We start from the raw sequence: 57671 nt of genomic DNA, 5'->3' as shown, positions 1-57671 counted from the left end.
CACTGCGGCAGCTGCGCGGCACCGGCGAGCACGACGATCTGCAGGTCGTCGGGGCGCTGCAGAGTGGCCGCGCCGACGACGATCGCCCGGGCGAGGGAGCGCACGGCATCCTCGTCCGCCCCGGTGACCTCGATGCGCCCGTGGTCGGACAGCACGACCGACGCGGGAAGATCGGGCTGGGTCTCGTGAGTGAGCATGAACCGATGCGCGGCGGATGCCGCAACCGGGTCGAGCTGGGCGAGCGGCGGCAGCTCGGGGGCCTCGAGCGCGATGCACAGCGCCTGGTCGCTCGTGCCCACCCGCACCCGCAGGAAGTCGGGGTCGTCGGAGCCCCGCTCCCAGACCCGGGTGCGGTCCTCCGCGAGGAACGGGAGCGTGGACGGGGCCGGGTTGATCCAGTTGCCGTGCCGGCGCTGCTGGCGCGCGGCGGTGCGCACCGTCTCGCGCAGCTCACCGAGGTAGGCAAGGTACTCGCGCCGGTTGCCGAGCACCTGCGCCGTGCGCTGGGACCGCTGCCGCCAGCCGTTGACGGCGACGAAGCCGAGCGACGAGAGGAGGAACATCCCGCCCGTGATCCAGCCGGTGGGGCCGGCGTTGGTGACGGTGATCATCACGATCGCCCCGATGCTGCCGATGAGGGGCAGGAGGGAGGTCAGGATGCCGCCCGAGCCGTCGCTGGGCACCAGCTCCGGAGGCGGCTGCACGGTGACCTTGCCGGCGGGAAGGCGCGGCGGGGCGAGCCGGGGGCCGGTCGGCGGCGTGGGACTCATGCGCCGGACCCGATCAGCCGGCTGACGGTGAACACGCGGTCTCCGATGCGCACCCGCATCCCTTCTTCGACCCGCGTCGCGACCCGGGCGGGGATGGCGATGGCGCGGCCGGACTCGTCGAGCAGATCCGTGCCGTTCGTCGAGCCGAGGTCGGTGACCCAGACGCCGGTGGCCCGGTGCTCCAGCCGGGCGTGATTCTTCGAGACCGTCGAGTCGGCGACCGTGACGACGAGATCGGTGTCGGACGCCGGCTTGCGGCCGAGCACGACGGATACCCCGGCCGGCACCTGGGCGCGCTCCCCCGTGTCGAGGATGAGCAGCAGGGCGCCGTCGTCAGCCGGCTCGGTCGGGACCGGATCGGAGGGGACGTTTGGGACGGATGCGATCGGCGGCCGCGTCTCCCGGCGCAGCTGCCCGCGGGTCATGGGGGCGGCCGGTGCCGGCGGGGCGGGCGAAGGGGGCGGGGCAGAGACGCGCACAGGGGCGGGGGTGGATGCCGGCGACGAGGCGGATACTAGGGGCTTCTGCACGGGCGGCTCTACCGTGGGCTGCCGCACCGGTGCCGGGTGCACCGCGGGCTGCCGCACGACCGGCTCCGGCACCGCGGGCTGGACGGGAGGCGGGGGCGTCCACCGGCCGGAGGCCAGCTCGGCGACACGTGACGGCGCCCGCTGCACGACCGGCGGGGCGATCGCAACCGATACCGGCCGCGCGGCCCCGCGCGCGGGGACGGCGACCACCACGGTCCCGGCCGCACGGTCGGACCACGCCCGGCGCTTGGGCGAGGCATCCCACGCTGAGGATGCCTCGACGATCCAGGCACCGACGAAGAACACGAGGGCGCCGGCGGTGGTGATCACCGTACGCACGAATGCGCGGCCCAGGCCCGGCGAGTACGGGGCATCCGCCCGGGCCACGCGGATGCGCAGCAGGGCCGTGCCGAGACCGAGGCCGGTGCGCGCCTGGGCGACCCAGAGCCCGATCCACAGTTCCGCCAGGACGACGGCCGCGAGCACGAACGAGCCCGTCGCCACTCCGACGATGCCGACCACGATGAGCACGGCCACGATGTCGATCGTGAGGGCGAGCAGGCGCCGCCCGGTCGTGGCGGGCTTCCCGGCGAAGGCGTCGCCGAAGACGGATGCCGCGGGTTCCGTCGCGAGCGGCATCCCGTTCCCGGGGCCCGGCAGCGGCGGCCTGCCGGGACCGCCGAGTGCGTGCGGATCTGCGGGCATCGGCGCACCCGAGCCGGCGAACCCTGGAACGGCCGCACCCGCGTGCGCCACGACGGGGGCATCCTGCGGGGCTCCGCAGTACAGGCAGCGCACGGTGCCGGCGGCGAGGCGCTGGCCGCAGCGCACGCAGAGCACGAATCCGGCGCCGGAGTTCGGTGTCGGGCTCATCCTGCCATCATCCCACGCAGCATTCCGAGCACATCGGCGGCCAGCAGGCCGGCGGGCAGCACGAGCACCACCGCCAGCCACTCGACGACGTCGGCGAACCGCGACCAGGCCAGCGACGTCGTCCCGCGGCCGACCGGAACGACCGCCACGGCGACGCAGACCCCCGCGACGAGCAGCACCGCGGCTCCTGCGAGCAGCAATACGCCGCCGAGCGAAGCCACCACGGCGAACACCGACACGGCGAGCACCACCGCGGCAGCCGCCCGCGGCGACCAGCGCAACCAGCCGGTGGATGCCCGGCGCGCGCCGAGCGCGAGGGCCAGGATGCTGCCGCACGCGAGCGCGATCCGGCCGGCCGTCACGAACGGATCGTTCGATGCGACGCCCGGAAGCGCGATCGGGGCGGCGATCGCCGCGAGGGCGCTCAGCAGCACGGTGCCCGCGAGCAGCCGTCCGGCCGAGGCATCCGCGATCTCGTGGGCGCGGGTGGCACTGATCGTGCCGACCTCGGGCGGTTCCGCCTGGCGCACCCCCCAGCGGGTTGTCTGGAATCGGGCGTAGTCGATGAACATGCCGTCGGGAACGTCCAGCAGCAGCGCCGGAAGCGCCCGCAGCACGACCGGAACGGCTCCGAGTGTGATCGCGGCGGCGGCGCTGGGCGGCATCCCGAGCAGCAACGCGCCTCCCCAGACGACGGCGGCTCCGATCAGGATGACGGATGCCGCGCCGAGCTCGGCGCGCCGCGTGCGCGACGCCAGCCCGAGGGCACCGGTGACGACGGCCGCGACCGCGAAGGCGATGAAGAAGGCGAGCTCCGCCGTGGCGGCCGGCCAGGTCTGCACGGTCGACACCGCGCCGACGACCGCAAGCACGCCGACGGCCGCCAGCATCCATCCGGCGAACGAGACCGGCCGCGCCGCGCTCATGGTGCGAGGCACCGGCCGGGCGATCGGCGTCTCGGCGAGGTCGACGAGGGCGAGCACGCTTCCGTCCGGCACGGTGTCGACGAGGGCGGATGCCTCCACCTCGCGTCCGCGGGCATCCACCAGCACGTGGCGCGCATCGCCGAGGCGGATGCCGACGCTCGCGGCCGCGTCGCCGACGGTCACGGCCGCAGGCAGGGAGAGTTCGTAGCGGGCGGCGCCGTCGACGATCGCGACGCGACGCCGCTCCCGCACTTCAGCCCCCGCCATGGCCTCCATCCTCCCATGCGCTCGATCAGCGCCCCCGGCCCGCCAGCGGGCGAGACTCCGCCTTCAGCTCCACGCCCTCAGGATCGATCCAGCGCCCCCAGCCGTTGTAACGGTCGCCCTCCCATTCAGGATTCTTCGCCGCCGTCGCCGAGACCACGGTCGACACGAAGAGCTTGCCGTCCCGTATGTTCGCGACCCAGCACCACTCGTCATCCACCCACGCGTACCACGTCCACCCGACGGCATCCGTCACCTCAGAACGCGGAATCGAGATGACACCGGGCGACGCCGGCCAGTCACGCAGCACCGTCACCCCTGGCGGGGCATCCTCAGCACGAAGCGACACCGAGTCGACCGGCACACCGAAGGCACCCGCCTCCATCGTCCCCAACAGCGGCACCTCAACCCCGCCGATCACCGCAAACCGTCCCCGCGGGTGCAGCCCCTCGCCAATCGCCATCTCGCGTTACCTCTCGACCATGCTTCAGGCCCTCACCGCGCAGGCCTACCCGATCAACCCCCAGCCGTCTCCATCCGACGGATGCGAGACTCGCCGTCATCGTTCATCGCGAGGTACACGCCCGTTCAGGCGACGGGCAGCTCGCTCGTCGTCCCGGACACCTCGGTGAGCTCCGCCTGCGGGACGAGGTGCCAGAACACTCCGGGCTCGAGCGCCACCGCTCCCGCGTCTGCCGCGGTCTGCGCGTCGCAATGCAGCAGCACCGCCGCCTGCTCCTGGTTCGACTGCAGCATGGTGCAGCGGATCGCGCCGCGCCACACAGAAGTGAACGACACCTCGAAGATGCGGGAGCACTCCGCGGCCTCCACGACCCGGCGGAACACGTTCGGGCGGGTCTGCTCGAATCCGTCGGGCGCGGTCTCGGCCAACGTGACGATCTCCAGGTGCCCGGGGTCGGTCCAGGATGCCGCATACTCGGCGCCGTGCCACTGCGCGCGCGGACCCGGGATCATGGTCGGCGGCACGAATACACCCGTGCCCCGCCATCCGAACGCCGGGCCGGCGTAGGCAGAGATGAGTTCCTGCTTGCCGTCGGCGTGGATGCGCCAGAGCTCCGAGTCCCGCGGCACCGTCGTCGGGGCGACATCCCACACCGGCACCACGCCCGCCCCGGGACCCCGCAGGAATCCGAGGTCGTACCCGGCGACGGAGGTCGCATCCCCCGCCTGCGGCACCGAAAGCCGGGTGAGCGGGGTGTTCTCGAACCGCAGTACGTCGACCGATTCGACCCCCGCGGCATCCAGCCCGTACGCCGATAGCACCTCGACCGGCGTGCGCCATCCGATCGCGTCCGCGATCCGCACCACCGGGCCCGCCAGCAGCGACGACCCCTGCCGCAGGTACGCAGCCGTCGTCGCGGGGAACAGAAGCTTCTGCAGAGCTGTCACACCGACCATCCTTCGTTGTTCGTCACCATGCTCGTGTCCATCCAGTCCGCTCAGGATCGGGATGCCCGACCGCGGACCACCGGGTGAGACTCCGCCTTCAACTCCACGCCCTCAGGATCGACCCAGCGATCCCACCCGTTGCAGTAGTCGCCTTCCCAGTCGGGATCCTTAGCCGCCGTCGCGGACGAGCCGGTTGCGACAAGCAGCTTGCCGTCGCGGATGTTCCCTACCCAGCACCACTCGTCGTCGACCCACGCGTACCAGTTCCACGACACCAGATCGGTGAACTCCGACAGTGGAATCCGGACATAGTCGGGACCAGGAGGCATGGATCCGTCGAGCCCCGGCCGCGACCCGCCGACAGGAGCGTTCTCGCGACGAACCGATGCCCAATCAACGGCTACGTCGAATGTCCCAGCCTTACCCGTCGAGGCGATGGGGGTCTCGCGCCCCGCCAACCACCCGTGCATTCCACGGGGGTGTAAGCCGTCACCGATCGCCGAATCCGTCATCGTTTCACTCGGTCCAGCGTGGTGCGCTTCGTCTCGTGCCGCACTCGCCGTCATCAGCCCCCGCCACCCGCGAGCGGGCGAGACTCCGCCTTCAGCTCCACGCCCGCAGGGTCGATCCACCGATCCCAGCCGTTGTAGCGGTCGCCCTCCCACGCAGGATCCTTCGCCGCCGTCAGCGACGATCCCGTCGCAACCAGCAGCTTCCCGTCACGAATATTCGCCACCCAGCACCACTCGTCATCCACCCACGCGTACCACGTCCACCCGACGGCATCCGTGACTTCCGAGCGCGGAATGGAGATCACACCGGGTGTCTCGGGGCCGCTAAACGGCAACACGGTGACGCCCGGCGGCGCATCCTCAACCCGAAGCGACACTGACTCGACCGGCACTCCGAACGAACCGGCGCTCATCATCCCCAATAGAGGCACCTCGACACCCTGGCTCACACCGAAAAGCCCACGCGGGTGCAGCCCCTCACCAATCGTCAGCTGCTGGGGCGTCATGAACTCCCACCGCCCGCAAGAGGGCGAGACTCCGCCTTCAACTCCACTCCTTCGGGATCGATCCACCGCCCCCAGCCGTTGTAACGGTCGCCCTCCCATTCAGGATTCTTCGCCGCCGTCGCCGAGACCACGGTCGACACGAAGAGCTTGCCGTCCCGTATGTTCGCGACCCAGCACCAATCCTCGTCGACCCACGCGTACCAGTTCCATTCGACCGCATCTGCGACCTCGGACCGCGGAATGGAGATGATCCCCGGCGCCGACGGCCCAAAGTCCGGTAGCACCGTCACCCCGGGTGGGGCATCCTCAGCACGAAGGGAAACCGAGTCGACCGGCACGCCGAACACCCCTGCTCTCATGGTGCCCACCAGAGGCACCTCGACGCCGTTGATCACACCAAAAGGGCCGCGGGGATGGAGCCCGTCACCAATCACAACGCTGCCTCACCTTCCGACACCGACCCAGCCGGTTTGCTCTCTGAATACGCCGAGCAAGCGGTACGTGCCGGTCTCAGTCACTTCCCACATCTCAGCGCCGTCGCTGACTTTCACGCCCGACACGTGAAACTCCGGCACGACATTCCCGTCAGGATGCGGGATGCCCGAACTCGTGAAGCCGTTGCCCGTGAAAGGGGCTGGGCTCTCATAGCCCGACGGGTGGCCTCCGATCGTTTCGTTGAACGGCACGTCGACATTCCCGGCCCTTCCCTGATATCGAAGCATCTGCACCGGGCTCATCCCCGAGCCGTCGAACGGCGAGTTGGCGTAGTCGAGCCGCAGCCCGGTGTAGACGTCCTTCGGGTCGGCGAAGTGCGTGACATCCTGCAAGCGGGTGACGAAGCCCTGCAGGCTGTCCACTGGGTACGTGTAGCTGCCGGCGATGCGGTCGACGCTCTCACCCGGCGGGATCACCTTCTGGAAGACCGTGGAGTCATCCCACCCGATCTTCTCGCGCATGTCCTTGAGGAACGCGATGTCGTCCGGCGCCAGGGAATCGGTGGGACGGTGGATGAGATCCACCAGATCATCCATCGAAGGTCCCGTGCCGTGCAGCGCGTCGGTGAGTTCGTCCCGGGCGGTCGTCCAGTGCTCGATCTGCTCCGGCGACCACCGCGTCGTGTAGGAGCTGCCGTCGGCGAGCGTGTACTCGCGGCCGCGGCGCGGGGCCAGCTTACGTCCGCCCATGAGCTCGTCGAGGTTGAGCAGTCCCTGGTCACCGGCGACGGTGCGGCGCACTGCCGGGGCGGTCTTGCGCAGCGCGTTCTCGAACAGGGCGCCCGCCTTCGCGATCAGCCCGTGCAGGTCACCCAGCAGCCCGGCGAGCTTCTTGCACGCGGTCAGCAGTTCGGTGAGCTTGGTGCCGATCTTCGCCACCCACGACGCCACCCGGGTACTGACCTGCTCGATGATCCACGGCGTCGCCAAGCCGAGCGAGAAGACAGCCTCCGCGGCCCACGAGATCGCCGACCCCACCAGTTGCGACAACACATCCCGCACCAGGTCGTGCACCAACTGCACCACCTGCGACGCCACCCGCAGGCCGGTCGCCATCGCACCCGCCCAGGATGCCGCACCCGCCAGATGGGCGGCGGCATCCGCCTGGAAACGGCGATACGCATCGATCGCCTCACCCGCCAGAGAATCCAGGTCCGTCACGCGGCGGGTCAGCTCCGCACCCGACGCCTGCAACTGGGTCTGGATGTTCGTCCACGTGGCCGCGAACGCCTCCACCTCCCCCGCGTTGCCGGTCAGGTCATCGAACCAGCCCTTGATCGGTTCCAGATGATCGATCAACCAGCCAAGGCCCGACGCGATCAAAGACCCCAACGGGTCCGACACCGCCGCGACCGTGTCCACCCCGACCGCGAACGCCGACAAACCACCCGCCAGCCAATCCCCCGACTCGATCGCATGAACCAGCTGCGCACCATCATCCAGCAAACCCGTGCCCGACAACGGAGTCGCAGTATCCACCGCCGACGCCACCAAAGGATTCCCCGACATGTTCGACCTCAGTCCAGCGGCGACTCGAGCTGCGCGATCGACTGCAGCAGATCCGTCTCGAACCGGGTCATGTCGTTCGACACCCCGCGCAGCTCCGACGCGCTGCGGCGCACCATGCCCTCCGCCGAGCCGATCGCCGAGCCGGCGATCGTCGCCACCACGGTCGCCGGTGTCACGAGGAACCCGCACAGCACACCGAACGCGCCGCCGCCCATGTTCGTGGAACGGGTGGCATCCCGCGCCACGGCGATGTCGGCGGCGACCCGCTCCACCTGAGACGCCTGGGTCAGCATCAGATCGTGGTCGATCGCGATGTGGTCGCTCACAGCTCGCTCATCTCGTCACGCCCGCCGGCACCGGCGGCCTCGGACCGCGGCCCGATCTCGGCATCCTCTTCGAGCTGCGGCGCCATCGGTCCGCCGAGGCCGCGCCCGCGGTTGCGCGAGCGCGAGCCGTGCTCGCCGCCGCGGGATCCCGCGCCCATCGCACCGGAGCCCGCGCCCGGGCGTCCTCCGGCCGCAGCCGAGTTGTTCGCGTTCGCCGCGCCGCCGGCCTCCGCGCGTCCGAGCAGGCCACCGCCGCGAGCCGCGGCCGGTCCGTTCGGGCCGACCGTCGAGGAGCCCATTCCGGATGCCGCTCCCGGCCCGCCCAGCCCGGCGGCGCCGAATCCTCGCGCCCCGCCGAAGCCGCCGGCCGCGGCCATCCTGCCCCCGCCGAGGAGGGCAGCGGACCCGCCACCCGCGATCAGCGCGCTGGAGGGATGACCGAGCAGCCCACCCGAACCCGAGCCCGGCCCAAGGACAGACGATCCGCCCGGACCGAGGGTCGTGGAGCCGGAAGCCGTGGGACCGTCGACGTTCAGCGATCCCCCCGGCGGCACGACCACCGGGTGCAGCGAGTCAGACGACGACCCCGTGTCACCGTGGTGGACGTCGCCCGGGCGCGGGATCGGCGCGAGCCCCGTGCCGACGGACAAGCCGGCCGGCACTGCGTGCGTCGTCAGCGGGTCGTCGTTCCATCCCGGATAGCTGCGGTAGCTCGGGCCCGGACCCTCCGATCCGGAACCGGGCGCCGTCGACTGCGTCACCGGACTCGTCGTCCTGTCGTGGGCCCCCGGGAGCATCGGAATCGCGATGCGGTCGAAGCTGTCGCTGGCGTTTCGCACGGCGGTCTGCGCGTGGCTCTCGCGCTGGTTGCCGAGGAACCAGTTGATGGCTCCGACCGCACCGTCACCGGCGATCACCGAGAACCCGGGGAACAGGATCGTCGCCCCGGCAGCAGCGGCGCGCACCAGGGTCTCATCTCCCGAAGACAGCGAGCCTCCGGGAAGCCTGCTCAGATCCCGCGCGGCCTGAGATCGCACCGCGTTCGCCTTCTCGGCGGCATCCTGAATCTGCTTCGCCACCTGGGACACCATCGCCGCGTGCTTGGCGACGGCGTCGAAGGCCGCGGTTGCGGCGAGTCCCGACTCACCCGTGATCCCGGGGTCGGCGGCGGCCTTCTGCAACACGGGCGTGAGCGCTTCGAGGGAGCTGTGCAGCTCCGCGGCGCTCGGGACGTCGAAGTCGGAGCCTCCCGTGGCGATGTTCTGCAACCGCTTCTCCCACTGCCCGGTCATGTGTGCTCCTCGTCGTTCGTGCGGCGCGAGCGCCGGACCAGGATGATCGTGAGCACGAGGAGCGCGACGATCACCACGAGCAGTCCGACTCCGCCGACCACGAACGGTGTCGCGCTCACCGAAACGGCGACCGCGCCTGTGGCGGCGGACGCAGACGGCTTCGGCGATGCCTCGACCGCAGCCACCTGTGCTGCGGTCGGCTTTCCGGAGGCCTTGTTCATCAGCGGGTTGGTGTCGGCGTACTTCGTGGGATCGACGGCGAGCAGGTGCCGCAGCGAGGCGGCGCCATAGCCGATCCCGTTGGTCTGGACCGTCAGCTCATGCGTCGTCGTCCCGGTGTTGCGGATCAGCGACTGGATCAGCTGATTCGCGGTGGCATCCGGATACTTCTGCCACGTGTCCGCCAGCATCCCGGCCACCAGCGGCGTCGCGAGGGAGGAACCCGTGATGGACTGCCGCTGCGTCCAGTTGACCGACGGGAAGCCGACCCCGGCGGCCACGACGGTCACCTCCGGCCAGACATCCTGCTTGCTCGGGTCGTCCGCATCCCTCTGCAGCAAACCCTTGTCGTCGAGCGCATTGACCGTCACGACGCCGTTGAGAACCATCGGGTACGGCGTGGCGGCTTCGGCTCCCGTGGTGCTGTTCGGCTGTGCCGCGACGACGATGACCCCGTGGCCGATGGCATCGGCGACCGCCTGGATCGAGCCGGGGTTCATCGACGGGAGGGACACCGACAGCGAGATGATGTCCGCACCATCGGCGATGGCGCGCTCGATGCCTTCTGCGATGCCGACCTGCGTCCCCGGTCGTGCGTCTTGCGCGCACGTGGGAAACCCGAGCCCATAGAACGTCACCGAGGCGTCGGGCGCGATCCCGCGGACCGATCCCTGCCCCCGGCCGTTTCCGACCAGCAGAGCCGTGATATCGGACCCGTGGAGCGTGTCGTGGTCGGCCACGGTGGACTCGACCGTGCCGTCCTCGCACAGCGGGTCGTGGTCGACGGTGAGGCGGGCGTCGCTGAACACCGGCAGCTTGGAGTTGATCTGCAGATCGATCACCGCGATCTTCACGCCCTTGCCGGTCCAGCCTGCGTCATGCGCTTGGGCGACGCCGTACCGGTCGTACCACCAGTTGCTCGCCTGCTCGGATGCGGATGCCGACGTGCCGGCGCCGAGCAGCGGCACAGCCAGGAGGGCCAGCGCCACGGCGGCGCCGACGACGCGCCTCACCACTGCCCGCCGTCGCTCGCGCCCTGCGCCGGAGTGGCGGCGGGACCGGCCGCACCGGGAGCCGACACCGTCGCGGCATCCTGCACCCGGCGCACGTCGGCATCCGTCGTCGACTCAGCGGTCTGACCGACCAGCTCGGTGTGCTGCCTCACCCAGTCCGCCGACTTGCCGTCGGTCTCCTGCATCGCCGTGACGACGTGCTGCAGCGCGTCCACGTTCTGCTTCACGTCGACACGGACGACGTCGGCATGGTCGGCAAGCAGGTCCGCCGCCGCCTGCAGCCGTTTCAGGAACGACGCGGTGGCGTGCTCGCTGTCATCGCCCACGACCTGGCTGACCTGCGCTCGGCCGGGCACCAGGTCGACCTGGGTCTGCGCGGCACGCTGCGCCGCCGCGGCGGTGTCACCGTCGAGGGAGAGGATCAGCATGGAGAGCCCGAGGATGCGAGACGCGGACGCGCGTCAGAGAGTGAAACGGCCGGCCGAGGACTTGTCGCTGGACACGTACCCGTGCGACATCTCCTCGGTCTTCTGCGAGATCTGCTCCAGCAGAGTGTTCAGCGCGGTGAGCGACTGGGTCCACTTGCGCTGGGCGTCGTCGTACGCGGCCTGCGCGGCACCGTTCCACGACCCGCGAAGCTTCGTGACCTCGCCCTCGAGCTGCTCGAGCTGCGACTTGATCCCGTTGGAACCCGTGCGGATCTGCCCGGCCAGCGCGACGACCTGCTCCGGCTTGACTGACATCGACTGCATGATCGAAACCTTTCCTGCGTCCTGACCCCGGGGTCAGGCGCCCATCATCGACGAAAGACCGGAGATGGTCTGCTGGTGCGTCTGCTCGGTCGCGTTCTGGTCACGATCGGTGCCGGTGAGGGCGTCCTCGAGCGTAATGAGCACGTCGTTGAGCTTGCGCGTCTCTTCGTCCCAGCGGTTCATGAGCACCGTGTACGCACCGGCGGCCTCACCCGTCCAGTACCCGCGCACCTGCTCGATCTCACCGCGCACGAACTTCACCTGCTGGTCGATGCCGGCCTTCGCCTGCCCGACCGCCTGTGCTCCGCGGCGCAGCGCACCCTCTTCGGCAGAGATCACATCAGCCACAAGAACCTCCAAGTCGTCGTTGTGGGGTCGGCGACGGTTGCACCCGGCACCGCCTCCGAGGCTAACAACCCGCCCCGGCAGGAATCAAACATGCCCCGGATCGGCCGAATTCTTGTCCTCCTTTCGGGGGACAAGACCTGAACGTTCAGTGCACGTCGCTCGGAAAGCGAGGGACGATCAGCTGTGCGCCTCACGACGGAGCACCTCGCGGGCCAGCGCGTCACCCGCATCTGTATTGGAGAGCCATACGACGGCCCCGGGTGGTGGGATCGCATCGCCCCAGCCCGCTGTCCACTCGCGCTCGATTCGCGACGCCGACTCATCGCTGCCAGTCCCCCACGGATGGAACCCGTCGGCATTGATGTCGCCGGCGACCATGAGACCGCCCCGGAGGACGTCATCGATCAGCTCGAGTGCATGCCTCCGCAGTTCCGCTGTGTCGGTCATGCCGGACGTGCGGACGGATTGGACCACCCAGCTGAGGTCTGCCCAGTCGTCCAAACCGCCCACGAGAAGGTCTTCTCTCGGTGTTCGACGCGTTGTCATGAGTGATCCACGTGAATTCGGTAACGGGTGCCGTCAGGCAACTTGATGTCGATCGATGGGCCGCCACTCTTCGAATACTCTCTGAGCCCGATCTGCGTGCCGTCGTCGCACTCCACAACGGTACCCCGGAAGCCTTGCCAGAAACCGGGACGACTGCCGATCGAGAGTTCTTCGAAAACGCGCCGAACCGCGGCGTCGTCTGGAACGACTCGGACAAAGTTCTGTCTCCCCGTGGGAAGCTGAGTCAGCAAGTCGACGATGTTGATCGCGCGGTCTGGGGGGACCTGCGGCCGCACGTCATCCATCGTTCGCCCAGACCTCATCAGCTCGTCGAGGTTGAGTTCGCCTTGATCACCGGCGACGGTGCGGCGCAGCGCCGGGGCCGTCTTGCGCAGCGCGTTCTCGAACAGGGCCCCCGCCTTCGAGATCAGCCCGTGCAGCTCCCCCAGCAGCCCGGCGAGCTTCTTGCACGCGGTCAGCAGCTCGGTCAGCTTGGTGCCGATCTTCGCCACCCACGACGCCACCCGGGTACTGACCTGCTCGATGATCCACGGCGTCGCCAAGCCGAGCGAGAAGACAGCCTCCGCGGCCCACGAGATCGCCGACCCCACCAGTTGCGACAACACATCCCGCACCAGGTCGTGCACCAACTGCACCACCTGCGACGCCACCCGCAGACCGGTCGCCATCGCACCCGCCCAGGATGCCGCACCCGCCAGGTGCGCGGCGGCATCCGCCTGGAAACGGCGATACGCATCGATCGCCTCACCCGCCAGAGAATCCAGGTCCGTCACGCGGCGGGTCAGCTCCGCACCCGACGCCTGCAACTGGGTCTGGATGTTCGTCCACGTGGCCGCGAACGCCTCCACCTCACCCGCGTTGCCGGTCAGGTCATCGAACCAGCCCTTGATCGGTTCCAGATGATCGATCAACCAGCCAAGGCCCGACGCGATCAGCGAGCCGAGCGGGTCCGACACCGCCGCGACCGTGTCCACCCCGACCGCGAACGCCGACAAACCACCCGCCAGCCAATCCCCCGACTCGATCGCATGAACCAGCTGCGCACCATCATCCAGCAAACCCGTGCCCGACAACGGAGTCGCAGTATCCACCGCCGACGCCACCAAAGGATTCCCCGACACGGCGGACCTCAGTGCAGGTCGTTCGCCTCCGAGGGCGGGGTGCGGTCGAGTTCCGTGCGCAGCCGGTCGACCACCGGGGACTCCTCGCCGAACGCGTCGGCGGCGAGGGCCAGCGCCTTCTCTCCGGCGGCACGCTGCGCGCGGTTCGCGGTCTCGACGATCAGCTGCCCGAGGTCGCGCGCCGGCAGGTCGAGGGCGCGGTCGGTGAGGTCGACGGCGGCGAGGCGGCCGGCGGCATCCACCGTGACTGTCAGTTCGCGCTTCGGCGAGGATGCCGTGCCGCGGATCGCCTCGACGTCGGCGCGCATCGCGCTCGCCTTCTCGGCGCGGCGCTGGGCGTCGTCGATCTGCTGCTGCACCTTCGCGATCGCGAGGTCGGCGTCGAATTCTGCGGAGGTGAAGTCGGACATGCCCCCGATGCTAACCCGGTCGGTCGGGCGGCTCCCGGCCTGTCCACAGGGTGATTCGGCCCTCCGGTTAGACTCGGAGGCACCGAGCAACCGACCGGGGGGACGCTGCAGTGAGCCACGCCGTGAGCGCTTCACGCGCGCTGCTGCGGATCACCGTGCAGAGCGAGGGTCGCCGCCTCGACGTCGGAGTGCCCGCCCAGGTGCCGCTCATCGAGCTCATGCCCGGCTTCGCGCGCAGCCTCGGCATCCTCGATCCGTCGCTTGCTCACGGCGGGTACGCGCTGCAGCGGCCGGACGGTTCCACGCTGGATGCCTCCCGTGGCGCGGCCGAGCAGGGCGTCGAGCCGGGTGAGCTGCTGACCCTCGCGCGCGGCGGCCTGCTCGCCCAGCCGCGGGTGTACGACGACATCGTCGAAGCGGTGATCGACGCGACCGCGGAGCAGCACCGGCCGTGGACCCCGCAGGACAACGCGCGCACCGCGCTCGCGGTCAGCCTCACGCTGCTCGGCCTCTGTGCTCTGCTGCTGCTCGCCGCCGGCCCCGCTCTGACGGTCGGCGCACTCATCGCCGCCGGCGGCAGCATCGCGCTGCTCGTCGTCGCGGCGGTGGTCGGACGCCTCGGCCAGAGCGAAGCCGGACAAGGACTCGGGCTCGCGGCATCCGCCTTCGCCGCCGTCGCCGGCTACCTCGCCGTCCCGGCCGCCCAGCCGCTCTGGGGGTGGCCGCTCGCGGCCGCGGGCCTCGGCGCGCTGCTCGTCGGCGCGGCCGCGTTCGGCGTCGTGGCGGGGCATCCGGCGAGCACGCTCACCCCGATCACCGCGGGCGCCGTCGTCGCCGTGACCGCCACGATCGCCGCGCTCTTCCCCGGCGGCGCGGTCGCCACTTACGCGATCATGGTCGCCGTCGTCGCCACCCTGGGCAATGGGTTGCCGTGGCTGGCGCTGAGTTCGACCCGCATGCGGGTGATCTCCGCACAGAGCGACGCCGAGGTCTTCGCCGATCCGGTGCCGATCGACACCGAGGACGTGCGGCGGCGCACCGCACGCGGCCACCGCGTCATGATCGCGCTGCGCGTGGCACTCGGGCTGGCGGTCCTCACCGCGACGCCGCTGGTGGCCGCCGCGAACCCGGCGGGTGCGGCGCTGTGTGCCCTGGCCTTCCTGGGCATGATGTTCCCGTCGCGTCAGGCGTATGCCCGCAGCACCGTGATCGCCCTCATGACGCTCGGCACGGTCGGCCTCGCCGTCACCGGCATCACGGTGTCGATCGCCCAGCCGGCGCTGCGACCGGTGATGCTGGTCGCGCTGCTCATCGCCGCCGCCGTCGTGATCACGGTGACGCTCCTCTCTCCGCGGGTGCGCACGCGTCTCGGCCGCCTGGCCGACACGGCGGAGGTCGTGATCCTCGCCGTGCTGCTGCCTCTCGGCGTCATCGCCGCCGGTTGGGCGTGACCGCCGCGTGGCCACCAAGAGCGACCTCATCGCCGCGCAGAGCTTCTCGCGCAGGCGACTGCTGACAGCGTTCGTCAGCGGTGCGCCCGGCGGCAAGGAGCTCGAGCCGGCAGCCCCACTGCGGGCCGTGTTCGTCGCGATCGGACTGACCGTCGTCGTGCTGCTCGCCGGCGTCTTCTACGGCCTGGTGCGTCCGGGGCTGCCGAACGGGTGGCAGAACGGGCGGATGGTGATCGCCAAAGACAGCGGTTCGCGCTACGTCACGGTCGACGGCACCCTGCACCCGGTGATCAACATCGCCAGCGCGCGGCTGCTGATCCCGTCGGGCGACTTCGGCATCGTGTCGACCGACCAGCAGACCCTCGCCGACCTCAAGCTCGGGTCGACGCTCGGCATCGTCGGCGCGCCGGATTCGCTGCCGGCATCCTCGGCGCTCATCGGCGACGCGTGGAGCGCGTGCGCGATCCCGGCGGCACGGGTCGACGTGCGCGTCGGCGGCGGCAACGGGGTCGCGACCACCGACACGGCCGCGGTCGTCGAGTCGGGCGGCACGCGGTACGTCGTCGAAGGGCAGCGCCGGTACGCGGTCGACGCGTCCGAGACGGATGCCGTGCTCCGTGCGGCCGGCCTCGCCTCGGTCGTGCCGCAGAGGGTGTCGGCATCCTGGCTGAATCTGTTCACGCCGGGAACCCCGCTCGGACCGATCACGGTTGCGGATGCCGGAAAGTCCGTGCCGGGCAGTGGCCTCACGGTCGGCGAGGTCGTGCACGTGAAGGGGAGCCCGGCCGCGGAGCGCTTCCTCGTTCAGCCGGACGGCACGCTCGCCAAGCTGTCCCCGCTCGCCTGGCAGCTGTACCAGCTCGGCGGCGGCACGACGGCGGCGACGGTGTCGGAGGTCTCCGCGGCCGATGTCGCGGGCCTCGGTTCGTCCGCGCATCCCGCCGGCGGGGCGGACTGGCCTGCCGCGGGCTTCACGCCGATGGCCGCCGGGATGCGCCCGTGCGCACAGCTCACCCACGACGCGTCCGGCGCGCACAGTGTCCTCGCGACGCAGCCAGACTCGGTCGCCGTCGCAGCGGGGGCCCACGTCGCCGCCGGACACGGCGCCCTCGTGCGTGCCGGAGGCCGCGGCGATCAGGCATCCGGCATGGTCACGCTCATCGACGCGACCGGCACGGCGTACGGGATGCCCGGTGCGACCACCGAGACGATCAAGCGGCTCGGCTACGCGAAGCGCGACGTCGGCACCGCTCCGAGCGCGTGGACGGCGCTGTTCGCGACCGGTCCGGCGCTCACCGAGGCCGCAGCGGGGAAGACACCGGAGAACTGATGGGCCGCGCGATCGGCCGCGGCGCCGCCGGGACCCTCTCCCTCGGGCTCGTGCTGGCTGCGGTCGGGTGGGCTGCGCCGGTCGTCGCCGACTCCGGCCAGTGCACGGCATCCACGCGGATCACGCAGCCGCCGACCGCGTTGACCGAGCTGCAGAGCGACCTCGCCTGGAGCGTCACGCGCGGCGCGGGAGTGACCGTCGCGGTCGTGGATTCCGGGGTGGATGCCGCCAATCCCCACCTGACCGGGGCGATGGCCGCGTCGGTCGACCTGGTGCCCGGCGGCGGTCCGGCGGATGCCGACGGGCACGGGACCGCGGTCGCCGGGATCATCGCGGCACGCCGCATCCCGGGCTCCGCTGTCGCCGGTCTCGCCCCGGGCGCCCGGATCCTGTCGGTGCGCGTCTTCGCCGGCACGTCGGACGAGCAGGTGAAGGGCGGCACCGGGCCCTCGGTCGATCGACTGGCCGCCGGCATCCGCACCGCCGCCGACCGGCACGCGCAGATCATCAACGTGTCGCTGTCGACGGCCGTGCACGAGCCCGCGCTGGATGCCGCCGTCAACTACGCCACGAGCCGGGGCAGCCTGGTGGTCGCGAGCGCGGGCAATCGCGACGCTTCGCTCGCGGTCGACACGACGGTCCGCAACGGCGCCCGGTACCCGGCCGGCTCGGCCGGTGCCGTCGGCGTCGCCGCAACGGATGCCGTCGGAGTCGTGACGGATGCGACCATCCACGGCCCGCACGTCGCGCTGAGCGCCCCGGGGCAGAACGTCGCGACGACGTCCTCCGCCGGCGGCGACTGCGTCTACGCGACCGACCACCCGGCGGCGAGCTTCGCGACCGCGTACGTCTCGGCCGCGGCCGCCCTGGTGGCATCCGCCCACCCCGACGAGACGCCGGCGCAGTGGGCCTATCGGCTCGAAGCGACGGCCGTCCGGGCCGACCCGGATCAGCGCGACGACGTCTCGGGCTGGGGCTCGGTGCAGCCGTACGAGGCGATCGCGCTCGTTCCCGGCCCCTCGGTGCGGGGCCCGGTGAGCCCGTTCGACGCGAACGCGGCCGCGCCGCTGCCGCCCGCCGGGCAGCCCACGGTGACGGTGGCACACGAGCCGCGGATGGATGCCGCCGCGATCCAGGGGCTGGTGGTCGCGGGGACCGTCGCGGCGGTGCTGCTCGTGGTCATCGGGACCCTCGGCGTGCTGCGCCGGCGACGCGGCGCCGCGGATCCGGCTCCGGCGGGGAAGGGTTTGTACGGACGGCCGGGCGACGAGCAGGAGGAGCACCGTGGCTGAGACGCACGGGGTCCTCAGCCGGCAAGGCGCTGATCGGATGAGGGGAAGGTGCGTGTGAAGTTCACCGACACCGCGTTCTCGCGAACGCACCGGTACGCGCTGGGAATCGAAGAGCAGTCCGGCCGCCGATACTTGTCGATCCCCGTCAGCAACGGACTCGTCGACTACGAGGAGTACTACGAGATCTCCGATGCCCAGTATTCGGCCCTGCTCGTCGATGAGGCGGTCGCCGCGCGCTTCGCTGCTGAGTGCCGCGCGCACCGCCACGACGATCTGCTGATGCAGCAGCCGGGCTGGAACCGCGGAACGGCGGTGTGAGGATGCCGGCGCTGCGGATGACGCGAACTCTCGTGAACCTGGATGCGCTTCTCTCTCGGGACCATCGCCGCGACCGGCGACCCGTGTCTGTGGATTCCAGTGACGAGCGGTGTCGCGGACTACAACGAGTACTACACGCTCACCCCCGACCAATACGAGCGATTCGGTTCGGATGAGACCGCCGCAGCCGCGTTCGCCGACGAGTGCCGCCGTCGCGAACACGACGACTGCCTTCTTGAACAGCCCGGCTGGAACCGGGGAGCGCCGAGGTGACGCACCTTCTCGACCTTCCACCGGGGCGTGATCTCACCCCGATGTAGGGTCGAAAGGGTTCGCGTGTGCAACCGGCCGCAGGGGGTGACGGTGTCGGGGAATCCTTTGGTGGCCTCTGCGGTGGATACCGCGACTCCGTTGTCGGGCACGGGTTTGTTGGATGATGGTGCGCAGCTGGTTCATGCGATCGAGTCGGGGGATTGGCTGGCGGGTGGTCTGTCGGCGTTCGCGGTCGGGGTGGACACGGTCGCGGCGGTGTCGGACCCGCTCGGCTCGCTGATCGCGTCGGGCCTTGGCTGGTTGATCGATCATCTGGAACCGATCAAGGGCTGGTTCGATGACCTGACCGGCAACGCGGGTGAGGTGGAGGCGTTCGCGGCCACGTGGACGAACATCCAGACCCAGTTGCAGGTGTCGGGTGCGGAGCTGACCCGCCGCGTGACGGACCTGGACAGTCTGGCGGGTGAGGCGATCGATGCGTATCGCCGTTTCCAGGCGGATGCCGCCGCCCATCTGGCGGGTGCGGCATCCTGGGCGGGCGCGATGGCGACCGGCCTGCGGGTGGCGTCGCAGGTGGTGCAGTTGGTGCACGACCTGGTGCGGGATGTGTTGTCGCAACTGGTGGGGTCGGCAATCTCGTGGGCCGCGGAGGCTGTCTTCTCGCTCGGCTTGGCGACGCCGTGGATCATCGAGCAGGTCAGTACCCGGGTGGCATCCTGGGTGGCGAAGATCGGCACCAAGCTGACCGAGCTGCTGACCGCGTGCAAGAAGCTCGCCGGGCTGCTGGGGGCGCTGCACGGGCTGATCTCGAAGGCGGGGGCCCTGTTCGAGAACGCGCTGCGCAAGACGGCACCGGCAGTGCGCCGCACCGTCGCCGGTGATCAAGGCGAACTCAACCTCGACGAACTCATGAGCGGTAAGGGGGCCGAGCCCAAGGGCGTAGCCGCGCGCGGTTTGACGGGTGAGCAGATCGACGGGGCGATAGATAGCCTGTGCCGCGGTGCAGACCTTCTGCGAAACAAGAACGGTCTCAGGCAGTACAACAAACCCGGTGACTACACAGATGCCGCCAGAGATTTCCAGGATCTCACGGTCGGCCTTGAAGTAGTCGAGTATCCGAACGGAACGAAGGTGGCGGTATTGATCGACGGCACGACCGTCAATGTCCGCGGACGGAGTTCGGCCGGACCGCCGACACTCGAGATGCAACGCCCGAGCGGCACAGCAAACATCAAGGTGAGGTACCAATGAATGCAGACAGAGACGAGACTGCACGGGCAGTTCGCGACATTCACGATCCTGACACGCGCCGGGCGGCATTGACGCGCGCCTACCGTTTGGCCGGGCCGGATGACTACCGGTTGTCGCCTGAATGGCTGAGTGACCCGATGGTGTTTGCGATGGCCGAGGACAATGAAAGCCATGCGGGTGCGCATAATGTGACAAAGCTCGCCCGAGCGTGCGATCAATATCCGGAGACGAGATGGTTCGCCGCTGCGGTCTTCTCCGGTGAAGTGTCTGACCTCGTAGAGGTTCCGGACCCTCCTCGCGCGTTAGGGTGGGCGGACGAAGATGGAGCCCGCGTGCGCGCCATCGGGGCAATCTATGCCGGGCGGAGCTTTATTCTTTTCAGCCTTGATCGTCCAGCGGCGATCCTCTATTCAGTGCACGAGTACTCACTGATCACCGGTAGCCGACAGTTCGTCGAGGCGTACTTTGGAGACCTGGACCGGGCCGCTGAGGATCTTGACGAATTCTGGGATGATGCCTACGCGATTTGGGGAAGCAATCCGGCTCACGCCGCGGAGTTCGAGAAGCGACGTGCCGTCGTGCGTGAGCAGATCCGCCTCTGGTGAACCACGCGTCTGCCTATGAGATCAGCGTGTCGCATGGGGAACTGACCGGCATCCAGCCTCGATCTTTCGTCGCGCCGATGAGTTGCTGTGTTCGGCGTCGTTGCCGGGGTCGTGGTGCTGATTCTGGCATGAGGGTACGACGGTGGCCGCGTTGCGCTGCGGTGGCGGTTCTCCGGGGTTCCTCATCGTGATGGTCAGCGGGCCTGTGGAGATACTGACCATGCGTGAACGAGGGTGCAACGTGTGCCTCGAGGGCGTTTACAACGGCACTGGGCCGAGGCTCGTTGCGACAACTTCGCCGGCTGACCTCCTCTATCGGTGCCCCGTCTGCCGCACTTGGTGGATCGGCGATGGACATTCGTCCCATCCCGTCACCGATGAGGAAGCCCGTCACCGTTTCCCGCAGGAGGTAGCCGAATGAACCCGCCGACCCAACCCGTCGTCGATCGCGCCGTCGCCCGTGTCCGCGACGGCGCGCTCACGATGCAGAGCGTGCTCTGGACCCTGGCCGCATCCACCCTCTTCGTCCCGAGCGGGGCCGACCCGGGACCGGACCGCGGCGGCATGACGCCGCTCGACATCGCCCCCGAAGGGCTGGCCGTGTTCCGTCAAGAACTCGGAATCTGACCTCGCGTCAGGCGGCGCGCCAGCATCCGGCGAGGTGGTCGTCGACCATCCCCGCGGACTGCATGAGCGCATACATCGTCGTCGGGCCGACGAAGCGGAACCCGCGCTTGCGCAGCGCCTTCGACATCGCCTCCGACTCCGGCGTCACCGCGGGGATCTCCCCCATCGACGCGCGACGCGGACCCGGGGCATCCGGCGCGAAACTCCACATCAGCGCGTCGAGCTCGCCCTCGGCCATCTCCGTGACGAGCCGGGCGTTTCCGATCGCGGCCTCGATCTTGGCCCGATTGCGGACGATGCCGGCATCCCCCATCAGCCGCTCGACGTCCGCGTCGCCGTAGGCGGCCACGATCATCGGGTCGAAGCCCTCGAACGCCGCCCGGAAGGCCGGGCGCTTGCGCAGGATCGTGATCCAGCTGAGCCCCGCCTGGAATCCCTCGAGGCTCATCTTCTCGAACAGGGCACGGTCGCCGTGCAGTGGCGTTCCCCACTCCTCGTCGTGATAGCGGCGGTACTCGGGGTCGATGCCCACCCACGGGCAGCGCGCGACGCCGTCCTCGCCGATCATCGGCGAGGCGTTCATCGCCCCATCCCGTCGATCAGGCGCGGCGCGGAGGGCGCCGAGGATGCCTCGACGCGACCGGTCGGAACGGTGTCTTCGATGTCGTCGTCGAAGGGCTCGGACGGGATGTCGACCACGACCGCGGTCACATTGTCGCGTCCGCCGTGCTCCACCGCCCGGCGCACGAGCTCGGTCGCGGCCTCGCCCGGATCGGCGATGTCGGCGAGCACCTCGGCGATCTCGTCGTCGGACAGTTCACCGGTGAGGCCGTCCGAGCAGGCGAGCAGGCGATCGCCCTGCGCGGCCGGCAGCAGCCAGTAGTCTGCATTCGCGACGCTGTGGTCGCCGCCGCCGATCGCGCGGGTGATGACGTTGCGTCGTGGATCCATCGCGGCGGACTCGGCATCCAGCGCGCCCGCGTCGACCAGCTCCTGCACCAGCGAATGGTCCACACTGATCTGCTCGATGCCGCCGGCCGTGAACCGGTAGGTGCGCGAGTCGCCGATGTTCACGACGAGCCAGTACGGATCGTCGCCGCGCCACGACACGACCGCGCCCGTCAGCGTGGTGCCGGCGTTGCCGCCGCCCGCGATGTGCGTGACGCGTTCCTGGGCTCGGAGGATCGTCTCCTGCACCTCCTCGGCGTCGAGACCCGCTCGGCCCGCGAGCCGGGTGAACTCCGCGATGACCGCGGCGGATGCCAGGTCCCCGGCGTCGTGCCCGCCCATCCCGTCGGCGACGAGGAACATGGGAGATTCGACGAGGAAGGAGTCCTCGTTCACCGTGCGGCGCTGCCCGACATCCGTCGCCGCACCCGCGACCACCGTCAGGTTCGTACCGACCGCCGTCACGAGCGCCCCACCACGGCGAACCGGTCGCCGAACTCGAGCTGATCGCCCGGCCGCAGCGGTACGCGTACGCCCGGCGTGAGACGCTCATGCGTCCCCGAGCGCACCAGCACGGTGCCGTTGGTCGAGTTCAGATCGGTGATGTACGCGGAGTCCGTGGCGATCTCGATCTGGAAATGAGTCTTGGACAGCGACAGCGAGTCGTCCTGCACCGGAATCACGGCGGCGCCGTCCTGCGCCTGCGGGTTGCGCCCGAACACCGTCCGCGCGTGGACGGGGATGCGGGTGCCGTCGTCCCAGATGAGCGAGACCGCCGGGGCGGGCGGCGGCGGGACGGGCGGCACGGAGGGCGTGGGGCGAAGCGACGGAATCGGGGCGGTCGCAGCCGGGACCACCGAGCTGGCCGCGACGAAGTCGGGACTCGCGACCGCGCGCACCGCACCGGCGACGCCGGAGACCCGCACGCGTTCGACCACGAGCGAACCAGCGGCCTTGTCGTGCCACCCCTGGTGCAGCTTCTCGTCGAACAGCGGGGTGACGAAGCCGACCAGGATCAGGCAGCTGGCCAGCCACACGATGTTGCGCAGCGCCGACCGCAGGAACCCGAGCGGGCGCGCGTCACGGGCATCCACCGCGTGGATGCCGCAGATGCGCTGGCCGACCGACCCCTGCCCGCCCTGCATGATCGTGATCGTCAGCCACCAGGCGAACATGAGCACCGCGGCGATGACCTGCACGACCCCGGCGCCGGAGCCGGCCTGGCCGATCTCGTGGGAGCTGACGCCGCTCACGCCGATGATGATCGTGATGATGCCGCTCAGCGCGCCGATGATCGCGAACGGCACCGCGTCGATGACGCAGGCGCCGATGCGGCTGCCGAGTGTGGCGAGGGCCTCGGGTTCGGAAGAGTCGGGCGGGAAGCTGGCCACGGCCGTCCTCCTTCATGCTGTCATCGTGCTTCGCACGGGGGCGCCGGGAAGCGGAATCGGCGTGATCGGGAACCGAATCCGACAACGAGCGTACGTCGTGCAGGGCCGCACGCACAGTCGGGGCCACCGACGGCTCCGCGCCGATGGCCCCGAAATGTTGGATCGATCAGGACTTTTTGATCTTCTTCTCCGGTGTGGGCGCCTGGCCGGATGCCGCGAGCTGAGCGAAGTACGCGCGCGCTTCGTCCTGGCGTTCCTGCTCGGCGCCGAGTGCGATGGGTGCACGCACGTGCTCCGGCTCGAAGCCCCAGGCGTCGACGAGGTCCTGCGCGTGCGGCCGCAGCCGCGTGCACAGCCGGTCGATGTACGACGACACCGCCGCCGCGCGCTGGGTCGACAGGCGCCCGTTGATGATGTACCAGGCGAGGTGCTTCTCGATGAGGCTCAGACCGAAGAGGTCGCGCAGCCAGGTGAGCACGTGGCGGGTGCCGGCATCCTGAACCGTCGCCAGCGCGTCCGTGAACGCCTCCCACTGCAGCAGCTCGCCGTGCGCGCGGGCCGCCTCGATCAGCTCGGCCTGGTTCGCGTTGAAAAGGCCGGCGGCATCCGCCGGGGAGAGCTTGGATGCCGGACGGAGCCGACCCGCGATGTCCGCGATCATCTGCTGCACGCGACCCGCGAGCAGCTCGTGCTGCTGGTCCTCGCGCAGGCCGCGCTCCACCGAGCGGGCCGTGGAGCCGAGGTCGCCGACCGCCTGGCCGAGACGGCGCAGGCCCGCACCGTGGAACAGGTCGCCGGCGGTCTGCCGCGCGGCGATGCGCGCGACGGTCGCGGCATCCTTGCCCTTGAACTGCTTGGCGTAGTCGCTGAGCAGCCGCTTGCCGACCAGCTGCAGCAGGATGTTGTTGTCGCCCTCGAAGGTGACGTAGACGTCGAGGTCGGCGTGGAGCCCGACGAGGCGGTTCTCGGCGAGGAATCCCGATCCGCCGCACGCCTCACGGCACTCCTGGATGGTGTCCAGTGCGTTCCAGGTCGACAGCGGCTTCAGGGCCGCCGCCAGGGTCTCGAGGTCCTCGCGCTCGGTCGGGGTGTCGGCCCGGCCGGAGAACACCCCGTCGAACTTGCGCAGGAACACGTCGTGCGCGAACGCCTGCGCGTACACGGTCGCCAGGCGCGGCAGCAAGCGCCGCTGGTGCTTGCCGTAGTCCAGCAGCACGACCTCCGGCGTGCCCGCGCCGGAGTCGAACTGGCGCCGCTGATTCGCGTAGGTGATCGCGATGTCGAGGGCGAGCGCGGCCCCCGTGGTGGATGCCCCGTCGAGCGACACCCGCCCCTGCACGAGGGCGCCCAGCATCGTGAAGAAGCGGCGCCCCGGGCTCGGGATGTCGCTGGTGTAGCTGCCGTCCGCCGCGACCTGGCCGTACCGGTCGAGCAGGTTGAAGCGGGGCACGCGCACCTGGTCGAAGTGCAGCCGGCCGTTGTCGATGCCGTTCAGACCGCCCTTGTAGCCGTCGTCCTCGCCGCCGACACCGGGCAGGAACGCGCCCTCGTCGTCGCGGATCGGCACGAAGAAGCAGTGCACCCCGTAGTTGACCCCGCCGGTGATGAGCTGCGCGAAGACGGTCGCGGCCTTGCCGTGCAGCGCGGCGTTGCCGAGGTAGTCCTTCCATGCCCCGCGGAAGGGGGTGTGGATGACGAACTCCTCCGTCTGCGGGTCGTACGTCGCCGTGGTGCCGATCGCCGCGACATCCGACCCGTGCCCGGTCTCGGTCATCGCGAACGCGCCCGGCAGGCTCAGGTCGATGATGTCGGACAGCCAGGCATCCCAGTGCTTCTGCGTGCCGAGCTGGTACACCGCGGAGCCGAACAGGCCCCACTGCACGCCCGACTTGATCTGCAGGCTGGGGTCGGCGAGCACGAGCTCTTCGAAGCCGGCGATGTTGGCGCCGTTGTCTTCGAGTCCGCCGAACTCCTTCGGGAACGCGCGACGCGAACCGCCGGCCTCGACCAGCAGCTTCAGCTGGGTGAGCACGCGATCGCGGTGCTCGGGCATCGGCTGGCCCTCGATGCGCCAGAAGTCGGGGTTCTTGATCATCTCGCGGGCTTCGCGGCGGGTCTCGGCCCACGTGCCCAGCAACAGGTCGGTGACCTGCGGGATGTCGATGCGCGGCTCGTCCGTGTGCGCCGCGGCGGCGCGTGCCTGCGCCTCATCGGCCGTGTGGGGCGCGGTCGGCGCACCCCCGGCGGGGGTGTGCTTGTGGACCGCGGGCTTCTTCATTCGGACGGCGTCGACCATGACGGCACCTTTCGACGAGGTTCTGGGGAGTCGATTCGACGGTAGGACTCCTCCAACGGATGCACCAACCGGTTGTCGCATCGATACAAGGATGCCAGCGGGCGATCTCGCCCCGCGTTGTGGCATCCTGCAAATCCCCGCGGCGGGCCGGCGCCGGCCTCCGGCATCCGACATCCGGCATCCCTCCGCCGATTTCGGAGAATCGCCCCGAATTCGGATAAGGATGCTCCGAGCATCCGACATCGGGCCGATTCTCCGAAAAACAACCACCCGGGTGCCCGGGGCTGCCCGCCCGAACGTCCGACACCGGCGTGCCCTGCTGTTGCCCAGCATCTGCCCTGCGTTTGACCTGGGAGCAACCCTAGGATCGGCTCCATGACGCACGGCATCCTCGAACTCTTCCCGACGGGCACCTCGGTCGACTCCGACGGCACACTGCGATTCGCGGGATGCCGCGCCGATGATCTCGCCCGCGAATTCGGCACTCCGGCGATCGTCGTCGACGAGCGAGCGCTGCGCGCCCGCGCCCGCGAGTACCGCGACGAACTCGCCGCGCGCTGGCCGAACGCCCGCGTGGTGTTCGCCTCGAAGGCGTTCCCGGCCACCGCCGTGCAGCGGGTCATGGTGGAGGAGGGCATCGGCCTCGACGTGGCCGGCGGCGGCGAGATCCTGAGCGCCCTGCGCGCCGGCGTCGACCCGGCCCTGCTGGTCATGCACGGCAACGCGAAGTCCACCGAGGAACTGAAGATCGCCGTGGATGCCGGACTCGGCCTCGTGGTCGTCGACAACGAGAACGACGTCGACCGGCTCGAGCAGCTGGTGCCGGAAGGCCGCACCCAGAACGTGCTCGTGCGCATCGTCCCGGGCGTGGAGTCGTCCACCCACGCCCACGTGCAGACCGGGCAGATCGGCTCGAAGTTCGGCCTCACCGTGCCGGCCGCGCGCGAGCTCATCGCCCGGATCGAGGCGAGCCCGCGCGTCACCATGCGGGGCGTGCACGCGCACGTCGGCTCCCAGATCATGGACCCGGCGGAGCTCGCCGCCGCCGTCGCGCCGCTCGCGACCCTCGGCGAGTTCCCGGTGTACGACCTCGGCGGCGGCCTCGGCGCCCGCTACACGTACGACGAGCATCCGGCATCCGTCGCGGAGTACCTCGATGCGCTCATCGCCGCGGCCCGCGAGCACCTGCCGGCGAGCGCCGAGCTCATCATCGAGCCCGGCCGCAGCATGGTCAACGCGTCGGCGATGACGCTCTACACGATCACGACGGTCAAGCGGGATGCCCGCAACTTCGTCGCGGTCGACGGCGGCATGGGCGACAACCTCGAGGTGGCGCTGTTCGAGCAGCGCTACGAGGCCGCGCTCGCCGCGCGCATGGACGACGAGCCCGAAGAGGATGCCACGATCGTCGGCCGCCACTGCGAGTCCGGCGACGTGCTGATCGATCCGATCCGGCTGCCGGCCGCCCGCGTCGGCGATCTGCTGGCGGTTCCCAACACGGGTGCGTACACGCACACGATGGCGAACAACTACAACGGCTACCGGCGCCCTCCGGTGGTGTTCGCCGCGGACGGCGCAGCGCGGGCGGTCATCCGCCGGGAGAGCTGGGAGGATCTCTTCGCCCGCGAGGTGTGACGACCGGCCGGCATCCGGACCGAGACCAAGAATGTCTGTGATCCCAGACGGATTCCTTCCGGTCCGGGTTGTCACCGGGCCTGACAGGCGTCACCCTTGACGGAGCCGGTCGAGGTGGACCGGCCCGATCACCAGGAGTCCTGATGACCTCACTCGGGCGGCAACTGCTGCGACGCAAACCGATCCTGTTCCAGCACAAGTTCCACGCCGGCGAGGAGCTGCCGCGCAAACTCGGCACCTTCCAGCTCATGATGTTCGGCGTCGGGGCGACGATCGGCACCGGGATCTTCTTCGTGCTGAGCAACGCCATCCCGCTCGCCGGGCCGGCGGTGATCATCTCGTTCATCGTCGCCGCGGTCGCCGCCGGACTCTCGGCGCTCTGCTACGCCGAGCTCTCGTCGTCCATCCCGGTGAGCGGGTCGACGTACTCGTTCACGTACCACGCCCTGGGCGAGGGCGCCGCGATCCTCGTCGGCGGCTGCGTGCTGCTGGAGTACGGGCTGGCCGTCTCGGCCGTCGCGGTCGGCTGGAGCCAGTACTTCAACGAGCTGCTCGGCCACCTCTTCGGCTTCCAGCTGCCCACCGCCCTGTCGACCACGTTCATGGCCGGCCCTGACGGCGCACCGACCGGCGGGGTCGTCAACCTCCCCGCGATCGTCCTGGTGGGCCTGTGCATGCTGCTGCTCATCCGCGGGGCATCCGAGTCCGCGACCGTCAACGCCATCATGGTGTGCATCAAGCTCGGCGTGCTCGCCCTGTTCATCGTGATCGGCTTCTCGGCGTTCAACGCCGATCACTTCTCGAACTTCTTCCACCAGGCATCCGGCATCGGCGGGGCCGCCGGCACGATCTTCTTCTCGTTCATCGGCCTCGACGCGGTCGCGACCGCCGGTGAGGAGGTGAAGAACCCGCAGAAGGCGATCCCGCGCGCGATCATCGGCGCGCTCCTCATCGTCACGGCGACATACGTTCTGGTGTGCCTGGCCGGCATCGCCGCCGAGCCGGTCTCGTGGTGGGGCACGAAGGCCGCGGGCGAGGCGGGGCTCGCGAAGGTCATGGAGATGGTGACCGGGGCCCCGATCTGGGCGACGGTGCTCTCGGCGGGAGCGGTCATCTCGGTGTTCTCGGTGACCCTGGTCACCCTGTACGGCCAGACCCGCATCCTGTTCTCGATCTCACGCGACGGGATGGTGTCCAAGAAGTTCCTCGAGGTCAGCCCGCGCTTCGGCACCCCGGTGTTCAACACGGTCGTGGTGTCGGTTCTCGTCGCCCTGGTCGCCGGCTTCGTGAACGACGTCTATCTGTGGGACAGCGTCTCGTTCGGCACCCTGGTCGCCTTCAGCCTGGTCGCCATCTCGCTCATGGTGCTGCGCCGCAAGTACCCGAACCTCGAGCGCCCGTTCAAGGTGCCGCTGTTCCCGGTGATCCCGATCCTCACCGTGCTGGTGTGCCTGTACGTGCTCACCAGCCTGCAGCCGATCACCTGGATCATCTGCGTCACCTGGCTGGCGATCGTGTTCCTCTTCTACCTGGTCTACGGTCGCCGGCACGCGACCCTCAGCAACTACACGTCCGAGGAGGAGATCTCCGAGCCGATCCATCCCGAGCTGGAGGAGAAGTGACGTACCTCGTCGGGTACGGCCCGCGCAACGAGGATCGCAGCGCCGTGGAGCTCGCCGCCCAGCTGGCGCGGTCCGAGCACCACCCGATCCGCGTCGTCAGCGTCGTACCCAAAGGCTGGGGAACGCCTGCCGCCGGAGGCACTGATCGGGAGTTCGAGGCCTGGGCGGCCGCCGAGGGCGAACTGGCCGTCGATCAGGCCGGCGACGACCTGGCGCGGCATCCCGCCGTGGAAGGCACCGCGGAATGGGTGAGCGGCCGGTCCGTGCCGCAGACCCTCCTGGAGGAGGCGGCCGCGTCGGATGCCTGGATGCTCGTCGTGGGCTCCAGCGAGGATGCCGACCCCGGCCGCATCCGGCTGAGCTCGAAGACCGACCGGCTGGTGCACTCGTCCGGCATCCCGGTGGCCATCGCCCCGCGCGGCTACCGCACGGACGCCTCCGTGACGCGGGTCACGGTGGGATTCCGCGACGACGACGCGAGCTGGTCGCTGCTCACCCGCGTGGCGGAGATCTGCCGACGCACCTCGGCGAAGCTGCGCGTGGTGACCTTCGTCGTGACCCCGCCGCGGCGGCCGGTGACCGCCCGCATGGCCCACGCCGAGACCCAGGTGATCGGACTGTGGATGGCGCAGGCCGCCGGCGCGCAGCGCGACGCCGGGGAGCACCTGGCGAGCACGGGCTTCACCGCCGACGACCTCGAGATGCGGCTCGTCGAAGGGGAGGACTGGCGCGCCGCCATCGACGCGCTGGAGTGGGCCGAGGGCGACATCCTCGCCGTGGGATCGTCCGCGACCCACCCGATGGCGCGCGTGTTCCTCGGATCCAGCGCCGCGAAGATCCTTCGCAACGCGCCCGTTCCGGTGGTGATCGTCCCCGGTGCCGCCGCGGAATGACGCGGATGTCACGGGCTTGTCACACCCGGCGCGGAGTCTTGCGCCGGGTGTGAGGCGGGGACAGACTGGGGGGCGCCGATCGATGGGGACCGGCGCACCCGAACACCGAGGGAGCCTCGCATGACGACAATCGGGCAGCAGTTGCTGCGACGCAAGCCCACCACCCCTCCGGCGGAGAACGAGGCGCACCTCAAACGGTCGATCGGCCTGTTCTCGCTGACCATGATCGGCGTGGGCGGAACCCTCGGCACCGGAATCTTCTTCATCCTGTCGCAGGCGGTGCCGATCGCCGGCCCCGCGGTGATCTTCTCGTTCGTCATCGGCGGCATCGTCGCCGGCCTCACCGCCCTCTGCTACGCCGAGATGGCCGGGGCCGTGCCGGTGTCCGGCTCGACCTACTCGTACGCGTACGCGACGCTCGGCGAGGCGACGGCGATGGGCGTGGGCGCCTGTCTGCTGCTGGAGTACGGCGTCTCGACCGCGGCGGTCGCCGTCGGCTGGTCGCAGTACGTGAACCAGCTGCTGCAGAACCTGTTCGGCTGGGAGATCCCGGTGCAGTGGTCGCAGGCTCCCGAGGAGGGCGGGATCATCAACATCCCGGCCGTCATCGTGATCGTGCTGTGCTCGCTGCTGCTGATGCGCGGCGCCAGCGAGTCGACGACCGTGAACAGCATCATGGTCGTCATCAAGATCGCCGTCGTGCTGTTCTTCTGCGCGGTCGCGTTCACCGGCTGGAACGCCGACCACTTCCACAACTTCGCGCCCGCGGGCTTCGCCGGCATCGTGGGCGGCGCGGGCATCATCTTCTTCTCGTTCGTCGGTCTGGATGCCGTGTCCACCGCCGGTGAAGAGGCGAAGAACCCGAAGCGCAACCTGCCGCTCGCGATCATCTTCGCCCTGCTGATCATCATCGGGCTCTACGTGCTCACCTGCCTCGCCGCGCTCGGCGCGCAGGCGCCGGCGAAGTTCAAGGGTCAGGATGCCGGTCTCGCGGTGATCCTGCAGAACATCATCGGCTCGACCTGGCCGGGCACGGTGATCGCGATCGGCGCGATCATCTCGATCTTCTCGGTGACGCTCGTGGTGCTGTACGGCCAGACCCGCATCCTGTTCGCGATGTCGCGCGACGGCATGATCCCGCGGGTGTTCGAGAAGGTGAACCCGCGCACGATGACGCCGACGCAGAACACCGTCATCGTGATGATCGTGACGAGCATCCTCGCCGCCGTCGTGCCGATCAACTTCCTCGCCGAGATGACCTCGATCGGAACCCTCGTCGCGTTCCTGGTGGTGTCGGTGGGCGTCATCATCCTGCGGGTGCGCGAACCCAATCTGGAGCGCGGCTTCCGGCTGCCGCTGGGATGGACCATCCCGATCCTGTCGATCATCGGCTGCATCGTGATCATCACGCAGCTGCGGCTGATCACGATCGAGGTGTTCGTCATCTGGACGCTCGTGTTCCTCGTCTACTACTGGTTCTACGGCCGCAAGCACTCCGTGCTCGAGACGGGGCACCCGGTCGGCGTCGACCCCGAGGTGCCGTACACGTCGAACGTGCGCCAGCCCGGTGAGGGAGGCGATCGATGACCGTCCTGGTCGGAGTGAGCCCCGGGCGCCGGTCGGCGGCCGTCGTGCAGCTGGGCGAGCTGCTCGCGCGTTCGCTCGACATGAAGCTGGTGATCGCGGCGGTCACGCCGCGCAGCTGGCCGCCGAGCGCGCGTCCCGTCGACACGGAGTGGCTGGAGTATGCGGATGCCTCGGCGAACGTCGTGCTCGACCACGCGGCCGCGATGCTCGCCGGCGACGTGAAGGCGAAGTTCGTGGTGCACGAGGCGTCGTCGGCGCGACGCGGCATCCTCGAACTCGTCGAGAAGCACGACGCCCGTCTGATCGTCCTCGGCTCCTCGACCGCCGGGCAGATCGGCCGCGTCAGCGTCGGGTCCGAAGCGGACGCCCTGCTGCACGCGTCGCCCGTGCCGGTCGCCATCGCCCCGCGCGGCTACCGTGTCGGCAAGGGCGCCCGGATCACGCGGATCACCGCCGGCTACAGCGGATCGGATGCCTCGGCCGACCTGGTCGTCGCCGCCGCGGGCATCGCCGCCGCGGGCGGCGGGTCGCTGCGCCTGGCATCGTTCGCGGTGCTCCCGCCGGCGCCGATGACCGCCGGCGTGGGGGCGAGTGCCGAAGATCCCATCCGCGACGAGTGGGCGCGGCAGATGCGGGCGGATGCCGACAGGCTGCTCGAAGAGCTGTCCGAGCTGCCGAGCACGCCGGTGTCCATGGATGCCGTCGTCGGCACCGGCGAGTCCTGGAGCGCCGCGATGGACGACGTGGAGTGGGAGCCGAACGAGGTGCTCATCGTGGGCTCGTCGAGTCTCGGACCGATCGCGCGGGTGTTCGTGGGATCGCACGCCGCGAAGGTCGTGCGCCACTCCCCCGTTCCCGTGGTCGTGGTGCCGCGCGGACGCACGGAGGTGCTCGCCGCGCGCGCCGAGATCGGCTGACGCCCGGCACCGCCCGACCGGTGTGCGGCGCCGTCCGCGAGACGGGGTCATGCCGACGAGACGGGGCCGTGGCGACCCTGTCTCGTCGGCGCGGCCCTTTCTCGGCGGAGGTCAGGTCACGGGCGTGCTCGGCGCCCAGTGCGCCGGGCTCGGGAGCGGGACGTAATCGACCCGCGCCCCGGCATCCGACACCGTCGCCGTGCAGAAGAGCAGCGACTCGGTCGGATACCCGTGCGGGTTGTTGTCCCGGATGATCGCCCGGTCGTCGTCGGGACCGAGCCGGGCGCTGCGCGCGAGCAGATCGACCCACGACGCCGGCCACGCCGGATCGTCGCCGGGAGCCGGCCGCGCGGCGCGGTAGTCCGGCAGCCAGCGGGCGATGCGCGCAGTTTCCGGGTCGTCGACGCCGTCGTGGGCGAGCATGTGCACGCCGGGTTCGAGCTGCGTGGTGACGAGCTCGTGGCCGTCCCAGGCGTGCACCCGGGCGGTGGCGCCGACCACCTCGACGAGGTTGAAGCCGTGGGTGCGGGGCGCGGCATCCAGCTCGTGTCCCGTGACCGAGGCGAGCGGAAGGGTCCCGCGCGAGACCAGCCGGTCTTCCGGGAGGTCGAGGGTGCCCGCACGGTTCAGCAGGATCGCGAGGCGACCGCGGGCCGGATCGGCCGCCAGCCACGCCCCACCCGCGCGGATGTCGTGCACGCCCGTGATTCCGGGATGCTGCGGCCACCACTGCCCGAGCGGATGCCAGGGACGCTCCGGGTCTTCGTCGCGGACGGCGAGCAGCCGGACTGCTCCCGCGGAATCGTCGGGGACGTCGATGATCACGGTGCACACGTCGATGAGTGTACGACCCGGTCCGCGCACCGGGGTCGCGGGGGTGCCAGAATCGGGGGCGTGCAGATCGTCGTGGGAGTGACCGGCGGCATTGCCGCGTACAAGACCGTCCAGCTCGTGCGCGGGCTGGTGCTGCGGGGCCATGACGTGCACGTCGTGCCCACCGAGGACAGCCTGCGCTTCGTCGGGCTGCCCACGTGGGAGGCCATCAGCCGGCATCCGGTGACCACCTCCGTGCACGAGGGCGTCGACACCGTGCGGCACGTCGCGCTCGGGCAGGCCGCCGAGCTCGTCATCGTGGCCCCGGCGACCGCGAACACCCTCGCCCGGATGGCGGCGGGGCTCGCCGACGACCTGCTCGGCACCACGCTGCTGGCGACGTCCGCCCCGGTCGTGGTGGCCCCCGCGATGCACACCGAGATGTGGGAGCATCCCGCCACGCAGGCGAACATCGCCGTGCTCCGCGCCCGCGGCGTGCACGTCGTCGGCCCCGAGATCGGGCAGCTGACCGGCACCGACAGCGGCCCGGGCCGGATGACCGAGCCCGACGACATCCTGGACTTCGCCCTCGGCGTGGTGCGGCCGGCCGACCTCACCGGCCTGCGGGTCGCCGTCACCGCCGGCGGAACCCGCGAGCCCATCGACCCGGTGCGCTTCCTCGGCAACCGCTCCAGCGGACGGCAGGGGGTCGCCCTCGCGCGCGCGGCCGCCGACCGCGGCGCCGAAGTCGTGCTGATCGCGGCGCACGTCGAGCAGGCCGTGCGGGCGGATGCCGTCCATCCGCGCGTCTCGATCGTGCCGGTCGGGACCGCGGCCGAACTCGGCGCCGCGGTGACCTCGGCGGCCGAGTCCGCCGATGTCGTCGTGATGGCGGCAGCGGTCGCCGACTACCGGCCGGCAGCCGTCGCCGAACGCAAGCTCTCCAAGGAGGACGGGCCGCTCGACGAGATCGAGCTCGTCAAGAACGACGACATCGTCGCGGGGCTCGTGGAGGCGCGGCGTCCGGGTCAGACGATCGTCGGCTTCGCGGCGGAGACCGCGGAGGATGCCGCGGACCTGCGCGAGCGCGGCATCCGCAAGCGCCGCCGCAAGGGCGTCGACCTGCTCGCCGTCAACGACGTGTCCGAGGGTCACGGCTTCGAGCAGCCCGACAACGCGGTGCTGATCGTCGGCGCCTCCGACACGGTCGTGGCCGAGGCGTCCGGCAGCAAGCGTCACGTCGCCGACGCGGTCTGGGACGCCGTGCGGGGCGCCCGCGCCTGACGGCGCCCCGGAGCCTGTTCGCTCGTCACGATGCGCGGCCGAAGCCGCCGATCGTGACGAGCGAACCGGGTTGCTCGCGGTTTACAGGCTCAGACCGTGGCCGAACCGGAACAGCGGGTCGGCGGTGTCGAAGGGCACGTCGGGGCGGGATGCCTCCACCGCCGCCATCGAACGGGGCACGTCGAACGGGAGCTTGCCGGTCGCCGGGACCGCGCCGGAGAGCACGTCAAGGAGTGCCGGCGCGCCCGAACCCCAGTTCGCGACGACCGCGTCGGCGGCCGAGACCACCGGGCCGAGGATCGCGGGACGATCCAGGAACACGTCGACGACGGTCGGCACGGCCGCCGCCACCTCGGCGACGTGGTCGACGACCGCCGCCGGGAAGTCGAGGGATCCGGCGTGGAAGAAGTTCTCGAACATCGTGCCGCGCTCCTCGTAGGGCGCCTGGATCCGCAGGATCGCGACATCCGCCTCCGCGGGGCTCGCGACGACCTCGCCGTACTGCGCGGCGATGTCGGCGGCGATGCCCTCGACGTACAGCTTCGCCCCGCGCGCGAAGGGCAGCGCGCCGTCGTTGGTGAGCACGGTGACGGATGCCTGCTGCGCCGCGTATCCCGCGGCGCGGAACTCGTCCGACCCGACGACGGCGTCGGCGGCCGCGGCATCCACGAACGGGTTCTCGAAGAGCCCGAGCTCGAACTTCTCGCGCAGCAGCCGGCGAGCCGAGACATCCAGCCGCTCCTCGGCGACGACGCCCGACTGCACGAGGTCGATGAGCATCTGCGGCTCCTGCTCGCCGCCGAACTGGTCGGCTCCGGCATCCAGGATCTTCGTCATCCGCTCGGCGGGGGTGAGGTGCTCGACGCCCCACGCGCGGGCCGCGAAGTCGGCGCCCATGATGGGCTGGTCGGTCACCAGGCCCCAGTCGGTGCACACGATCCCGTCGAACCCGAACCGCTCGCGCAGCAGGCCGGTGAGCACGCCCTTGTTGAAGCCGAAGCCGACCTCTTCGTACTCGGTCCCCACGGGCATCCCGTAGTACGGCATGATCTGGCGTCCGCCGGCGGCGAAGACCTCTTCGAAGGGCTTCAGGTGGTGCTCGAAGTTGTCGCCCGGGTAGACCTGCTCGCGACCGTAGTCGAAGTGCGGGTCCTCGCCGTCCTTCTGCGGGCCGCCGCCCGGGAAGTGCTTCGTCATCGTCGACACCGAACCCGGCCCGAACGATTCGCCCTGGAATCCGCGCACGTACGCGGCCCCCAGCCGGCCGGACAGGTCGGCATCCTCACCGAACGTCTGCAGCTGCCGCGCCCAGCGGGGCTCGGTGGCGAGGTCGACCTGCGGGTGCAGCGCGACGCGGATGCCGACCGCGGTGTACTCGCGGCGGGCGATGTCCCCGAAGCGCTCCACCAGCTCGGGATCGGCCGTCGCGGCGAGCCCGAGGGGCTCGGGCCACTGCGAGAAGGGGCCGGCCAGCATCGACGCGCCCGGGTTCTCGCTGAACCCGTGGCGCGGATCGGTGGAGATCGTCACGGGGATGCCGAGCCGGGTGGATGCCGCGAGCTCCTGCAGCTTGTTGTACCACCGCGCGATGTCGCCCGCCGTCGGCGCGACGCCGAGCAGGTTGAAGTGCGACATGTGCTGGTCGACGACGTGGTGGCGGTTCGACGGGATGCCGAACATCTCGCTGCCCTCGGACAGCTCTCCGTCCTCGCCCATCGCGATCATCGTGTGGAAGAAGAGGCCCGCCTTCTCTTCGAGGGTCATCTCGGCGAGCAGCAGCTCGACCCGCTCGGAGGTGGGAAGTTCGGGATTCAGCCAGGGGCGCTCGGGTGCGGCATCGTTGCTCATTCCACGATCATAAACCGAACATCGCTCGGTTTCTAGCGTGAGGTCGGGATGCCGCGGACTCTCAGCCGGCGGCCACCACCGCGAGCACGGACTCGCCGTACGCCTCTCGCTTCTTCGCTCCGATGCCGCTGATGCCGTCGAGGTCGGTCACCGAGGCGGGCCGCAGCTGCGCGAGCGCCCGCAGCGTTGCATCGTTGAACACGACATATGCCGGCACGCCCTGCTCTCGCGCCTGCTCGGCTCGCCATGCCCGCAGCGCCTCGAAGAGCGGACGGTCGCCCTCGGCGACCTGTTCGGCAACGCTGCTCTTGCGCACCCGGGACGAGCCGCCGCTGCGCCCGAGCACGTCGCGCCGCAGCGGAACCGGGCTCTCGCCGCGCAGCACCCCGCCGCTCGTCTCGCTGAGCCCCAGCACGCCGTACTCGCCCTGCGACACGAGCAGCCCGCGGGCGAGCAGCTGCCGAACGACGCTGCGCCAGTCCTGTTCACTGAGATCGGCGCCGATGCCGAAGGTCGCCAGCTTGTCGTGGCCCTGCTGGCGGATGCGCTGCGTGTCGCCACCGCGCAGGATGTCGATCAGGTGGCCGGCGCCGAACGACTGCCCCCGCTCGCGCTGCAGCCGGACGATCGTCGACAGCAGCTTCTGCGCGGGAACGAGGCCGTCCCACGTCTCGGGCGGGGTGAGGCATGTGTCGCAGTTGCCGCACGGACCGGACGACTCGCCGAAGTAGCCGAGCAGGTTCTGCCGGCGGCATCCCACCGTCTCACAGAGCGCGAGCATCGCGTCGAGGTGCTGCTGCTGGCGCTGCTTGAACGCCCGGTCGCCCTCACCGGCGTCGATGAACCGGCGCTGCTGCACGACGTCGCCGAGCCCGTACGCCATCCACGCGATGGATGCCTCGCCGTCGCGGCCGGCGCGGCCGGTCTCCTGGTAGTAGCCCTCGACGGACTTCGGCAGGTCGATGTGGGCGACGAAGCGGACGTCGGGCTTGTCGATGCCCATGCCGAACGCGATCGTGGCCACCATCACCACGCCGTCCTCCCGGAGGAACCGGGACTGGTTGGCTGCCCGCACCTCGGCCGGAAGGCCCGCGTGGTACGGCAGCGCGTCGATGCCCTGGCCGCAGAGGTACTCGGCGGTCTGCTCGACGGTCTTGCGGCTGAGGCCGTAGACGATGCCGGTCGCGCCGGCGGGCATCGACCCGATGAAGGCGACCAGCTGCCGGCGGGGGTCGGTCTTCGGCTCGATGCGGTACTGGATGTTGGGGCGGTCGAAGCTCGCGACGAAGTGCCGGGCGTCGGGCAGGTTCAGGCGCTGGGCGATCTCTCGGTGCGTCGCCTGCGTGGCGGTGGCCGTGAGCGCCATGCGGGGAACGCCCGGGAAGTCGTCGGCGAGCGCGCCCAGCTGCAGGTAGTCGGGACGGAAGTCGTGGCCCCATTGCGACACGCAGTGCGCCTCGTCGATCGCGATGACGCTGAGCCGCCCCCGCTGCAGGAGCTGCTTGGTCTGAGGGAGGTTCAGGCGCTCCGGGGCCACGTAGACGAGGTCGAGCTCGCCCGCGAGGTACGCCTGCTCGACCTCTTGCCGCTCGTGCGGCAGCTGGGTCGAGTTGAGGTACGCGGCGCGCACCCCGTTGGCGAGGAGGGCAGCCACCTGGTCGTGCATGAGCGCGATGAGGGGGCTGACCACCAGCCCGGTACCGGGGCGGACGAGGGCGGGAACCTGGTACGTGATCGACTTGCCGCCGCCGGTGGGCATCAGCACGACGGCGTCGCCGCCGGCGATCACCTGGTCGACGATGGCCTGCTGGTCGCCCCGGAACGAGTCGTACCCGAACACCTCACGCAGACAGGTGGATGCATCCAGGGTGCTGGTCGCCGGGACGGTGTCGTTCACGTCGACCACGCTACCCGGGGCATCCGACCCCGGCCCCGCGGCGTTCGGATCTGTGGATGGATTCGCACTCTCCACAGCACCGCACCCACCGCCTGAACCCCTCAGGCGCCAACTTCCACGCCCACAACCCGCAGAACCTGGCACCCGAACCGACCAGCGCCCGGCGCCCCTAGGCTCGAAGGCATGGCTGATGAGCAGATCGAGGTCGTCCGCACACCTGACCGCTACGAGGTCCGAGTGGACGGCAAGGCGGCCGGGTTCACTCTCTTCCACGCGGATCCGGAGGGACGACTCGTGTTCCCGCACACCGTGGTCGAGCCCGAGTTCGGCGGGCGCGGGCTGGGGCAGGTGCTCGTGTCGCGGGCGATGGCCGACGTCGCGTCCCGCGGCGAGACCGTCGTGCCGCTGTGCCCCTTCGTCACGAAGTACCTGCGCAAGACCGAGGTTCCCGGCCTGAAGATCGACTGGCCTAGCTGACCACGATGATCGTGGCCGAGGTGGCCCCGGCCGCTCCGCGCGCGAGCTTCGCGTCGGCGGTGATGAGGTCGGCATCCAGCGCCTCGGCGAGCGCGACGTACGTCGCGTCGTAGGCGGTGAGGTTGTCGCGCAGCTCCCAGACGCGCTCGAGGAGCACGCCGCCGGGCCAGCGCCGCGCCGGGAAGTCCCGCAGGTCGACCAGCGCCTGCCCGGCCCGTTCGGAGGTCAGGATGCCGCCGCGAACGAGCCCGCGGAACACCGACGTGCACTCGACGTCGGCGAGGTGCGGCACGTGCAGGTCGCCGCGCGCGGGTGACACGTGCGTCAGGGCCCGCGCGCCGAGCGGGCTCATCACGAGCAGCTCCGTCAGCACGGATGCGTCGAGCACCAGCCCCATCAGGCCGCGTCACGCTCCGCGCGGAGGATGTCGGTCGCCTGGGAGCCGAGGTCGACGGCACCGCGCAGCCGCACCCGCTCGAGGAGTTCGTCGAGCGTCGGGGTGCGGGCATCCTGCTGCAGGACGGTGAGCGCATACTCGGACAGGCTGCGTCCGGATGCCGCGGCACGCGCCTTCAACGTGCGGTGCACGTCGGGCGGCACGTCCCGGATCTGCAGGGTCGACATGCAATCCAGCATACCCGCATGCACTCTGCATGTCACCCGCGGTCACGAATGGCGGTCGATCGGACGGATGCCGGTCGCGATCGGTCGGCATCCACCGCCAGGCGTTCGAATCGCCGCCATCCGTGCCCGGCGCACCGCTACAGGCGCACGACCTCGGTCACCCGGACCACGGCGGTTCCGGCCTCGTCGGATGCCGCCAGGTCCACGACCCCGCGGATGCGCCAGTCGTGGTCGCCGGCCGGGTCGTCGATGGTCTGCTCCACGGCCCACGTGCCCGACTCCAGGGTCCCGGACTCGTCGATCGTCACGAGCGACGTGGACCGGGCGGCGCCCCCGGTGAGGATCTCGTCGTGCTCGTCGTAGTAGGCGTCCAGGGCTTCGGGCCAGCCGGCATCCGGATCGAGCTCGACCAGCTCGTCGTCACGCTGCAAGGCCGCGAGCTGCACGCGCCGGAACAGCTCGTTGCGCACCAGCACGTTGAACGCACGCCGGTTCGTGAGCACCGACGCCGGGGCGGGCGGGACGACCGGGGCATCGGGGTCGACGGTCGGATTGATCAGCGACTCCCACTCGTCGACGAGGCTCGAGTCGACCTGGCGCACCATCTCGCCGAGCCACTCGATGACATCCAGCAGCTCGGGGGTGCGGGCGTCGGCCGGCACGGTCTGCCGAATCGCGCGGTACGCGTCGGACAGGTAGCGCAGCACGAGCCCCTCGCTGCGTGCCAGCTGGTACAGCGAGATGAGCTCGGCGAACGACAGCGCCTGCTCGAACATGTCGCGCACCACGGACTTCGGGCGCAGTGCGAAGTCGAGCACCCAGGGCTGGCTCGACGCGAACACCTCGTAGGACTGGGTCAGCAGCTCCTCGAGCGGCTTCGGGTAGGTGATCTCCTCGAGCGCCTCCATGCGCTCGTCGTAGTCGAGCCCGTCGCGCTTCATCGCCGCGACCGCCTCGCCGCGCGCCCGGAACTCCTGCTGCGAGAGCACCGGCCGCGGGTCGTCGAGGGTCGACTCGATGACGCTGACGACATCCAACGCGTAGTGGCCCGTGCCGGCCACGGTTCCGGATGCCGGCGCCCCGGGCTCGCGCAGCTCGACCTGCGGATCGAGCAGGTCGATCGCGGCGAGCGCGAACGGCGACAGCGGCTGGTTGAGCGCGAAGTTCGGCTGCAGGTCGACGGTGAGGCGGATGCCGGCCGCATCCTCCCCACCCCCACTCCCCGCGTCGCTGGCGCGCCGCGCAGAGCCTCCGGGCGCGGGGCCCCATTCGACGACGCCGGCGACCACGAGCGTGCGGAAGATCGCGATCGCCCGCCGCGCCAGCTCGTACTGCCGCGCCTTCGGCTCGTGATTGTCGAAGACGAGCGAGCGGACGCCTGCGAGCACGTCGCCGCCGCGGGCGATGACGTTGATGAGCATCGCCGCGGTGAGCTGCAGCTGCGGGGTGAGCGGCTCGGGCTCGGCGGCGATGAGTCGCTCGTACGAGGTCTCGGTCCAGTTCACGAACCCCTGCGGCGCCTTCTTGCGGGTGAGCTTCTTCAGCTTCTTGGGGTCGTCGCCGGCCTTGGCGATGGCGGCGGCGTTCTCGATCTCGTGCTCGGGCGCCATCACGACGACGTCGCCGGCGGTGTCGTATCCGGCCCGGCCGGCGCGACCGGCGATCTGGTGGAACTCGCGCGCGGTGAGCTGGCGCATCTTCTGCCCGTCGAACTTCGTCAGCGCGGTCAGCAGCACGGCGCGGATCGGCACGTTGATGCCGACTCCGAGGGTGTCGGTGCCGCAGATGACCCGGAGGAGCCCGCGCTGCGCGAGGGTCTCCACCAGGCGCCGGTAGCGGGGCAGCATCCCGGCGTGGTGCACGCCGATGCCCGCGCGCACGTAGCGCGACAGCGTGCGTCCGAACGCGGTGGTGAACCGGAAGCCCCCGATCGCCTCGGCGATGGCATCCCGCTGCTCGCGGCTGACGATGCGGATGCTCGACAGCGCCTGCGCGCGCTCCATCGCCGCCGCCTGGGAGAAGTGCACGATGTAGATCGGCGAGCGCGCGGTGTGCAGCAGCTGCTCGACGGTCTCGTGGATCGGGGTGCGCACGTACTCGAAGTGCAGCGGCACGGGTCGCTCGACGCCGGTGATCCGCGCGACGGCGCGGCCCGTGCGCCGGGTGAGGTCGTCGGCGATCGCGGTGACGTCGCCGAGGGTCGCCGACATGAGCACGAACTGCGTGCGCGGCAGAAGCAGCAGCGGCACCTGCCACGCCCACCCGCGGTCGGGGTCGCCGTAGTAGTGGAACTCGTCCATCACGACCTGGGCGACGTCGGCATCCGCCCCCTGCCGCAGGGCCAGGTTCGCGAGGATCTCGGCCGTGCAGCACACGATCGGGGCGTCCGCGTTGACGGACGAGTCGCCGGTGACCATGCCGACGTTCTCCGCGCCGAAGATGTCGACGAGGGCGAAGAACTTCTCGCTGACCAGCGCTTTGATCGGTGCCGTGTAGTAGGTGCGGCCGCCGCGCGCGAGGGATGCCGCGTGCGCGGCGATCGCGACGAGGGACTTGCCGGTGCCCGTCGGCGTCGAGAGGATCACGTGCGCGCCGGTGACGAGCTCCATGACCGCCTCGTCCTGCGCGGGGTAGAGCGTGATGCCCTGATCCTCGGCCCAGGCGACGAACCCCAGGTAGACGTCGTCGGGGTCGGCGCCGCTCGGAACGGCATCCAGGAGCGAGACAGGCATCAATCGAGTCTGCCAGCCCCGGCTGGATGCCGCCGACCCGCATCCTCGGCAGGGAGCGTACCCTGACGGCATGACCCGTCTGGATGCCGCCACCGAGCCCGCCGCCGTCGAGTCCGCCGCCGACTGCGACGGTCCGCGGACGATCCTGCTCGAGGCCCGAGAGGTGCCGCTCGGAGGCCTGCGCGCGATGGACGTGCGGCGGCTGCTGCCGCAGCGGGACCTGCCGCTCATCGGCGCCTGGTGCTTCCTGGACCGGTTCGGCCCGCAGGAGGCGATGATGCGCGTCGATCCGCACCCGCACATCGGCCTGCAGACGGTGACCTGGCCGTTCGTCGGCGAGGTGCGCCACCGCGACACCCTGGGCAGCGACGTGCTCATCGACCGCGGCCAGCTGAACCTCATGACGGCCGGCGACGGCATCGCGCACTCGGAGTACTCGACCGGCGACGGGCCGGTGCCCATCGACGCCCTGCAGCTGTGGGTCGCCCTTCCCGAGTCGCGTCGTCACGGCGTGCCCGCATTCGAGCAGCACACGGCGCTGCCGACCGTCGACGTGGGCGACGGGAACCGCGCGACCGTCGTGCTGGGAGAGTTCGCGGGGGTGGCATCCCCCGCCTCGGCGTACACGCCCATCGTCGGCGCGGAGCTGAACCTGCGGGCCGGCACCTCGGCGACGCTGCCGCTGCACCCGCACTGGGAGTACGGGGTCGTGGGGGTCTTCGGCGAGGTCTCGGTCGCGGGCGCCGCGGCCGGACCGGACCAGCTGCTCTACCTCGGCGTGCACCGCGACGCCGTCGAGGTGCACGCGGCGACCGACGCCACCGTGTTCCTGCTCGGCGGGGAGCCGTTCGAGGACGACATCGTGATGTGGTGGAACTTCGTCGGCCGCACCCACGAGGAGATCGTCGAGGCCCGCGAGGCGTGGGAGGCGCAGGATGCCCGGTTCGGCGACGTGCCCGGACACGACACCCGCATCCCGGCCCCCGAGATGCCGCACGTGCGCCTTGCGCGGCGCCGACGCCGCATCTGAACAGGGGTTAGGGTACCCTCACTTCTGCGGATAGACTGGCGCGATGCCGGCTGCTCGCACCCTCACGACGCGCGTCCTCCTGATCTGCGCCGCGATCGGCGTCGCATCCGGGCTGCTGGCCACGGTCGCCGGCTACCTCAGCCCGGTCGTGTTCGCCGCGGTCCCGGTCCTGTACGGTCTCGTGCTCGGCTCGCACGTCATCCCCGGCATCATCGCGCAGTCGCTGCTGCGGCTGCCCTGGGTGGCGCTTCTCACGCACCTGTTCGCGGCTCTCGTCGCGAGCGCATTCGCTCCGCAGTGGATCGCCCGCTATCTCGGCACCGCGCTGCTGATCGGCGGCCTGCAGGAGGGGATCGCCGCCCTCACCCGCTACCGGTCGTGGCAGACCTGGCGGTACTTCATCTCCGCCGTGATCGTCGGCGGCGCCCTGGCCGTGGTCATGGGATTCGCACTGAACGCGGCGGCCCTGCCGCTGTGGGCGGTGATCACGCTGTACGTGGTGCTGATCCTCGGACCGCTGCTGTGGACCTGGGTGGGCCTGCGCATCGGCATCGCCCTGCGAAACGCCGGCGTCGCGCGCACCGTGCGCCGCTGACGGCCCGCCATGCCTGACCCTTCGGCGGCGCCCCTGCTGCGCGTGCGCGACCTGTCGGTGTCGTTTCCGGATGCCGCGTCGCCCGCGCTCCGCGGGGTGTCGTTCGACGTGCGCCCCGGCGAGGTGGTGCTGGTGCTCGGACCGTCGGGCTCGGGCAAGTCGACCCTGGCCCTGACGCTGAACGGCCTGATCCCCCACGACGTTCCCGCCGACGTCGACGGGACGATCGAGGTGGGCGGTCTCGTGGCATCCGAATCCACGCCGGGAGCGCTCAGCGCGCACGTCGGCATGGTGTTCCAGGATCCCGACGCTCAGGTGGTCACCGGAACCGTCTTCGACGAGGTCGCGTTCGGACCGGAGAACCTGCTGCTGCCGGTCGCCGACGTGCTGGCGCGCTCCGCGGAGGCGCTGCGCCGCGTCGGACTCGCCGACCGGCACGACGACAACCCCGACCGGCTGTCCGGCGGAGGACGCCAGCGCCTCGCGATCGCCGCCGCACTGGCGATGGGATCCCCGCTGCTGGTACTCGACGAGCCCACCGCCAACCTCGATCCGCAGGGCATCGACGAGGTGTACGCGGTGCTGCGCGAGGTCGCCGGACAGGACCGCGCGATCGTGCTCGTCGAGCACAACCTCGACGCGGCCGTCGAGCTGGCGACCCGCGTGATCGTGCTGGATGCCGGCGGCCGCCTCGTCGCGGACGGACCAGTCGACGAGGTGCTGCATTCGCGGGCTCGCACGCTCGCAGGGCTCGGAGTGTGGCTGCCGGTCTCGACGCTGGCCGCGCTGCGCCTGCAGGATGCCGGCTACCCGATCGATCCGCTCCCGCTGACGCCCACCCAGCTGCGGGGGGCGCTGGAGCGGATCCCGGGATCCCCGGTCGTTGAGCCCCCGGTCGTTCACCCCCCGGTCGTTGAGCGAGCGCAGCGAGACGAAACGCCTGAGCCCCCGGTCGCGGCCCTCACCGCCCCTCCCCTCGTCTCGGTCCGCGACCTGCGCATCCGGCGCGGACGCACCGCGGTGCTGCACGGCATCGACCTCGACATCGCGGCGGGCTCGTTCGTCGCCGTCGTCGGGGCGAACGGCGCCGGAAAGACGACCCTCCTGCAGGCCCTCGCCGGCGTCATCCGCCCACCGCGCGGGGCGGTGCGGATCGCGGGCGCCGACCTGGCTCGCCTCGACGCACGCGCCCGTGCGCGGACGGTCGGGTTCGTGTTCCAGAATCCGGAACACCAGTTCGTGGCGCACACGGTCCGCGACGAACTGCGTTTCGGCGGCATCCCGGACCGGGCGGTCGACGAGATGCTCGGCCGGTTCGGTCTCACGGCCCACGCCGACCTCCATCCGTTCCTGCTGTCCGGTGGCCAGAAGCGCCGCCTGTCGGTCGGGACGGCGCTCATCGCGGGGGCCCCGGTGCTCGCGCTGGACGAGCCCACGTTCGGTCAGGATCGCGCCCGCGCCGCCGAGCTCCTCGGCATCCTGACCGACCTCAACGCCCACGGGACCACCGTGGTGGTGGTCACGCACGACATGCAGCTGGTCGCCGACCACGCCGATCGGGTGATCGTGATGGACGCCGGGCGCATCGCGGGAGACGGAACGCCCAGTCAGATCTTCGCCGACGACGCGCTGCTGCAGCGCACCGGGCTGCGTCCGCCGCCGCTGCTGCGAGCGCTCGCGGGCCTCACGCGGCATCCGGAGCTCGCCGGTGCGACCCGAATCGCCGATCTCCCCGGAGGCGATCGGTGAGCATCCGGTTCCTGGACGGTCTGAATCCGCTGGCCAAGCTCGCCGCTCCCCTGCCGGCGATGATCGTGCTCGTGTTCGTGCGGGATGCCGCGACCCCGCTCGCCTTCATCGTGCTCGCTTACGCGGCGCTGCTGATCGGCATGCGGATGACGCGGCTGCTCGCAATGCTGCTGTTCGCGCTGCCGGTCGCGGCCGTGGTGATCGGCTTCGGGCTGGCGGTGTGGACGGATGCCGCCCGCGTCTCGCACGCCGTGGTCGTGTGGCAGATCGGCGGCTGGACGCTTTACGGCGGAGCGCTGCAGGTGGGCTTCGCCACAGCCCTGCGGCTCGTCGCGATCATCGCGCTCGCCCTGATCGCGGGGATGACGACCTCCGGACCCGACCTGGCCCGTTCTCTGGTGCAGCAGCTGCGGGTGTCGTACCGCGTCGGGTACACGGCGATCGCGGCGTTTCGATTCGTGCCGCGTTTCCGGCACGAGCTCGAGTTGATCCGGCAGGCGCACCGGGTTCGCGGTGCCCACGGCGGCTCCGGTCCGTTCGCCGCGATCGCGCGCGGCTTCGGCTACGTCGTGCCCCTCCTGGCGGGGGCGATCCGCCACGCCGAGCGGGTGGCGCTCGCGATGGATGCCCGCGCCTTCGGTGCACACCCCACGCGCACCGAGCGCCACCCGGTCCCCTTCCGCACCCGCGACGCGGTGTTCATCGTGCTGTTCTGGGCGGTCTCGGCGGCGCTGTTCGTGGTGTTCTGATGCGCGGGCGCCGGGTCCGGTCGTCACGATGTGCAGCGCCGGCCGCGCATCGTGACGAGCGAGGCGGCCCGGCATCCCCGACGCTCAGTCGTCACGAAACGCCACGCGTCCCGCGCATCGTGACGAGTCGAGAGGACCCGGCATCCCACCGGGCGCAGCCGCCAGCGGCTCACTCGTCACGAAACGCACCCGGGCCCGCGCATCGTGACGAGCGAAGCGGCCCGGCATCCCCCACGCTCAGTCGTCACGAAACGCACCACGGCCCGCACATCGTGACGAGCGAAGCACGCCGGCCCGTCTCACTCGTCACGAAACGCATCCCGGACCTGACTTCGTGACGACCGAAGCGGCCCGCAACGGCTCACTCGTCACGAAGCGGACGCCCGCGCATCGTGACGAGTCGAGAGGGATCGGCATCCACCCCACCGGGCGCAGCCGCCGGCGGCTCTCGTCACGAAACGCACCACGGCCCGCACATCGTGACGAGCGAAGCGCGCCGGGCGTCTGACTCGTCACGAAGCGGACGCCCGCACATCGTGACGAGTCGAGAGGACCCGCATCCCACCGGGCGCAGCCGCCAGCGGCTCACTCGTCACGAAACGCACCCCGGCCCGCGCATCGTGACGAACGAAGCGGCCCGCAACGGCTCAGTCGTCACGAAACGCACCACGGCCCGCACATCGTGACGAGCGAGGGCGACGCGGGGGACGAGCAGGATGCCCGAAAAACGCAGGATGCCCCGGCCCAGCGGGCCGGGGCACCCACCTCGGGGCGACTACTTCGCGAGCTGGCGGCTCACGATGTCGCGCATGATCTCGTTGGTGCCGCCGTAGATGCGGTGCACACGGGCGTCGAGGAACGCGCGGGCGATCGGATACTCGGTGATGTAGCCGTAGCCGCCGTGCAGCTGCACGCAGGTGTCGACGACCTCCCACTCGCGTTCGGTGGCCCAGAACTTGATCTTCGCGGCCTCCTCGGCCGACAGCTTGCCGTCCTTGTAGGCGAGCAGGGCCTTGTCGACGTACGCCCACAGTGCGTCCACGGTGACGGCGACGTCCGCGAGCTGGAAGCGCGTGTTCTGGAAGTCGATGATCCGCTCGCCGAACGCCTGGCGGTCCTTCGTGTAGGCGAGGGTCCACTCGAATGCCGCCTCGGCGGCCGCGGCTCCGGCGACGGCGATCGAGAGGCGCTCGAGCGGCAGGTTCATCATCAGCTGGATGAAGCCCTTGCCCTCGGTGCCGCTGATGAGGTTCTCCTGGGGCACGAAGACGTCGGTGAACGACAGCTCGGCCGTGTCGTGGCCGTGGAAGCCCATCTTGCTGAGCTTCTTGCCGTGCTCGAAGCCGGGCATCCCGTTCTCGAGAATCACCAGGCTGAAGGCGTCGGGACGGTTGCCCTCGCCGGTCTTGACGAAGGTCACGACCATGTCGGCGGTCTTGCCGCTGGAGATGAACGTCTTCGCGCCGTTGACGAGGTACCCGCCCTCGACCCGCTTCGCGGTGGTCTTGATGCCGCGCAGGTCGCTGCCGGCGCCGGGCTCGGTCATCGCGAGTGCGCCGAGCACCTCGCCGGTGGCCATCTTCGGCAGCCACTTCGCCTTCTGCTCGTCGGTGCCCATGTGCACGACATAGGGAACGGCCAGGTCGTCCTGGATGCCGAACGCGCCGGCGAGGGATCCGGCACCGGCGCGGATGACCTCTTCCATGACGATGGTGCGGAAGCGGTAGTCCTGCAGCATCCCGGCTCCGCCGAATTCCTCGGGGACCGACAGGCCGATCAGGCCCGCTTCGCCCGCGGCGAGCATCGTCGCGCGGTCGATCTCGCCGTCGCTCTCCCAGCGGGCGATCGACTCGTTCGTGACGTACCGCTTGATGAATTCCAGGACGACCTCGCGGAATGCCTCGTGGTCTTCGTCAAAGATGTCGCGTTCCATGTCGCGCCTGCCTCTCGCCGTCGAGTAGATGGGATCAAGTTCCAGCATCCATGATACTCAGTCCCACGCTCTGCGGCGGCGGGTTCCAGCCCTCTCCCAGGTATGTTCGATCTTCGATTGACACACTATCGTATCTGTGTTCTACTCAAGATTATGCGGTGGAACGGACAGGAGCTGGATGCCACGGACACGGATGCACTGCCCGGTCTTGAGCACCTGAGCGGGCTGGTGCGCTCCGTCACCACGCCCGAGTTCGCCGGCATGACATTCCACGAGGTGCTCGCCCGCAGCGCACTCAACCACGTACCCCAGACATCCGCGATGCCGTTCGACTGGACCGTGAACCCGTATCGCGGTTGCACGCATGCATGCGTCTACTGCTTTGCTCGTGGCACCCACGAGTACCTCGATCTGGATGCCGGCCGCGACTTCGACTCGCAGGTGGTCGTCAAGGTCAATGTCGCGGAGGTACTGCGACGCGAGCTCAGCCGCGGGTCCTGGCAGCACGAGCACGTCGCCCTCGGCACGAACACCGACCCGTATCAGCGCGCCGAGGGTCGCTACCGGCTGATGCCGGGAATCATCTCGGCGCTCACCGACTCGGGCACGCCGTTCTCGATCCTCACCAAGGGGACGATGCTGCGACGCGACCTTCCGCTGATCAAGGATGCCGCGGGCACCGTCGACATCAGCCTGGCCATGTCGATCGCGGTGTTCGACGATGCCCTCCAGCACTCGATCGAGCCCGGCACCCCGACGACGAACGCGCGACTCGAGACGGTACGCGCCGCGACGGATGCCGACTTCGCGGTGACCGCCTTCCTGATGCCGATCCTGCCGCACCTCACGGATTCGATCCCCTCCCTTGACGATGCCCTGCGACGCATCCGGGATGCCGGGGCCGCGCGGGTCGTCTTCGGCGCGCTGCATCTGCGGCCCGGGGTGAAGCCCTGGTTCCAGCAGTGGCTCGCGCGGGAGCATCCGGAACTGCTGTCGTCGTATCGGGCGCTCTATCCGGGAGCAGCGACGCAGGCGCCCAAGGCGTACCGCGCCTGGCTGGCGAAACGGGTGCGCCCCCTCGTCCGCCGATACGGGCTCGACGGCCGCCTCGAAGAGGAGCAGCCGCGGTTCACCGCGCCGCGTCCAGGCCCCGTGATCCGCACCGGCCGCCGCCCCGCAGTGGATGCCGGCACCACCCGGCTGTTCTGAATTTGTGTGCGCGTGCGCACGCCCGCAATTCTGGTTGTCGCTCCTTCTGAATCGGAATGACTGAGCCCTTAGCCGGATTGCACGCCGGGCGAATTGAGTCATCGATCAGGCACATTTTCTTGGGTAGCCGCGAACGGCCACTCATTGTGTCGTTGCATCAATGCATACCGGCATCCGACAAGGCTGCAACCCGAAGTGATGCGGCGATTTCATGAGTGTTTGCGGAGCCGTGGTCAACCCTGTTACCAATGCAGTAATGGGTTGGACCTTACGGGGCAGCCGAAGAACATGAGGAGAACTCGTGAAGACAAAGTCGAGAATCTTGGGGATGTCGCTCGCTGCCGCGGTCGCCGGAGCACTCCTGGTGCCTGGCGCGGCCTATGCACAAAGTGACTCAAACACGAAAGGCTTCAGCGGAGGCAAACTGACAGCGAATGTGTGGAGGCAGACAATTCTGGGGGGCGACAACTGCGGTTCTTTCCTGACCAGCGCTAAGGCAACCAAATCGCTGTCCTACATCCAGAACGATGTGGATTGGGATCCGATCGGTATTGGCGCATCTGCATCGATCAAGGGCGTCGGGGTGTCCGTATCCGGCAACAACGGTTCTTCCCCCGCCGCTCGAGTAAAGAATACGAGAGCGTCGTACGCCGGCATCTCGGGAACCGTATGTGCGTCCTGGTCGACGCTGTACATCGGCGTCTACTCAACTGCGTCCACCAAGGTGGGCGGGACGCTGATCACAGTTTCCGCTCACGTGTGACGTGCGGTCAAAGCACACGCGAGTTGGTTTAGTCTTCCTCGCCCTAGTTGTGTGCCTGACGGGAGCGCTCTCTGGTTGTGTGAAACAGCCAGAGAGCACGCTCTCCTCGGCGCAGGCGGCGACGCAAGCACGCCTCGCAGGAGAATTTCGGTCGTTGATCGATAATTCGGGACTCTTCTTCAACCCGGCCGTTGGAAGGCAGCCTGCGATCGATCTCTATTCCTCAGCAGTCCTGCTATCGGCGGCAACTGATGTGGGACTCGCTTCTCACCCAGTGGATATGAGTGTGGCCGCATCCCCGCACGTCTTGAACAACAGTGCGAATCGCGCGATCCCCGCCCGGTGGCGGAGCGTCTCGCTCGCGCTTCTCGCGCTGTCCCAGCACAAGGTGGCTCCCGTCAGCGCCGTCCCGTTACCGCGCACGGATCCCGTGACCGACGACGCCGTCACCGCGCTGTGGATCGCCGCCGTCGTCGACGAGTCGACTCATCACAAATCCGTCGCGGTGAGGGCCGCTCTGCGCGCGGTTTCCAGGGTCAAGTCACTCAACTCCCTCGCGCGTTGGCGCGTCGTCGACGCATGCGAACGTGAACAACTTCAATGCACGCAGTACAAGCGATCGCAGATTGCCGAGAACTCCCACAACGGGCCGGTTGGCTGGGCACTCGACGTGTGGGCGTCCGTTGAGTTGAGTCGACGCGGGTACATGCTCGAAGGGCCACCGATCGACCAGGTCATGCAGGCCGCGAGTTCTCGGCTCAGCAAGCTCGCCGATGGCAACGACGTCGAAGCGGCTGCTCTCGCTCGCGCGATCCACGCGGGCGGCGGTGGACCAGAACTCTTCGCGGCGTACCTCCATCGTGCGCAGAGCAGGCTCGACCGCTCGTCGGGCCTCTACCGGCAGCATGTCGAGTTTGTCGGGACGATCGACAACACCTACGAGGCGAAACTGGCGCTTGGGGACGCGTTTACAGCTCTTGCGGACGCTCATGGCACATTTCACTCAGTCGAGGATTCTCTTGAGCGGGATCAGTCGATGAACGATGCAACGAAGGCGCGCGCACTGGCAATCGTGGCAGGACACCATCCATTGACGACCCCGCAACAGGCGATCCGCGACGACATCGTCCGTCGAATCGAGCAACGGAGCTACTCCGTGGACGACGCCCGGTCGCTCGCCGCGATCCTCGAGGCGCTGCTCAATGCCGGGATCACAGTCCCCGGGGTGACGGTCAAACCGGCGCTCGTCACCAACGCGAACGAGGGCGTCGTCGACGCGATCCTTGTCCTGGCGCAGGACCACGTCCTCGCAAACTCCGATGAGATCCTGACCTACTACGACTCCTATGTCGTTCACCTTCCCTCAGCGATCACATCTGACGGGATCACCAGTCCTTGGCTGTTCTATCGACTAGCAGTCCTCGACGGCGCGGATGTCGACTGGGGCCAGCAGGTAGCGGCCGTCGCGGCGATCGTCTCGCATCGGATCGGCTGCACAGGGCACCCCGCGATGGCGCGTGCGACAGGTGATCCCCGCCATCCCCTGGACTGCGACCTCGCACAGACGGCCTTGCTGGTCAACACCCAATTCGGCGTCGAGTACGACAGGGACGATCGATGATCGAGCTCAACGGAATAGCGAAGTCGTATGGCGACCGGACCGTCCTGCGCGATCTGACGCTTCGGGTACCGAACGGGTCGGTGGTCTGGCTGTCGGGAGAATCCGGAAGCGGGAAGTCCACTGTCCTCGGACTCGCCGCATTGCTGATCCACCCCGACCGAGGAACGGTGCTCCTCGACGGCCAGGAATACGACATCCGTCGCGGCCGCGCGGAGGCGCGTTCGGCGCGCGGTGTACGAGTGGGATTCATGCCCCAGTCGCCACTGCTGCTCGGAGAATTGACAGCGGTCCAGAACGTCATGCTCGCCGGCATCCAAAACGATCGTCGTGCAGCTCGTCGTCTGCTCAGCGAGGTCGGCCTCAAGCACATGGTCGACACCCGGGGAAATCTGCTTTCCGGCGGCCAACAGCATCGCGTCTCTCTCGCTCGGGCATTGATGAATGCACCCGCCAACCTCGTTGTCGACGAGCCGACAGCGAGCCTCGACGATGAGAACGCGCGGGCGGTCGGACGCTTGCTTGCCGCGCAGGCCGAAGCGGGGCGTGCAGTCCTGGTCGCCTCACATGACGCTAGGGTCGGCCCCTTCGTGACAGATCGGATTTGCCTTGCGGACGGAGCATTCCGTTGACGACGCTCACGCGGGCCGGGTGGCTGTTCGCTCCCATGCTCAAGAGGTTCACGGTTGCGATCGCATTGTCGAGCATTGCGGTTGCTGTGTTCATCGGCACTCTCGGAGCCGCCTCCGCTTATGCAGACAGCCAGGCCGAGCGACCCGACGGTCTCGGCGCCACGGCACTTCGCAGTATCGAGTTGGACAGTTATGGAACGTCCGCGAGCCCCAAGGAGCTGACCACGGCCGCGATCGAGAGCGCGGGGCACCTGGACCATGTTCAGGAGATCACCGGGTGGACCCAGGCCAGCGTCGCGATCCACCAATCGTCGAACACCCCCGCGGTCGGGGTAGCCCTCACATCACGAGTTCCGGCGATCCAACCCGTCCTCACGGACGGACGCGAACCGCGCGGCGCCGGCGAGGTGATCGTTGACAGCTCGACGTTGCATGCGTTGCATGCGAGGGTCGGAGACAGCGTCGTCCTCGAGCACGCCAAGCGCGCGCTCGACGGGGATGGAACTGGCACCGGGACATATACACCCATCCGGATCGTCGGCGTGTACGACAGCGCAGCTGCCTCGCTCGACGTTCCGGGCACAGCCTACGGCGCGCCGGATCTGCTCCGGCTCGTTGTCGCTGATGACCGTGGGCAAAGCCCCGCCTGGTTCGACCAGAACTACGTCTATCCGAAGGCATATGCGGTTGCAGACTCCACGGCCGCTCTGGGCGACGTGATCAGCGAAGCCCGGACCCAGGGGTACAGCGCCTCGAGCTTCGCGAGCCTGTTGACCGGCCTCACCGTCACACAGCAGCTGATGCGGTCCGTCTCGCTCATCGCCATCGTCGCGCTCTGCGTCATCCTCACAATCCTCGCCTGGGTGCTCGGCTCTGCAGTGCTCGCTACGCGTCGCGGCTCGATCGGTCTGCTGATCGCGCTCGGATGGACTCGACGACAAGTCGTGGGATTGTTCCTCTGCATCCTCATAGGCATCGGAGGGATCATCGGCGCAGTGGGGATCATCGGGGGAGCGGTGATCGCGACCGTCGTGGCCATGACGACTGGGATCGGATTCCCCACGAACTGGTTCGTGTTCCTGATTGCAGGAATCACCATGCCGGTTCTCGTCTTCGGCATCACTCCGCTGATCCCGATCACACGGCTCGCCCGCACCAGCCCGGACACCACGCTGCGCGAACGCATCGACCCCTGATCGGGATCATTGTCGGGCGAAGCCCCTCCAAACGACGGATGCCCCGCCCCGCAACGGCGGGACGAGGCATCCGGAATCGGGGACGCTGCTTACTCGGCGGGAGCCGCCCCGGTGAGCTCCGCGTCGGTCGGCAGGTTGCCGGCGAGTTCCTCGATGAGGTCGTCACCGGGGCGGGCGTCCTCGAACGGGGCCTCGATCTCGGCGCGCTCGAGCATCTCGGTCATGCGACGGCGGCGCTGACGCGTAATGAGCGTCACGACGGTGCCCGAACGACCGGCACGGCCGGTGCGGCCGGCACGGTGCAGGTACGTCTTGTACTCGTCGGGAGCGTCGGCCTGCACGACGAGGTCGATGTCGTCGACGTGGATGCCGCGGGCGGCGACGTCGGTGGCGACGAGCACGTTGACGCGGCCGTCGGTGAGGCGCTTCAGGTTGCGCGTGCGCTTGGCCTGGTTGAGGTCACCGTGGAGGGCGACGGCGTTGATGCCGGCATCCTCGAACTGCTCGGCGAGCATCTCGGCGTACGCCCGAGTGCGCGTGAACACGAGGGTCTTGCCGTCACGGTCGACGAGCCGCTCCACGAGCTCCGCCTTGTCGCGGTGGTCGATGACGAGCACGCGGTGGTCGATGGTGCCCGAGTCCTGGTCTTCGCCAGCGACCTCGTAGACCGACGGCTCCACGAGGAACTCGTCCACCAGCGCGGCGACCTCGCGGTCGAGCGTCGCCGAGAACAGCAGCTTCTGCGTGGGGGTGTCGAGCCCCGTGCCGACCAGACGCAGGATGCGCTGCATCGGCTCGAGGAAGCCGAGCTCCGACATGTGGTCGGCTTCGTCGAGCACGACGATGCGGATGTCGGAGAGATCGAGCTTGCCCTGGTTGATGAGGTCCTCGATGCGGCCCGGGGTGCCGACGATGATGTCGACGCCCTTCTTCAGCGCGCCCACCTGGCGCGCCTGCGGCACACCGCCGTAGATCTGCGTGGTGAACAGGCCGACGCTGCGCGCGATCGGCTGCACAGTGCGGTCGATCTGCAGCGCCAGCTCACGGGTCGGGGCGAGGATCAGCGCGGTCGGCTTGCGACCGAACTCGCGGGGCTTGCCGGCGCGGGCGCGCAGCAGCGACTCCACGAGCGGGGCGCCGAACGCGATCGTCTTGCCCGAGCCGGTGCGGCCGCGCGCCAGGACGTCCTTGCCCTCGAGGATCGGGGAGATCGTCGCGGCCTGGATCGGGAACGGGGATGCCGCCCCCAGATCGGCGAGCGCGCGGACGATGTTGTCGCCGAGGCCGAGTTCGGCGAAGCCCTGACCGGCGACGGTCTCCGCGGCGATCGCCTCGGCCTGTAGACGCTCGTGCACCACGTCGACATGCTCGTCGTGCTGCTTCGGGGTCGCGTTCCAGTCGGAGCGGTTCGGGCGCACGGCCCGGTCGTCACGCTTCGGGCGGTCGCTGTCGTACGAACGAGCCGGACGATCGTTGCTGTACTCGCGACGGGGACGGTCGTTGTCGTACGAACGCTGCGGGCGGTCGCTGCCGTACTCACGACGAGGACGGTCGTCGTACGACCGCTTCGGACGGTCGTTGTCGTACGAACGAGCGGGCCGGTCGTTGTACGAACGAGCCGGACGGTCGTCGTACGAGCGCTTCGGACGGTCGTTGTCGTACGAACGTGCGGGACGGTCATTGCCGTACTCACGACGGGGACGGTCGCTGCCATACTCACGACGAGGACGGTCGTCGTACGAGCGCTTCTGACGGTCGTTGTCGTACGAACGAGCCGGGCGGTCAGTGCCGTACGACCGCTGCGGACGGTCGTTGCCGTACTCACGACGGGGACGGTCGTCGTACGACCGCTGCGAACGATCGTTGCCGTACGAACGCTGGGGACGGTCGTCATACGAGCGCTTCGGCCGGTCGTTGTCGTACGAACGGGTCGGACGGTCATTGCCGTACTCACGGCGCGGCCGGTCGTTGTCGAACGAACGAGCCGGACGGTCGCCGAAGTCACGTCCGCCGCGCGCGTCGCGGGAGTGGGTGCGGATGCCGCGGGCCTCGTCGCGGCCGGCGCGGTCGGATGCCGTCCAGCGGGACTTCTTCGCGGCGCCGTCGGTCTCGGCCGGGCGGTAACCGCGGTGGTTCGGGCTGCGCGAACCGGCCTTCTGCGGGGCATCCCGACGGTCGTCACGACCACCGTCACGGCGCTCGTCACGTCCGAAGTCGCGCTGGCCGCCGGGGCGGTAGCCGCTCTTCTTCGCGTAGCGCGGGTCGAAGCTCTGGGCTCGGCTTCCGCCCTGCTTGTGATTCTTGGGCATGGGTGTGTCCTTTCGGAGTTCTCGCACGAGAACAGCGATCAGGAACGCGGAAACGCCTGATCATCCCGGACATCCGTCGGCCGGGGGCCATTCACATGATGGTCAATCGCACAGAACAGTGCGAGACATCGGCCCCACGAGGCGACAAACAACGATTTCCGCCTGGATAAAGCGGTGCCTCGAAGCCGACACCTCAACGATACCGGATGCGCCTGGGAGAACACCCGGGCACCGGCATCCGCAGCCGTCGGCGGCATTCCCCGAGCAGAATGGATGCCGTGACCTCCCCCTCCGGCATCCCGTCCTCCCCCACGGGCACTCAGTACCAGCTCACCGCCCCGGGCGGCGGCGTGACCGCGCGCGTCACCGAGGTGGGCGCTGCCCTGCGCGGGCTCGACGTCGGCGGCGTCCCCGTCGTCGCGCCCTACCCGGCGAGCATGCCGACGCCCGCAGCATCCGGCATCGTGCTGGTGCCGTGGCCGAACCGGGTGCGCGACGGCCGCTGGAGCCAGCGCGGCGAGACCTACCAGCTCGCGATCACGGAGCCGAAGTTCCACAACGCCTCGCACGGCCTGCTGCGGTTCGCCGCCTACCGCGCCGTCGAGAAGGTGCCCGAGCGGCTCACGCTCGCAGCCGACGTGTTCCCGCAGTCCGGATACCCGTTCCACCTCGCCACCGAGGTGACGTATGCGGTCAGCGACGCGGGACTCACGGTCACGCACCGCATCGACAACGTCGGCGAGCAGGATGCCCCCGTCGCCCTCGGCACGCACCCGTACCTCACCCTCGGCGACGTGCCGGCGAGCGAGCTGACCCTGCACTCCCCCGCTGATTCCCGGTATGTGACCGACGACCGGATGCTGCCCATCGACCTGCAGCCGGTGGATGCCGCGACCGACATCCGGCAGCCGCGCACCCTGTCCGAGCTCGCGCTTGACACGGTGTACACCGACCTGCACCGGGACGCGGACGGCATCGCCCGAACCACCCTGACCGCCGCCGACGGAGGCCGGGTGACCCTCTGGCAGGGCGAGGGATTCGACTTCCGCGTGCTGTACCTCAACGCCGACTACCCGGGCCGCGACGTGGCGATCGCGGTCGAGCCGATGACGGCGCCGACCGACGCCCTGAACTCCGGCACCGGTTTGCGCTGGCTGGAACCCGGCGAGGCGTGGACGCTGACCTGGGGCATCGAGTACACGGCCGGCTGAGTCCGGGGTACTGCCCTTCGACAGGCTCAGGGCGCGAGACCGGCTTCGGGGTGCGAGATCGGGTTCGGGCGCAGCGCGACCCCGGGCGCAGCGCGACCCCCGGTCGCCCCGCGACCCCGGGCGCAGCGCGACCCCCCCGGTCGTTGAGCGAGGACGCGCGCAGCGCGACCGAGACGAAACGCAGCTGCCCTTCGACAGGCTCAGGGCGAGGTCGGGTTCAGGACGCGAGATCGGGTTCAGGGCGCGGCCCGGGCGCAGGGCGCGTGATCGGGCGGGCTGAGCTTGTCGAAGCCCAAACCGCACCCGGCGCGCCTAGGCTGGCGGGGCGGCCGACGAGGGCCGCGTCCTGAGGGCTCGCACCACCCGGCGGGCCGGAGAGGGTTCGACGATGAGCCTCAGCAACATCGAGATCGCGCAGTCCGCACGGATGCTCCCGATCGGGGAGGTGGCGGCCGGTCTCGGCATCCCCGCCGACAGCCTGGAACCGTACGGACGTTTCAAGGGCAAGGTGTCGCTGCCGTACCTCGCGTCGCTGGAGGATCGTCCGCAGGGCAAGCTCGTGCTGATGACGGCGCTGTCGCCCACGCCCGCCGGCGAGGGCAAGACCACCACGACGGTCGGACTCGGCGACGCCCTCACCCGGATCGGCGAGAAGGCCATGATCTGCCTGCGCGAGCCGGCGCTCGGCCCGGTGTTCGGCATGAAGGGCGGCGCGGCCGGCGGC

General features: G+C 69.8%; 56 protein-coding genes (2 of these 56 cut by a window edge). 26 read left to right on the top strand and 30 right to left on the bottom strand.

Going from position 1 to position 57671, the window contains the following annotated elements:
• The 18 genes from LK09_RS13185 to LK09_RS20805 form a co-directional block, all read right to left on the bottom strand.
• Positions 1 to 770 carry the beginning of a type VII secretion protein EccC gene (locus LK09_RS13185; protein ID WP_039400145.1) on the bottom strand. It extends 3220 nt beyond the left edge of the window, so the window shows 770 of its 3990 coding nt (coding positions 1-770); its start codon is at positions 768 to 770; the stop codon falls past the left edge of the window.
• Positions 767 to 2173: an FHA domain-containing protein gene (locus tag LK09_RS13180; protein ID WP_039400142.1), complete on the bottom strand. Its 1407-nt coding sequence runs from the start codon at positions 2171 to 2173 to the stop codon at positions 767 to 769. The genes LK09_RS13185 and LK09_RS13180 overlap by 4 nt, the downstream gene beginning before the upstream one ends.
• On the bottom strand, positions 2170 to 3366 hold the full coding sequence (locus LK09_RS13175) for a hypothetical protein (protein WP_039400139.1): 1197 nt from the start codon (positions 3364 to 3366) through the stop codon (positions 2170 to 2172). Before LK09_RS13175 ends, LK09_RS13180 begins: the two co-directional genes overlap by 4 nt.
• Before the next feature lie 25 nt (positions 3367 to 3391).
• Complete coding sequence (locus LK09_RS13170; RefSeq protein WP_197061054.1) at positions 3392 to 3757, bottom strand: hypothetical protein; 366 nt, start codon at positions 3755 to 3757, stop codon at positions 3392 to 3394.
• A 194-nt stretch (positions 3758 to 3951) separates the two neighbouring features.
• Positions 3952 to 4773: a hypothetical protein gene (locus LK09_RS13165; protein WP_156138803.1), complete on the bottom strand. Its 822-nt coding sequence runs from the start codon at positions 4771 to 4773 to the stop codon at positions 3952 to 3954.
• 50 nt (positions 4774 to 4823) lie between these two features.
• Positions 4824 to 5102 carry a hypothetical protein gene (locus LK09_RS13160; protein ID WP_039400130.1) on the bottom strand — a complete coding sequence of 93 codons (279 nt, stop codon included), beginning with the start codon at positions 5100 to 5102 and terminating at the stop codon, positions 4824 to 4826.
• Positions 5103 to 5338: 236 nt separating this feature from the next.
• Positions 5339 to 5791, bottom strand: a complete 453-nt coding sequence (locus LK09_RS13155; protein ID WP_039400127.1) for a hypothetical protein — start codon at positions 5789 to 5791, stop codon at positions 5339 to 5341.
• Entirely contained in the window at positions 5788 to 6186 is a 399-nt protein-coding gene (locus tag LK09_RS13150) for a hypothetical protein (protein ID WP_156138801.1), read from the bottom strand. The genes LK09_RS13155 and LK09_RS13150 overlap by 4 nt, the downstream gene beginning before the upstream one ends.
• Positions 6187 to 6234: 48 nt before the next feature.
• The gene (locus LK09_RS20815) at positions 6235 to 7776 is read right to left on the bottom strand and encodes a hypothetical protein (RefSeq protein ID WP_156138799.1); all 1542 of its coding nucleotides are present in this window, start codon (positions 7774 to 7776) and stop codon (positions 6235 to 6237) included.
• A gap of 26 nt (positions 7777 to 7802) precedes the next feature.
• Positions 7803 to 8120, bottom strand: a complete 318-nt coding sequence (locus tag LK09_RS13140) for a hypothetical protein (protein WP_039400123.1) — start codon at positions 8118 to 8120, stop codon at positions 7803 to 7805.
• Positions 8117 to 9412, bottom strand: coding sequence for a hypothetical protein (locus tag LK09_RS13135; protein WP_039400120.1), 1296 nt, complete (start codon positions 9410 to 9412; stop codon positions 8117 to 8119). Before LK09_RS13135 ends, LK09_RS13140 begins: the two co-directional genes overlap by 4 nt.
• Entirely contained in the window at positions 9409 to 10644 is a 1236-nt protein-coding gene (locus tag LK09_RS13130) for a S8 family serine peptidase (protein ID WP_197061053.1), read from the bottom strand. The genes LK09_RS13135 and LK09_RS13130 overlap by 4 nt, the downstream gene beginning before the upstream one ends.
• A complete protein-coding gene (locus LK09_RS13125) occupies positions 10641 to 11072 on the bottom strand; it encodes a hypothetical protein (RefSeq protein ID WP_039400115.1) in 432 nt (143 codons plus the stop codon). Before LK09_RS13125 ends, LK09_RS13130 begins: the two co-directional genes overlap by 4 nt.
• A 33-nt stretch (positions 11073 to 11105) precedes the next feature.
• Positions 11106 to 11396 carry a WXG100 family type VII secretion target gene (locus LK09_RS13120; protein WP_052226746.1) on the bottom strand — a complete coding sequence of 97 codons (291 nt, stop codon included), beginning with the start codon at positions 11394 to 11396 and terminating at the stop codon, positions 11106 to 11108.
• Positions 11397 to 11429: 33 nt separating this feature from the next.
• On the bottom strand, positions 11430 to 11744 hold the full coding sequence (locus LK09_RS13115) for a WXG100 family type VII secretion target (RefSeq protein ID WP_039400111.1): 315 nt from the start codon (positions 11742 to 11744) through the stop codon (positions 11430 to 11432).
• A gap of 177 nt (positions 11745 to 11921) precedes the next feature.
• Positions 11922 to 12245 (bottom strand): hypothetical protein, encoded by a 324-nt coding sequence (locus LK09_RS13110; RefSeq protein ID WP_156138797.1) that lies wholly within the window; start codon positions 12243 to 12245, stop codon positions 11922 to 11924.
• Positions 12246 to 12286: 41 nt separating this feature from the next.
• Complete coding sequence (locus LK09_RS20810; RefSeq protein WP_052226745.1) at positions 12287 to 13414, bottom strand: hypothetical protein; 1128 nt, start codon at positions 13412 to 13414, stop codon at positions 12287 to 12289.
• 26 nt (positions 13415 to 13440) lie between these two features.
• Complete coding sequence (locus LK09_RS20805; protein WP_052226744.1) at positions 13441 to 13842, bottom strand: YbaB/EbfC family nucleoid-associated protein; 402 nt, start codon at positions 13840 to 13842, stop codon at positions 13441 to 13443.
• Between the two features lie 122 nt (positions 13843 to 13964).
• Between LK09_RS20805 and eccD the strand changes: the two genes are divergently transcribed.
• The 8 genes from eccD (at position 13965) to LK09_RS13065 (ending at position 20989) form a co-directional block, all read left to right on the top strand.
• Entirely contained in the window at positions 13965 to 15293 is a 1329-nt protein-coding gene (eccD, locus tag LK09_RS13095) for a type VII secretion integral membrane protein EccD (protein WP_231563037.1), read from the top strand.
• A 7-nt stretch (positions 15294 to 15300) separates the two neighbouring features.
• A complete protein-coding gene (gene eccB / locus LK09_RS20800; RefSeq protein WP_052226743.1) occupies positions 15301 to 16623 on the top strand; it encodes a type VII secretion protein EccB in 1323 nt (440 codons plus the stop codon).
• Positions 16623 to 17915: a S8 family serine peptidase gene (locus LK09_RS20795; protein ID WP_052226742.1), complete on the top strand. Its 1293-nt coding sequence runs from the start codon at positions 16623 to 16625 to the stop codon at positions 17913 to 17915. The genes eccB and LK09_RS20795 overlap by 1 nt, the downstream gene beginning before the upstream one ends.
• Positions 17916 to 17963: 48 nt before the next feature.
• On the top strand, positions 17964 to 18233 hold the full coding sequence (locus tag LK09_RS13085; RefSeq protein WP_197061052.1) for a hypothetical protein: 270 nt from the start codon (positions 17964 to 17966) through the stop codon (positions 18231 to 18233).
• Positions 18234 to 18275: 42 nt separating this feature from the next.
• Positions 18276 to 18506, top strand: a complete 231-nt coding sequence (locus LK09_RS13080; RefSeq protein ID WP_039400100.1) for a hypothetical protein — start codon at positions 18276 to 18278, stop codon at positions 18504 to 18506.
• Positions 18507 to 18614: 108 nt separating this feature from the next.
• Positions 18615 to 19757: a hypothetical protein gene (locus LK09_RS20790; RefSeq protein WP_156138795.1), complete on the top strand. Its 1143-nt coding sequence runs from the start codon at positions 18615 to 18617 to the stop codon at positions 19755 to 19757.
• Complete coding sequence (locus LK09_RS21525; RefSeq protein WP_156138793.1) at positions 19754 to 20362, top strand: hypothetical protein; 609 nt, start codon at positions 19754 to 19756, stop codon at positions 20360 to 20362. Before LK09_RS20790 ends, LK09_RS21525 begins: the two co-directional genes overlap by 4 nt.
• Before the next feature lie 417 nt (positions 20363 to 20779).
• Positions 20780 to 20989: a hypothetical protein gene (locus tag LK09_RS13065; protein WP_039400095.1), complete on the top strand. Its 210-nt coding sequence runs from the start codon at positions 20780 to 20782 to the stop codon at positions 20987 to 20989.
• Between the two features lie 7 nt (positions 20990 to 20996).
• On the opposite strand, the gene LK09_RS13060 is transcribed toward LK09_RS13065, so the two are convergent.
• From LK09_RS13060 to LK09_RS13045, 4 genes are all read right to left on the bottom strand, one after another.
• Positions 20997 to 21572, bottom strand: a complete 576-nt coding sequence (locus LK09_RS13060; RefSeq protein WP_039400093.1) for a DNA-3-methyladenine glycosylase I — start codon at positions 21570 to 21572, stop codon at positions 20997 to 20999.
• Positions 21569 to 22402, bottom strand: a complete 834-nt coding sequence (locus LK09_RS13055) for a PP2C family protein-serine/threonine phosphatase (RefSeq protein WP_231563036.1) — start codon at positions 22400 to 22402, stop codon at positions 21569 to 21571. The genes LK09_RS13060 and LK09_RS13055 overlap by 4 nt, the downstream gene beginning before the upstream one ends.
• Positions 22399 to 23328 carry an RDD family protein gene (locus tag LK09_RS13050; protein WP_039400091.1) on the bottom strand — a complete coding sequence of 310 codons (930 nt, stop codon included), beginning with the start codon at positions 23326 to 23328 and terminating at the stop codon, positions 22399 to 22401. Before LK09_RS13050 ends, LK09_RS13055 begins: the two co-directional genes overlap by 4 nt.
• A 166-nt stretch (positions 23329 to 23494) precedes the next feature.
• The gene (locus LK09_RS13045) at positions 23495 to 25624 is read right to left on the bottom strand and encodes an acyl-CoA dehydrogenase family protein (protein WP_039400089.1); all 2130 of its coding nucleotides are present in this window, start codon (positions 25622 to 25624) and stop codon (positions 23495 to 23497) included.
• Positions 25625 to 25999: 375 nt separating this feature from the next.
• Here LK09_RS13045 and lysA point away from each other — a divergent pair, with 375 nt between their 5' ends.
• From lysA to LK09_RS13020, 5 genes are all read left to right on the top strand, one after another.
• On the top strand, positions 26000 to 27259 hold the full coding sequence (gene lysA, locus LK09_RS13040) for a diaminopimelate decarboxylase (RefSeq protein ID WP_039400086.1): 1260 nt from the start codon (positions 26000 to 26002) through the stop codon (positions 27257 to 27259).
• A gap of 143 nt (positions 27260 to 27402) precedes the next feature.
• Entirely contained in the window at positions 27403 to 28881 is a 1479-nt protein-coding gene (locus LK09_RS13035; protein WP_039400084.1) for an APC family permease, read from the top strand.
• Positions 28878 to 29774 carry a universal stress protein gene (locus LK09_RS13030; protein WP_039400081.1) on the top strand — a complete coding sequence of 299 codons (897 nt, stop codon included), beginning with the start codon at positions 28878 to 28880 and terminating at the stop codon, positions 29772 to 29774. The genes LK09_RS13035 and LK09_RS13030 overlap by 4 nt, the downstream gene beginning before the upstream one ends.
• Before the next feature lie 120 nt (positions 29775 to 29894).
• On the top strand, positions 29895 to 31361 hold the full coding sequence (locus LK09_RS13025) for an amino acid permease (protein WP_039400079.1): 1467 nt from the start codon (positions 29895 to 29897) through the stop codon (positions 31359 to 31361).
• Positions 31358 to 32278 carry a universal stress protein gene (locus tag LK09_RS13020; RefSeq protein ID WP_039400076.1) on the top strand — a complete coding sequence of 307 codons (921 nt, stop codon included), beginning with the start codon at positions 31358 to 31360 and terminating at the stop codon, positions 32276 to 32278. The genes LK09_RS13025 and LK09_RS13020 overlap by 4 nt, the downstream gene beginning before the upstream one ends.
• A 111-nt stretch (positions 32279 to 32389) precedes the next feature.
• On the opposite strand, the gene LK09_RS13015 is transcribed toward LK09_RS13020, so the two are convergent.
• Positions 32390 to 33112 carry an NRDE family protein gene (locus LK09_RS13015; RefSeq protein ID WP_039400283.1) on the bottom strand — a complete coding sequence of 241 codons (723 nt, stop codon included), beginning with the start codon at positions 33110 to 33112 and terminating at the stop codon, positions 32390 to 32392.
• Between the two features lie 60 nt (positions 33113 to 33172).
• Between LK09_RS13015 and coaBC the strand changes: the two genes are divergently transcribed.
• Positions 33173 to 34375: a bifunctional phosphopantothenoylcysteine decarboxylase/phosphopantothenate--cysteine ligase CoaBC gene (gene coaBC, locus LK09_RS13010; protein WP_039400073.1), complete on the top strand. Its 1203-nt coding sequence runs from the start codon at positions 33173 to 33175 to the stop codon at positions 34373 to 34375.
• A gap of 81 nt (positions 34376 to 34456) precedes the next feature.
• Here the strand turns inward: coaBC and LK09_RS13005 are convergent, their stop codons facing one another.
• Both LK09_RS13005 and recQ read right to left on the bottom strand, forming a co-directional pair.
• Positions 34457 to 36223 (bottom strand): glycoside hydrolase family 3 protein, encoded by a 1767-nt coding sequence (locus LK09_RS13005; protein WP_039400071.1) that lies wholly within the window; start codon positions 36221 to 36223, stop codon positions 34457 to 34459.
• A gap of 61 nt (positions 36224 to 36284) precedes the next feature.
• Positions 36285 to 38120 (bottom strand): DNA helicase RecQ, encoded by a 1836-nt coding sequence (gene recQ / locus LK09_RS13000; RefSeq protein ID WP_231563035.1) that lies wholly within the window; start codon positions 38118 to 38120, stop codon positions 36285 to 36287.
• Positions 38121 to 38303: 183 nt separating this feature from the next.
• Here recQ and LK09_RS12995 point away from each other — a divergent pair, with 183 nt between their 5' ends.
• Entirely contained in the window at positions 38304 to 38597 is a 294-nt protein-coding gene (locus tag LK09_RS12995; protein WP_039400070.1) for a GNAT family N-acetyltransferase, read from the top strand.
• Here the strand turns inward: LK09_RS12995 and LK09_RS12990 are convergent.
• From LK09_RS12990 to LK09_RS12980, 3 genes are all read right to left on the bottom strand, one after another.
• Complete coding sequence (locus tag LK09_RS12990) at positions 38590 to 38994, bottom strand: type II toxin-antitoxin system VapC family toxin (RefSeq protein WP_039400067.1); 405 nt, start codon at positions 38992 to 38994, stop codon at positions 38590 to 38592. The two genes, LK09_RS12995 and LK09_RS12990, sit on opposite strands and share 8 nt — an antisense overlap.
• The gene (locus LK09_RS12985) at positions 38994 to 39221 is read right to left on the bottom strand and encodes a FitA-like ribbon-helix-helix domain-containing protein (RefSeq protein WP_039400065.1); all 228 of its coding nucleotides are present in this window, start codon (positions 39219 to 39221) and stop codon (positions 38994 to 38996) included. Before LK09_RS12985 ends, LK09_RS12990 begins: the two co-directional genes overlap by 1 nt.
• A gap of 137 nt (positions 39222 to 39358) precedes the next feature.
• Entirely contained in the window at positions 39359 to 41953 is a 2595-nt protein-coding gene (locus tag LK09_RS12980; RefSeq protein WP_039400062.1) for a DEAD/DEAH box helicase, read from the bottom strand.
• A gap of 70 nt (positions 41954 to 42023) precedes the next feature.
• On the opposite strand from LK09_RS12980, the gene LK09_RS12975 reads away from it, so the two are divergent.
• From LK09_RS12975 to LK09_RS12960, 4 genes are read left to right on the top strand one after another with little or no spacing between them, the layout of a single operon-like run.
• Positions 42024 to 42983, top strand: coding sequence for a pirin family protein (locus LK09_RS12975; protein ID WP_039400060.1), 960 nt, complete (start codon positions 42024 to 42026; stop codon positions 42981 to 42983).
• A 43-nt stretch (positions 42984 to 43026) separates the two neighbouring features.
• The gene (locus LK09_RS12970) at positions 43027 to 43578 is read left to right on the top strand and encodes an ECF transporter S component (protein ID WP_039400057.1); all 552 of its coding nucleotides are present in this window, start codon (positions 43027 to 43029) and stop codon (positions 43576 to 43578) included.
• 9 nt (positions 43579 to 43587) lie between these two features.
• Positions 43588 to 45327, top strand: coding sequence for an ABC transporter ATP-binding protein (locus LK09_RS12965; RefSeq protein ID WP_039400054.1), 1740 nt, complete (start codon positions 43588 to 43590; stop codon positions 45325 to 45327).
• Positions 45324 to 46076, top strand: coding sequence for an energy-coupling factor transporter transmembrane component T (locus LK09_RS12960; protein WP_039400052.1), 753 nt, complete (start codon positions 45324 to 45326; stop codon positions 46074 to 46076). Before LK09_RS12965 ends, LK09_RS12960 begins: the two co-directional genes overlap by 4 nt.
• A gap of 775 nt (positions 46077 to 46851) precedes the next feature.
• Here LK09_RS12960 and LK09_RS12955 read toward each other — a convergent pair.
• Positions 46852 to 48009, bottom strand: a complete 1158-nt coding sequence (locus tag LK09_RS12955) for an acyl-CoA dehydrogenase family protein (RefSeq protein ID WP_039400049.1) — start codon at positions 48007 to 48009, stop codon at positions 46852 to 46854.
• 153 nt (positions 48010 to 48162) lie between these two features.
• Here LK09_RS12955 and LK09_RS12950 point away from each other — a divergent pair, with 153 nt between their 5' ends.
• The 5 genes from LK09_RS12950 (at position 48163) to LK09_RS12940 (ending at position 53427) form a co-directional block, all read left to right on the top strand.
• Complete coding sequence (locus LK09_RS12950; RefSeq protein ID WP_052226740.1) at positions 48163 to 49218, top strand: Rv2578c family radical SAM protein; 1056 nt, start codon at positions 48163 to 48165, stop codon at positions 49216 to 49218.
• 328 nt (positions 49219 to 49546) lie between these two features.
• Positions 49547 to 49981 (top strand): hypothetical protein, encoded by a 435-nt coding sequence (locus LK09_RS21520; protein ID WP_156138791.1) that lies wholly within the window; start codon positions 49547 to 49549, stop codon positions 49979 to 49981.
• Between the two features lie 430 nt (positions 49982 to 50411).
• Positions 50412 to 51602 (top strand): hypothetical protein, encoded by a 1191-nt coding sequence (locus LK09_RS12945; RefSeq protein ID WP_156138789.1) that lies wholly within the window; start codon positions 50412 to 50414, stop codon positions 51600 to 51602.
• Positions 51599 to 52231: an ABC transporter ATP-binding protein gene (locus tag LK09_RS21165; protein WP_082008241.1), complete on the top strand. Its 633-nt coding sequence runs from the start codon at positions 51599 to 51601 to the stop codon at positions 52229 to 52231. The genes LK09_RS12945 and LK09_RS21165 overlap by 4 nt, the downstream gene beginning before the upstream one ends.
• Positions 52228 to 53427: an FtsX-like permease family protein gene (locus tag LK09_RS12940; protein WP_039400044.1), complete on the top strand. Its 1200-nt coding sequence runs from the start codon at positions 52228 to 52230 to the stop codon at positions 53425 to 53427. The genes LK09_RS21165 and LK09_RS12940 overlap by 4 nt, the downstream gene beginning before the upstream one ends.
• Positions 53428 to 53516: 89 nt before the next feature.
• Here LK09_RS12940 and LK09_RS12935 read toward each other — a convergent pair whose 3' ends face one another.
• A complete protein-coding gene (locus LK09_RS12935; protein ID WP_039400042.1) occupies positions 53517 to 55736 on the bottom strand; it encodes a DEAD/DEAH box helicase in 2220 nt (739 codons plus the stop codon).
• 278 nt (positions 55737 to 56014) lie between these two features.
• On the opposite strand from LK09_RS12935, the gene LK09_RS12930 reads away from it, so the two are divergent.
• A complete protein-coding gene (locus LK09_RS12930; RefSeq protein ID WP_231563034.1) occupies positions 56015 to 56947 on the top strand; it encodes an aldose 1-epimerase family protein in 933 nt (310 codons plus the stop codon).
• Between the two features lie 388 nt (positions 56948 to 57335).
• Positions 57336 to 57671 carry the beginning of a formate--tetrahydrofolate ligase gene (locus LK09_RS12925; protein WP_039400041.1) on the top strand. Its footprint extends 1353 nt past the window's final position, so 336 of the gene's 1689 nt are visible here — the first part of the coding sequence; its start codon is at positions 57336 to 57338; its stop codon lies beyond the right edge, outside the window.

Origin of the sequence: Microbacterium mangrovi (genome assembly GCF_000802305.1) — a bacterium.
Classification (GTDB): domain Bacteria; phylum Actinomycetota; class Actinomycetes; order Actinomycetales; family Microbacteriaceae; genus Microbacterium; species Microbacterium mangrovi.
The sequence above is the reverse complement of the archived record's forward strand: the minus strand, read 5'-3'. Positions and strand labels throughout refer to the sequence as shown.

Coding starts and splice junctions, on each gene's coding strand:
- LK09_RS13035 (WP_039400084.1), top strand. CDS start 27,403: ATGACCTCACTCGGGCGGCAACTGCTGCGACGCAAACCGATCCTGTTC.
- LK09_RS12980 (WP_039400062.1), bottom strand. CDS start 41,953: ATGCCTGTCTCGCTCCTGGATGCCGTTCCGAGCGGCGCCGACCCCGAC.
- LK09_RS13060 (WP_039400093.1), bottom strand. CDS start 21,572: ATGAACGCCTCGCCGATGATCGGCGAGGACGGCGTCGCGCGCTGCCCG.
- LK09_RS21165 (WP_082008241.1), top strand. CDS start 51,599: ATGATCGAGCTCAACGGAATAGCGAAGTCGTATGGCGACCGGACCGTC.
- LK09_RS13180 (WP_039400142.1), bottom strand. CDS start 2,173: ATGAGCCCGACACCGAACTCCGGCGCCGGATTCGTGCTCTGCGTGCGC.
- LK09_RS13135 (WP_039400120.1), bottom strand. CDS start 9,412: ATGACCGGGCAGTGGGAGAAGCGGTTGCAGAACATCGCCACGGGAGGC.
- LK09_RS12990 (WP_039400067.1), bottom strand. CDS start 38,994: ATGGGGCTGGTGCTCGACGCATCCGTGCTGACGGAGCTGCTCGTGATG.
- LK09_RS13125 (WP_039400115.1), bottom strand. CDS start 11,072: ATGCTGATCCTCTCCCTCGACGGTGACACCGCCGCGGCGGCGCAGCGT.
- LK09_RS12975 (WP_039400060.1), top strand. CDS start 42,024: ATGACCCGTCTGGATGCCGCCACCGAGCCCGCCGCCGTCGAGTCCGCC.
- LK09_RS13005 (WP_039400071.1), bottom strand. CDS start 36,223: ATGAGCAACGATGCCGCACCCGAGCGCCCCTGGCTGAATCCCGAACTT.
- LK09_RS20795 (WP_052226742.1), top strand. CDS start 16,623: ATGGGCCGCGCGATCGGCCGCGGCGCCGCCGGGACCCTCTCCCTCGGG.
- LK09_RS13080 (WP_039400100.1), top strand. CDS start 18,276: ATGCGCTTCTCTCTCGGGACCATCGCCGCGACCGGCGACCCGTGTCTG.
- LK09_RS20805 (WP_052226744.1), bottom strand. CDS start 13,842: ATGTCCGACTTCACCTCCGCAGAATTCGACGCCGACCTCGCGATCGCG.
- LK09_RS12970 (WP_039400057.1), top strand. CDS start 43,027: ATGCCGGCTGCTCGCACCCTCACGACGCGCGTCCTCCTGATCTGCGCC.
- LK09_RS13045 (WP_039400089.1), bottom strand. CDS start 25,624: ATGGTCGACGCCGTCCGAATGAAGAAGCCCGCGGTCCACAAGCACACC.
- LK09_RS12995 (WP_039400070.1), top strand. CDS start 38,304: ATGGCTGATGAGCAGATCGAGGTCGTCCGCACACCTGACCGCTACGAG.
- LK09_RS13020 (WP_039400076.1), top strand. CDS start 31,358: ATGACCGTCCTGGTCGGAGTGAGCCCCGGGCGCCGGTCGGCGGCCGTC.
- LK09_RS13120 (WP_052226746.1), bottom strand. CDS start 11,396: ATGCAGTCGATGTCAGTCAAGCCGGAGCAGGTCGTCGCGCTGGCCGGG.
- lysA (WP_039400086.1), top strand. CDS start 26,000: ATGACGCACGGCATCCTCGAACTCTTCCCGACGGGCACCTCGGTCGAC.
- LK09_RS13155 (WP_039400127.1), bottom strand. CDS start 5,791: ATGACGCCCCAGCAGCTGACGATTGGTGAGGGGCTGCACCCGCGTGGG.
- LK09_RS12935 (WP_039400042.1), bottom strand. CDS start 55,736: ATGCCCAAGAATCACAAGCAGGGCGGAAGCCGAGCCCAGAGCTTCGAC.
- LK09_RS21525 (WP_156138793.1), top strand. CDS start 19,754: ATGAATGCAGACAGAGACGAGACTGCACGGGCAGTTCGCGACATTCAC.
- LK09_RS13160 (WP_039400130.1), bottom strand. CDS start 5,102: ATGCCTCCTGGTCCCGACTATGTCCGGATTCCACTGTCGGAGTTCACC.
- LK09_RS12955 (WP_039400049.1), bottom strand. CDS start 48,009: ATGGAACGCGACATCTTTGACGAAGACCACGAGGCATTCCGCGAGGTC.
- LK09_RS21520 (WP_156138791.1), top strand. CDS start 49,547: ATGTCGCTCGCTGCCGCGGTCGCCGGAGCACTCCTGGTGCCTGGCGCG.
- LK09_RS12950 (WP_052226740.1), top strand. CDS start 48,163: ATGCGGTGGAACGGACAGGAGCTGGATGCCACGGACACGGATGCACTG.
- LK09_RS13025 (WP_039400079.1), top strand. CDS start 29,895: ATGACGACAATCGGGCAGCAGTTGCTGCGACGCAAGCCCACCACCCCT.
- LK09_RS12965 (WP_039400054.1), top strand. CDS start 43,588: ATGCCTGACCCTTCGGCGGCGCCCCTGCTGCGCGTGCGCGACCTGTCG.
- LK09_RS13175 (WP_039400139.1), bottom strand. CDS start 3,366: ATGGCGGGGGCTGAAGTGCGGGAGCGGCGTCGCGTCGCGATCGTCGAC.
- LK09_RS12985 (WP_039400065.1), bottom strand. CDS start 39,221: ATGTCGACCCTGCAGATCCGGGACGTGCCGCCCGACGTGCACCGCACG.
- LK09_RS13065 (WP_039400095.1), top strand. CDS start 20,780: ATGAACCCGCCGACCCAACCCGTCGTCGATCGCGCCGTCGCCCGTGTC.